The organism is Janthinobacterium sp. PLB04, from assembly GCF_021165895.1.
GTDB lineage: Bacteria > Pseudomonadota > Gammaproteobacteria > Burkholderiales > Burkholderiaceae_D > Janthinobacterium > Janthinobacterium lividum.
The window spans coordinates 2205442-2262355 of the sequence record NZ_CP088968.1; the positions used below are offsets into that span (position 1 = coordinate 2205442).

Here is a 56914-nt window from a genome sequence, read left to right on the forward strand (position 1 = left end):
GGCGCCCATTTCGCGGCGGTTTTCCGCGATGTAATGCTCGCCCGTGCGGCTGGCGTTTTCCGTCACATTGCGCGCCAGCAAGTTGATATTGTCGGAAAACAGGTCGCTGACCTTGTACTTGTGGTTGTGCGCGCGTATCAGTTCCAGCGCCAATCCGACGGCGCCCGCGCGGCGGCGGCTGACGGGCTGCGGGTACAGCAAGTCTTGCGTGGCATCGACCGTGATGGCGGCGATGTCCACGTTGTTGGAGGCAGGCAGCTCGCCGCTCGTGTCGACGAGGAACAGCAGCTTGCGCAAGCGCTCGATGCTTTGCGCCAAGGCCACCAATAAATACGTGAGGGGAATGCTGGTGCCCTGGTACAGCGCCTTCTTGCGGATCTTGGCGATGACGGCGTCGCACTGGTCCAGCATCACCAGCAAATGGCGCGCGTCTTCGATGTGCTCGAGATCGCCGTGCAGCAGATTCGTGTAGGCGTCCAGGTAGGCGTTCACTTCCGTGTTCTGCACCATGAATGGCGACTGGAACACTTCGATTTCGCTGTGGAAACGTGTCAGTTCCGGCTCCAGGCCCATGGCGCAGACCCGGTAGGACAGGGTGCGGATGGCGTCGAGCATGCCCGGCAGCATGATATTGCCATCGCCGACGGCCAGTTCGATCTCGTCGCTGGTCAGTACGTCGAACAGTTCCAGCCAGTCCGTGGCGGGCACATTGCTGATCCACAAATAATCGGTCTTCAGGTACAGCACCTGGTCGAGCGCGTCGTTCAGGTACTCGTCGCCGAGGGCGGGCGGCAGCATGCGGTAGGCGATGCGGCGTTTCAATTCCGTGAAGAAACCGCTGTTCGACAGCACGCCGATGTCGGTGTACAGGCTGGCGTGGCGGCGCGCGGCCAGCACGCGCAGCACGTATTCGTGCAGGGCGCGTGCTTGCGCGGGGTTACCTTTGAGAAGCTGGCGCAGGGTGCGCACGTTGGCAATCGCGGTAGCGCTGTCGTGGGAGCGCTTGGGACGCAGTGAGTTGAATAATTCCACCAGCAAGTCGATATTGCTGGAGTTGGGGTCAATGCGTTCGAGGATAGCTAGCATGCAGAAAAAACGGGCGAGCCGCTGTCGGTAAAACCAGTAGTGTACCGCCTGCGTCAAATCGCGCAACGTTCGCCACCGAACATTGCTTTACGGCAGGGCCTGCATTTAACGCCATTTTGCCGCAAATTAGCTGAATCATGGTCAATATTGCGTGTTGTCAGTGTGCGACTCTTTTCCTGGGCTAAGCTGAAGTTTCTGTTGTACAACGCACGGACGCTGGACAAAAAGCGGGGATAAGGTAACACTGAGATCAGACACACAGCGCATGTCCTGATCAATACCGGGAAGTTTCAATTCACGTTACCGAGATATTTATCATGAAGACCTCGTATTTTGCGCTTGCTGTGATAGGGATGGGGCCTTTCGCGCTGGGCGCGACGGCCCAGGCTGCCGATGGCGCAGGCAGTGCCGCATCCAGTAACGTTGCCGTGTACGGCGTGCTCGACGCGGGCATCGTGGCCGAGCGGGGCTGTGCCGCCAATTGCGCCGGCGCCAAGGTGTCCGGCGGTGTCGCGTCCGGTTCGCGTCTGAGCGTGCAGGGCCGCGAGGCGCTGGGTAATGATGTCACGGCCGTGTTTACCCTGGAAGCGGGCATCCAGAACGACACGGGCCAGTCGGACGAGGGCCGTTTGTTCGGCCGCCAGGCCTACGTGGGCCTCGACAGCCGCCTGGGCGCGCTGACCCTGGGGCGCCAGTACAACCTGCAATACCTGACCCTGACCGATGTGGCCGACCCGTTCAAGGGCGGCATGGCCGGCAGCGCCAGCAACTTGGCCGGCTACAGCGTGAAACGCTACGACAATACCGTCAAATACGTGACGCCCGCCTTGCGCGGCGTGACTGCCAGCGCCATCTACAGCTTTGGCGAGTCGCCGTACAGCAACGCCAACAACCGCGCGTATGGCGCCACCCTCGGCTATTCGGCCGGCGCCGTGAATGTCAGCGTGTCGCACCAGCGCAAGAATAACCTCATCCTCGCTTCCGGCACCTTGCCCGCCATCGACATGTCTGCCCGCAACACCCTGATCGCGGCGAATATCGACCTGAAAGTGGCCACCGCTTTTGCCGCCGTGGGCATCAACAAGGGCTATGGCAGCTCGCCATGGGACCCGAACAATGCCTACAGCGCGCTGGCCCTGTCGATGTCGTCCTCGGACAGCCGCGACACCTTGCTGGGCGTATCGGTGCCCGTGGGCGGTTTCAAACTGCTGGCGTCCTGGGTGCGCAAGGATGACCGCGACCTGGCCAACCGCGACGCCAGCCAGATGGCCGTCGGCCTCACGTACTCGCTGTCAAAGCGCAGCGATTTCTATGCGTCCTACGCGAAGATCCACAACAAGAACGGCGCCCGCTACACGGTGGGCAATGCCAGCGATTCGGGGCGTGGCGATGCGGCGTTTAATCTCGGCTTCCGTCACGGTTTCTGAGCCGCGGTCGCCGATGGGGCAGGGCAGCTTGCGCCCAGCCATTTGCCGTTGCTCGTCACATTCACCTGTTCCGGCGTGCCGCGCGCGCTGGTGGTCACCGCCAGTTGCATGCTGAACGCCTGGTCGCCCGTAAACAGTACCTTGCCTTCGCCGCTCGATTTCGGATTGGCGCAAGTGAACGAGACATTCATGCCGCCCGCGACATCCGTGTTTTTCGATTTGCAGTCACCGGGCTGGCCCGTGGGAATCTGCTTGCGCGCCGCCATGTCCGGCGTCACGCATGCCGTCACGCGCACGGCGCCATCGGCGCCCACGGTGGGCATGGCCATGCCGCGGCTGGCCGCCATGCTTTCCAGCTGCTTGCGTTGATCGGGAGGAAGGTTGCCCAGTTGCTGCAGCACCATGGACATGGCGTTGTCGGTGGCGGCGTCCGGCGACGCCATCTTGCTGTCGACTTGCCACAGGCCCGGCTTGATGGTGGCGGACTGCGAGGCGGCCATGGCATTGGCGTGGGCGCCGAGGGCGGCGCAAGCCAGCAGGGTCAGGCGTAGCAGGGATTTTTTCATCGTGGGGTCTCCGGTATGGGCAGACCCCAGCATACGGCATGGCAAGCGGGGCACGCTTGCCATTGTGTTACAAACTGTGATCGGGCTCGATGCGGCGCACGTCCACGCAGGCGATGCGGCGCTCGTCGGCCTCGATGATTTCATAGCGCAAGTCATCGAGCTCCAGTACTTCGCCCACGGCCGGCATGTTTTCGAAATGCGCCAGCAGGAAGCCGGCCAGCGAGTTGTATTCGCCGTCTTCGCTGACCAGGGTTTCCGTTTCGAACACTTGCTCCAGATAATGCAGGTCCGTCGCGCCGTCGATGCGCCAGTGGCCGGGGCCCAGCACTTCCACGTCGGGCTGCTCGTCCTCGTCGGGGAATTCGCCGGCGATGGCTTCCAGGATGTCGATCGGCGTCAGCACGCCCTGCACGGTGCCGAACTCGTCGACCACCAGCACCAGCTGGCCGCGCGAGCGCTTTAACGTTTCCATGGCTTTCAGCACGCCGGCCGCTTCCGGCACGACGACGGCTTCGCGCATGCTGTCCGGGTCGATCTTGCCGCGCGAGACCAGATCCTCGATGAGGTCCTTGCTGCGCGCGATGCCGACCACATTGTCGAGGTCATCATTGCAGACAGGAATCATGCTGTGCGGCGTGTCGCGCAGCAGTTGCAGCATCTTTTCGCTGCTGTCGTTCAGGTTGACCCACGACACGTCGCCGCGCGGCGTCATGACGGAGCGGATCGAGCGTTCGGCCAGGGTCAGCACGCCGCTGACCATGTTGCGCTCTTCCACGCCGAAGGCGGAGACATCGGGCATTTCCTTGACTTCGTGCTCTTCCACGGCTTCGCGGCCCTTGCGTCCGCCCAGCAGGCTCAGCACGGCTTGCGCCGTACGGTCGCGCAGGGGGGCGTTCGACTGCAGCTTGAGGAAGTTGCGGCGCGCCAATTGATTGAAGAATTCGATGACGATCGAGAAACCGATAGCGGCGTACAGATATCCTTTCGGAATGTGGAAGCCCAGGCCTTCGGCCACCAGGGAGAGGCCGATCATCAGCAGGAAGCTCAGGCACAGCACCACGACGGTGGGGTGGGCGTTGACGAAGCGCGTCAGCACCTTCGACGCGAGCATCATGACGACGATGGAAATGACGACGGCGGCCATCATCACATACAGGTTTTCCACCATGCCGACGGCCGTGATGACGGCGTCGAGCGAAAAGACGGCGTCGAGCACGACGATCTGCGCCACCACCAGGCCGAAGCCGGCATAGACCTTCGGGCCCGTCTGGGCGTGCGTGATGCCTTCCAGGCGCTCGTGCAGCTCGCTGGTTGCCTTGAACAGCAGGAACAGGCCGCCGAAGAGCAGGATCAGGTCGCGCCCCGAAAACGAGAATGTCCATATGGAAAACAATGGCGTGGTCAGGGTGACCAGCCAGGAAATCAGGGAAAGCAGGCCCAGGCGCATGACGAGGGCCAGGGTCAGGCCCAGCACTCTAGCCTTGTCGCGCTGGTGCGGCGGCAGTTTCTCGGCCAGGATGGCGATGAAAATCAGGTTGTCGATACCCAGTACGATTTCCAGTACGACCAGCGTCAGCAGGCCGACCCAGATTGTCGGGTCAAATAACCATTCCATGTGTGTAACCTTGTAAAGTCGATCAGTGTAAAGCGTGCCTGGCGGCTAAAGCCCCGGGCGCGTGGGTGCTGCATGCATGTCTTCAGGGGCGGACGCACGGTGGCCGGGTGGCCAGCCGCACGTCCGCTTCGGCAAGTGCGCCCGGTCCCGCTTGCCAAATGATGGCGTAAAACGGCACGGCCTGGCGCGAGCTCGGGTACAGCGTGATGGGGTCGTTGTCGCATTCTTCGCTACTGCAGCTATCGCAGCTGTCGCCAGGCAGGCCCGCATGGAGGCTGGCATCGGCACAATCGATGCTGAAGGCGGGCGTGGCGCTAGCGCCGGCCGCGATTGCATGCTGGAATGGGGAAGGGCTGGCGTAAGCCATGCTGGCAAACGCCTGGGGTAACGCGATGAAAACAAAAAGGCAGAGCAGGACGAGAGCTCGTCTCATATACAGGCAGATAGTTCTGGAACGGTCGAGTATAACACGCCTGTATGGCAGCCTGATGACAGAGGCTTGCAATAGTGATACGTATGCCGTAAATTATGAAATAGCAATAATTTCACGTGGCGGCGAAGACGCAGCGCGGGCCCCGTGACTATTCTTGCGTTCGTATCACATTGCGCCTGCGCCGTTTGCTTGCGCACGTCTATAACGTAGTGTTACCAGGACTCTGCCTTGAAACCCATTACCGCCCTCCTGCTTGCCGCCGGCATCCTCTCGCCATCGTTCATCCTTGCCGCCACCCCCGTGGAAGCGGCGCCGACCCAGAAAGCCGGCAAGGCTGCGCCCAGCCGTGCCGCCGCCGTCAAAGTCACGTCCGTCGAAGGCATCACCGAATACCGCCTGGCCAATGGCTTGCGCGTGCTGCTGTTCCCGGACGCCAGCAAGCCGACCCTGACCACCAACATCGTCTACCTGGTCGGTTCGCGCCATGAAAACTATGGCGAAACGGGCATGGCCCACTTGCTCGAGCATTTGCTGTTCAAGCCCAGCGCCAACTTCGGCATCAAGAAGGGCAGCAAGACCCCCGTCGAGATACTGAACTCGACGGGCGCTGATTTCAACGGCACCACCTGGTACGACCGCACCAATTACTACGCGACCTTCCCCGCCAACGACGATAACCTGCGCCAGATGCTGGCCATGGAAGCGGACCGCATGGTCAACGCGGCCATCGACCAGAACGACCTGTGGAACCCGAAGACGCAGAAGGGCGAAATGACCGTCGTGCGCAACGAGTTCGAGATGGGCGAGAGCGACCCGATCGGCGTGACCAGCGAGCGCATCCAGGCCATCGCCTACGACTGGCACAACTATGGCAAGTCGACCATCGGCGCCCGTTCCGACATCGAGCAGGTGAACATTCCCCGTCTGCGCGCGTTTTACCACAAATATTATCAGCCTGATAATGCCGTGCTGATGGTGGCGGGCCGCTTCGACGAAGCCAAGGTCTTGAAACAGATCAATGAACTGTTCGGCAAGATCCCGAAACCGACGCGCGTGATCGAACCGACCTACACGGCCGAGCCCGTGCAGGATGGCGAGCGCGCCGTGACGGTGCGCCGCAGCGGCGGCACGCAGTTCGTCGGCGCCGGCTACCACGTGGCGCCGTCCGGCAACCCGGACGCCGTCGCCATCGAGGTGCTCGGTCACGTGCTGACGGACGCGCCTGCCGGCCGCCTGCACAAGGCGCTGGTGGAAACCAAGCTGGCCAGCAAGATCGAATACAACTCCGTGAGCAACCTGGAGCCGGGCTACAACCTGTTCGGCGCGCTGGTGCCGCTCGATGGCAACCTTGATGCGGCGCAGACGGCCATGCTGAAAGTGCTGGAAGACTTGAAATCGCAGCCCATCACGGATGCGGAAGTGGCGCGCGTGAAACAGCAGCTGAACAAGCAGGTGGAACTGATCACCTCAAACACGGCGCGCATGACGATCGCCCTGACGGAGTCCCTGGCGGCCGGCGACTGGCGTCTGTTCTTCCTGCAGCGCGACCAGCTCGACAAGCTGACGACGGCGCAGGTGCAGGCGGCGGCCGAGAAATACCTGAAGAGCTCGAACCGCACCCTGGGCCGCTTCATTCCGACCGATGCGCCGGACCGCACCGTCGTGCCGGCCTATGCCGATGTGGCGCCGCAACTGGCCGGCTACACGGGCCGCGCCGTGGTGGCGCAGGGCGAAGCGTTCGACCCGAGCCCCGACAATATCGAAGCGCGCACCCAGCGTTTCACCTTGCCGAATGGCTTGAAGGGCGCCTTGCTGTCGAAGAAAACCAAGGGCAGCACGGTCAGCGTCGTGTTGAAATTGCAGATCGGCAGCGAAGAAAACTTGCGCGGCAAGGCGCAAGTGGGCGTCTACACGGCCAATCTGCTGTCGCGCGGCACGGATAAACTGTCGCGCCAGGAAGTGAAGGACAAGTTCGACCAGCTGGGCATGCAGGTCGCCATCACGGGCGGCGCCGAGGGCGTCACCGCCATGCTAAATGGCAAGCGCGAGAACTTGCCGGCCGCCATGGACCTGCTGGCGCAAGTGCTGCAAAAGCCGGCCTTGAACGAGACGGAATTCCTGGAATTGCAGCGCGAGCGCGTCGGCCGCGCGGAGCAGGAGTTGCCTGAGCCGCAGCCGCTGGCCGTGAACGCCTTCCGCCGCCTGCTCGACGCCACGCCGGAAGGCCATGTGCGCCACGTGGCCACCTTGCCGGCCGAACTGGTGCAATGGAAAGCCATCAAGGTGGCCGATGTGAAAGCTTTCCATGGCGCCTACTATGGCGCGGCGAACGCGACTTTCGCTGCCGTGGGCGACTTCGACCCGGCCGCGCTGAAGGCGCAAGTGGCCAGCCTGTACGGCAGCTGGAAGGCGCAGCAGCCGTATGCGCGCATACTTGATGCCGTCAAGCCTGTCAGCGGCGAAAAAGTCACCCTGGAAACGCCGGACAAGGCGAACAGCGTGCTGTTTGCCATCCAGCCGATTCCCCTCAAGGATGACGCCGCCAACTATCCCGCCTTGCTGATCGCCAATCACATGCTCGGTGGCGGCGCCTTGCGCAGCCGTTTGGCCGACCGCATCCGCCAGAAGGAAGGCCTGTCGTACGGCGTCGGCTCGCAAGTGAGCATCCCGTCGCGCGAACCGGCCGGCTACTGGATGGCGTATGCCATCAGCGCGCCGCAAAACACGGTCAAGGTGGAAGCGGCCCTGCGCGAGGAAATCGCCAAGGCGCTGGCCGACGGCTTCACGCAAGAGGAATTGGCCGAAGCGAAGAAAGGCTGGCTGCAATCGCAGGAAGTGGGCCGCACGCAGGACAGCGGCCTGGCGCGCGAACTGGCCGGCTACCTTGCCGAAGAGCGTACCATGGCTTACGACAAGGACCTGGAAGCGAAAGTGGCCGCCTTGACCCTGGCGCAAGTGAACCAGGGCCTGCGCGAGTACCTGAAGCCATCGGCCGTCTCGGTGGTGGTGGCCGGCGACTTTGCCAAGGTGGCGAAAGAGGGGGAAAGCGGCGCCAAGGCAACGACGTCGAAGTAAGCTGTTTTAAATAAAAAAGCCCGCTGGCAAGTTATTTGCCAGCGGGCTTTTTTTATGGCGATTTCCCGGCCTTAGCGGGGAGCGAGCTCTGCTACGTAGATTTCCACGCGGCGGTTGCGTGCGCGTCCCGATGCATCCGCATTCGAGGCGATCGGCTCGCGGGCGCCGCGGCCTTCCGTGACGACGCGGGTTGGCGAGACGCCGCGCATGGACAGGTAGTCGCGCGTGTGGGCCGCGCGTTCCACCGACAGCGGTTCGTTGATGGAAGCGCTGCCCGTGCTGTCCGTATGGCCGATGATGCTGACCGTGGTGTTCGGGTTTTCGTTCAGGGTGGCGGCAAAGCGGTCGAGGATGGGGCGGAAATTGCCCTTGATGTCGGCGCGGTTGGTGTCGAAGGAAATATCGCTGGGGATTTCCATTTTCAGGCGGTTATCGGCCGTCTGCGTTACTTGCACACCAGTACCCTGTGTCGCTTGTTCCATCGCGCGCTTCTGGTTTTCCATGCGGTTCGACCAGATATTGCCGATCACGGCGCCCGCCGCCGCGCCGATCAGGGCGCCGCCGGCCGTGCGGCCGCTGCTGCCGCCACCGGTGGTGCCGCCGATTAAGGCGCCCAGGCCCGCGCCGACGCCGGCGCCCGTGGCCGTGCCACGTTGCGTGGCGGACATGTCCGCGCAGCCGCTGGCGGCCAATGCGATCACCAGCATGCCGATCAGGGATTTGGCGCCAGGGCCTTTTTTGAATGCTTCTTTCATGGATTTTCTCCTTGTTTTGTTATTGGGACATACCCAGGAATTACCTGCACACGTTACTGCAAAATGGCGCGGCGTGCCAGTGTGCGCGCACTACAGGCAAAAGGGCGGCGCCCGTTCGCACGCGCGCCGCCCCGTCTGGCCAGTAAATTGGCCTCTATAAACCGCGTCCGCTGATCAGGCGCAGCAGCACCATGATCACGGCGACCACCAGCAGTATGTGGATGAAGCCGCCAATGGTATAGGAAGTTACCAGGCCCAGCAGCCAAAGAATGATGAGTACGACGGCGATTGTATACAGCATGATGTGTCCTCCGAGAGTAATGTGTGGATGACGGCGACGGCCTTGGCCTTGCAGGCGCTGGCGCGTGGCGCCGTCATCGGTTCTTGTCATTGCGCGGCGACTGGGTCGCTGAACGCTGATGCCATGACTAAGTGTCTACTTTGTTTCCCTTGCGTTCTGTACGCTGTCGTACACAAGACTTAACTATCGTGAGCGGTCGGCGTGTTCATCGGCCATGCCCGGCACCCATGCCAGCATGCCGGCCATGCCGACGGCGCCGGCCAGGCAGCTGACCATGCCGCCCGTCAGCAGCAGCATGACGCCGAACACGGGGCCGCCCGCTTCGGGCGCCAGATCCAGCGCGCAAAAGCCCAGCGCGGTGGCCAGCAAGCCGCCGCCAATAAAGCCCAGCCAGATCCTGTTGCTGCCTGCCTTGTCGTCTTGCATGGCTACTCCTTGATGACGTTTCGTTGAACTTTCCTGAATGCATCATCTCGCGGGACGGCAAGCTCATCTGTACGCCAACGAACATTGCTAAAAAGAAAACGCCCGGACAAGCCGGGCGTGTGTTGAATTTGCAACTTATTGCAGCGGCGGCAGCGCTGCGGTCCATGCCTTAGCCAATGGCGCGCAAGCCGCCGTTGACGACGCGCACGCGGTCGCCCTGGCGCCAGTTTGGCGCGGCGCTCTGGTGCACGGTGCGCGTCTTGCCGTTATCTAGGCGCACGACGATGTTGTAGCTGCGCGTGGCGCGCACGCTGCCTTCGATCTGGTTGCCGGCCACGGCGCCGCCGACGGCGCCCAGCACGGTGGCCAGTTGCTTGCCGTGGCCGCCGCCCACCTGGTTGCCCAGCAAGCCGCCGACGACGGCGCCGCCAGCCGCGCCCACGCCGCTGCCTTCGGCGCGCGTATTGACTTCATGGATGGCTTCGATCACGCCGCAATTGGCGCACACCTGCGGCGCCGGGGCTGCCGCGGCGTATTGTTGCTGCGGTTGCTGCGGTTGCGGCTGGCGCACTGGTTGCTGCTGCTGCTGTGGCGGCAGGGCGGCCAGCGGCTGCGCGCTGGCCGGTTGCAAGTTTGCTGGCGGCTGGTTTGCCTGCAGGTTGGCCATTTGTTCGGCCGAGGTGCTGGCCGCCAGTGGCTGGCTATCGCCCTGGGACGAAGGCAGCCAGCCCATCAGGGCAGCCGTGCCGACGCCGCAAAACAGCAGGACGGCGACGGCGGCGGCAAGCACCAGCGGATGGAGGGATTTGGTGGTGGTAGTCATGGAAGGCTCCTTGGTTATTTTAAATAAAGGGTGCTGCGTGTTCTGTTTGTTGATGCTTGTTCTGTGCGTGTAGTGCCAGTGTGCTGTGCCGCTTGCTCCGCTTCCGTGCGTCACCGTACATACAGGGCCGGTACTGCACCGTAGGCTAAGTAAAAATTATGTCGAGTTGTAACGACACCAAGGAAAAGCAATGCCACCAACGACTGCCAGCATGACCCTGTCCCGCGATGCAGGCCGATCCGGCCTGGGTTCGCCCGTGGGCGCGCTTGACGCCGGCAACCGCCTGCTGGCCAGCCTGCCCGATCACGACTTGCGGCACCTGACGGCGCTGTTCGATACCGTCACGGTCGAGGTGGGCGAGGTGCTGTACGAACCAGGCCAGCCTATCGGCCACATCTATTTTCCTGGCGATTGCCTGATCTCGCTGCTGGCCGTGGCGGAAGGCCGGATGACCTTGGAAGTGGGCTCCGTCGGCCGCGAAGGTGTCCTGGGCGCGTCCGTCGCGCTCGGTCATGACGTGGCGCAAGTGCGTGCCGTGGTGCAGCGTTCCGGTACGGCCAGCCGCATCGGGCGGGCCGAGTTCTGCGCCGAGTTCGCCCAGCTCGAGTCCCTGCAGCGTTTGCTGTACCGCTACACGGACACCCTGCTGGCGCAAGCCATCCAGATTGCCGTGTGCAGCCGCTTCCACGTGCTCGAGGCGCGCCTGGCCCGTTCGCTGCTGATCACGCGCGACCGCCTGCAGTCGGAAAAATTTCACCTCACGCATGAATTTCTTGCCCACACCCTGGGCGTGCGGCGGGTCGGCGTGACCAAGGCGGCCAGCGCGCTGCAACAGCAAAAACTCATCACCTACAGCCGCGGCAATATCGAGATCCTCGATTCGGCGGGGCTGGAAGCCGTGTCCTGCCGCTGCTACGAGCTGGTCAAGGATAGCGGCGCCATCGGCATGGCCAACGTCTTCGTCTGATTCTTCCTGCTGGCGTTCAACCTTCTGCCGCAGACGCAAAAAAGCGGGGCGGGCGCCTGGGCACCCACCCCGCTTTCTCGATCAATAATTACTTCGGCTTGACCTGGTTGCCGATCACGCCGCCGACTGCGGCGCCGCCGACTGCGCCGATGGCGCTGCCGCCCGTCAGCACGGAGCCGGCAACTGCGCCGACGCCAGCGCCGATGGCGGTGTTTTTATCCTGGCCGGACATGTTGGCGCAAGCGGTCAAGCTCAACAGCAAGGCGGCAACGGAAGTGGTAGCGGCGATTTTTTTAATGATTTGCATGATAGTTCTCCTATGAATTCGGACCTCGTGGCGCCGGCATGGTATGGGCCGGTGAGACTTCGTATCGCCACGTCTTGGGTGTTTCAGGCACGATTACAGAATAGGATTGTGGCAAGGCAGGGTCTGTTCGGCAACGCACATAGGGGTGTAACAATTGTAATCGTGCACGGCTACGTGTGACTTACCGGTTTTTGCGCGGTGCCTTGCCAGGTTTCGGCGCCACCGGTTTTACGCGCGCCTGGGCCAGCAGTGCCGCGCATTCGCTATCTTCGACGGGGCCGGTATTGACCAGCGGCAGCAGCGCCGCCACGGGCGCCACCACGGCCAGCGCCAGGGCGCCACCGGCGCGCAGGGCCAGCACGCCCTTGTCGACGCTCACGTCGGGCTTGCTGAAGGTGCCGTGTACATACAGGGGCGAGCGCAGCGAAAAGATGCGCAAGCCCTTGCTGTCCGGCCGCAGGGTCAGGTCCAGCCGTTCATCGGCCAGGTTCACCGTGCCGTCGATATTCAGGACGGCGTCATCCGTGTCCACGATGAACTGGCGCGTGCGCATCAGTCCCTTGGTGACGGCGAAATCGGCGGCCATGCAGTTCAGCTTGACCTGTTTGTCGCCCGCCAGTTTGGCCAGCACGACACTGCCGATATTCAAGCCCATTTCTTCCAGCAGCAGCTTGCTGATGCTGCCACGGTTGATCAGCGCGCGCACTTCGCCGTTAGAGCTGCCCAGCAGGGTGGCGACGGAATTGCCCGTCGCCGACAGCGACGCATCGCCATTGATTTCGCCCACGCTAGCCTGCAGGGCCGGCAGGCGGGGAAACAGCTGCTGGATGTGCAGATGGCGGGCGCTGGCCTTGAGCTCGGCCGCGATGCCATTGGCGATGACCTTGCCGCTGCCGTCGAGCTTGATTTGCGACGTCAGGGTGCCGCCCGCCACGTTGAAGTTGAGCGGCGTCAAGGACAGCACGCCGTCCGTCAGCACCACATGCGTGTCGAGCTTGCTGATCGGCAGTTCGGCATCGCGTGTGATCTTGTCGGCCGTGTAGCGCACGTCGGCGTCCAGGCTGGTCCAGCGCTCCGTCTTGAAGGTTTCCACCGGCAAGACCCGGCCGGCCGGCTGCGTCGATGGCACGCCCCGTTCCTTCTTGCTGGCGCTGGAATCGGCGCCCACCAGCGGACCCAAATCGGAAAATTGCAGCAGGCGCGAGTGGACTTCACCCGTCAGGCGCTTGCGCGGCGTGCTGGCGGAAAAGGCCAGCTTGCCTTGGACGTCGCTGGAGCCCACCTTGCCGCTGAACTTGTCGTACACCCACTCGCCGCCGCGGGGCGCCAGGGTCGCCGTCAAATGGCCTTCCGTGCTGAAGTGCGGCGTCTCCGGCAACAGCACGCCCGTCAATGGATACAGGCGCGCCATGCTGGGTCCGGATAGCTTCAGGCGCACGTCGAGCGCGGCCAGGTTGGCCGGGCGCGTCAGGGTGCCTTCGATGGCCACGCTGCTGCCGCCCGCGCGCATGTCTGCCTGGATGGGGAAGGGCGTGCCCTGCTGCTGCAGCGACAGTACGCCGCCGGCCTTGCCGCCACCCTTGATGCTTTCTCCATGGTATTTGCCGGACAAGGTCCAGGCGATGCCGTAGCGCGCATCGTCCGCGATGGTGTCGACATCGGCGCGCATCGCCGTTTTGCTGACGCCATCGTCCAGGTACACGGTGCCCTTGCTGAAGACCACGCTTTGCAATTCCAGCTGCCAAGGCGATGGCTGGTCCTGCTTGTCGAAGGTCCAGTTGTTCTTGCCATCCTTGTTGCGCAGCAAGCGCACCTGCGGCGTGTCGAAGCGCAATTGCGGAATGATGATTTTCTTGTCGAGCAGGGCCAGCGGATTGAGCGAGAACGCCAGCTGGCTGACGCTGGCCAGCTGCGCCTGGCCATCCGTGTCCGTCATGGCGCTCGGATTGCCCAGGCGCACGTCCTTTGCCTGCAGGTGCGGCCACGGCAGATAGTCGCGCCAGCTTTTTTGCCCGCCAGCCGTTGGCTGCTGCCACGTCAGCGCCAGGTCGCCCTCGATGGCAAACGGCCTTCCCAACGCATCGCTGACGCGCGCATTGAGCCAGGGCTTGGCGCGGTTCCAGTCCATGTTCAGCACGATGATGGAAGCCGTGACGGGCAGGGCGATGAGCACGGCGGTGCTGGCGAGGGCGATTTTCTGACGGCGGGAGAGCGGCATAAGCTGATTCTTTCTGGACAAGTAGTTGCGATGCTACAGGAATCGCTCCAAAGCCGGGCCTGTTTCAGGTTTTGCTGGCGGGCACGTGCGCTGGCGCACGTTGCCCATGCAAGTATTGTCGATTTCTTACCCTATGTGCGGCACCGAACGGATATGCGGGGAGCCGGAGCCTATAACGTCATACATCAAACGCAGTTCCTGATTCCAGATGCACCGACGTATGAACCCTATTGCTTAACATTCTCCAGGAGAAGAAAAATGACAAACCGAGATTTCAAGATGTCCCCATTGGCCGCCTTGGCCGCCTGCGCTACCGCTGTCGTCCTGATGACGGGCTGCTCCAGCCTGAAAACGCCCGCCACGGCCGATGTTGCCGTGTCGCGCGCCGCTGTCGATAACGCTGCCAGCGCTGGCGCCGCCGACCTGGCGCCCGATGAAATGCGTTCGGCCCGCGAAAAAATGCGCATGGCTAACCAGGCATTGAAAGACCGCGACTACAAGACGGCGCGCGATCTGGCGGACCAGGCGCAAGCCGATGCCAAGCTGGCGCAAAGCAAGGCCAATTCGGCCAAGGCCACCAGCGCCGCTGATGAAATCAACGAGAACATCCGCGTCATGCGCGAAGAGCTCGACCGTGCCAATCAGCAAGCCCCAAAACAATAAGCAACAACAATAACTAATAACAGGACCCCATCATGAAAAAAGCTACCTACACTACCATTCCCGGCCTGCTGGCCATGGCCGCTCTGGTTGCCGCCTGCAGCTCCGCACCGACCACCACCAGCCTGCTCGACCAGACCCGCGGCGACTACATGGCGGCGCAATCGAACCCGATCGTGTCGACCTATGCGCCACGCGAATTCCGCGAAGCGAGCGCTGCGTTGGAAGCGGCAAACGCGGCCGCCACGCGCCAGGAAGATAGCGAAAAAGTCGACAAGCTGGCCTACCTGGCCAAGCAAAAGATAGCCACGGCGCAAGAAGTCGCCAAGCAGAAGGCCGCTGAAGCCGATATCGCCAACGCCGGCAAGCAGCGCGACCAGTTGCGCCTCGATGCGCGCACGCAGCAGGCGGACCAGGCCACGGCTCGCGCCCAGTCGGCGCAGGCGGATGCGGAAGCGGCCAAGGCCCAGGCGCAAGCGGCCGAAGCGTCGGCCCGCGATGCGCAAGCGCGCGCCGCCGGACTCGAAGCGCAGCTGGCCGACCTGGCCGCCAAGAAAACGGAACGCGGCATGGTGATCACCCTGGGTGATGTGCTGTTTGGCACGGATAAGGCGAACCTGACGGCCGATGGCGCAAATACGGCGCGCAAGCTGGCCGATGTGCTGAAAAACAACCCGCAGCGCACCGTGCTGATCGAAGGCTTTACGGATAGCACGGGCGGCTCCGCGCACAACCTGGAATTGTCGCAACGCCGCGCGGAATCCGTGCGCAATGCGCTGCTGGAGCAAGGCATCAGCCGTGATCGCATCGCCACGAAAGGCTATGGCGCCGCCTATCCGGCCGCCGGCAACGACACGGCGTCGAACCGCCAGCTGAATCGCCGGGTGGAAATCGTCTTATCGGAAGATAACACCGCGATTCCCGCCCGCCGCTAAAACACCAGGCCAAACCTGCTGCGCGTCGCGACTTGCGGCCTCCGATGCTCACTGTGCTCTAGCACAGCTCCGCTTCTCGGCCACAATTCACTGCCGCTCGCTACGGTTTTGCCTAGTGTTTGATTTGTTAGTAGGCAGCACCGGCCGAAGCTTGGCCGGTGGATACCCATGCAAGACTTGAAAGGAAACATCATGACCCAAACATCTGTTGAGATTCCAGCTGGCATCGATACGGCGGCCATCCGCGCTGCCGCCAAAAACCTGGACGATGGCGCCGTGACGGCCGGCTACCAGGCCGACCGCCAGGAGTTGATTACCCTGTTGAATGGGGCGCTGGCCACCGAACTGGTGTGTATTGCGCGCTACAAGCGCCATTACTACACGGTGAGCGGACGCGACAACGGCACCATCAAGGCCGAGTTCCTTGAACATGCGCAGCAGGAGCAGGAGCACGCCGACTGGCTGGCTGAACGCATCGTGCAATTGAATGGCAAGCCAGATTTTAATCCTGCAACATTGCTTGCGCGTAGCCATGCCGAGTATGATGACTCTGAAGACGTGCAGAGCATGGTGCGTGCCAATCTGATCGCGGAACGGGTAGCGATCGAGTCATATCGCCAGATGATCGTGAAAATCGGCGACAAAGACCCGACCACACGCCATTTGTTGATCAAGATCATGGCTGTCGAGGAAGAGCACGCCGATGATATGCGCGATCTAATGGAATAGTGTTTTTGAGTAAAGTAGGTATAGTAACTACATTCATCCACAGCTAAGGAGCTAAACCATGTTGGAAAACAATATCACCACCGTCAATAACGATGTCAAAACCTTGGTCAAGGATGCGCAAGCCCTGTTCAGCGCCGCTGCCGCCCTGACCGGTGAAAAAGCCGATGAAGTGCGCGTCAAGGGCATGAAAACCCTGGATGCCGCCCTGGCCAAGGCGCATGAAGCGCAAGCGTCGGCCATCGTTGCCACCAAGCAGCTCGCCTCCCAGGCTGACGGCTACGTCAAGGAAAACCCATGGCGCACGGTGGCCGTCGCCGCTGGCGTCGGCGTACTGGTCGGCTTCATCCTGGGCCGCAAGTAATCCACTGTCAGGAGCGATATGGACAAGTCTGCTTCGTCTCACCAGGGGCCGGGATTGATCGGCTCGGTCGCCGGCCTGGCCAAAAACGCCGTCGGACTGATGTTGTCGCGGCTGGAACTGGCCACCATCGAACTGTCGGAAGTGCGCAATCACATGCTGCAGCTGATTGTCATTTTCGCGCTGGCGACCGTGGCGGGCTTGTTTGCCATCGCTTACGGCAGCGTGCTGATCGTCTTTCTGGCCTGGGATAGCTTGGGCTGGAAGATCCTGGCGATCATGACGGTCGTGTTCGTACTGCTGGCCATCGCCCTGGTCATGTATGCGCGCGCCATGCTGCGTCAAGGAAAGCTGTCCATGCCGGCCACCATGGCGGAATTGAAGGCTGACCGCGACATGCTGATGTAAGCTGCATTACGAGGAGAATTCATGTCGGACAACGACAAACTGGCGGCGCAAGCCGCCCGCAAGCGCCTGCTGATCGCCCAGGGCGAAATGTACCGCGTGGGCATCGTGCATGCGCGCGCCAACGTGGGCTATGCGCTGCGCCCGGAATCGATGCTGCAGGGCGTGGTCGAAACGGCGGTCGGCTTTGCCGGCCACCGCGTCGAATCCCTGCTGGCGCCGGGCGGCATGCGTTTGCAAGGCGCCATGCCCTATGTGCTGACGGCGCTATCGTTTATCGGACGCAAGAAGCTGGTCAAGCCGGCCCTGGTCCTCGTGGCCGTGGCCGCCGTCGCCGCCAGCTGGCTGCGCCGCAAGCGCTGAACGCCAGCCGTGTTGCACAGGAACGCCGTCATTGACGGCGTTTTTTTTGCCCGTACCCAACGTCCGGCACGTGCAGGCGCAATCCCTTACAATGATTCACGCCGCACCCGCGCGGCGGACAGAGGGCTATCTTGATGACGAATTCGAAGACACCGATCAATCAGTTAAATCCTTCGCGCCTGCGCATCGTGCTGGTGCTGCAAGGCGGCGGCGCACTGGGCGCCTACCAGGCCGGCGTCTACCACGCGCTGCACGAACATGGCCTGGCGCCCGACTGGGTGGTGGGCACCTCGATCGGCGCCATCAATGCCGCCATTCTGGCGGGTAACAAGCACGAAGACCGGCTCGTGCGTCTGAAGGAATTCTGGCAGCGCGTGGCGCACCGCGACAGCATCGACATGAACCTGGTATCGGACCAGCAGCGCCGCTCGAACATCTGGCTGGCCACGCTCGATACGGTGCTGCGCGGCGTGCCTGGCTTCTTCAAGCCGCGGGCCTTCAGCCTGTTTCCCGCCGGAATCGCCGTCAAGCCGGAAGAGGCCAGCTTCTATGACACCAGCGAACTGGCCGGCACCCTCGAGGATCTGGTCGATTTCGATTACCTGAACCAGCCCGGCGGCATGCGCCTGACCGTCAACGCCCTGCGCGTCAAATGCGGTAGCCTCACCAGTTTCGACAGCCAGCAGCAGCCTCTGACGGCGGACCATATCCGCGCCAGCGGCGCCTTGCCGCCCGGCTTTGCCGGCGTACGCGTCGATGGCGATTTATATTGGGACGGCGCCCTGTACTCGAACACGCCGCTGGAAACCGTGCTTGACGATACGCCCCACGTCGACACCCTGGTCTTCATGGTCGATTTGTGGAGCTCGGAAGGACCGGAACCGACCACGCTCGACGAAGTGCAGACGCGGCAAAAGGACGTGACCTTCGCGTCGCGCTCGAAGCGGCATATCGCCGATTACGTCAATACGCATACCTTGCAGCGCAAATTGCGCGAACTGTACGCCGGCCTGCCCGATACAAAGCACAACCGCCAGCAGACGGAAGAGCTGGTGGCGCTCGGTTGCGACAGCACCATGCACATCGTGCGCCTGCCGTATGCGGGGCGCGACTGGCACATGGCGGCCAAGGATATCAATTTTTCCCGGGGCTCCATCGAGTGGCGCTGGGAGCAGGGCTACCAGGATGGCTTGCGCGCGATCAAGGCGGCCGGCTGGCTGGCCTTTGTCACGGAAGATACGCCACTCGTGGTGCACGAACTGCCGCCCTACGAGCGCGACGCCGCCTGATCAGGCCGAGTCGCAAGAGTACGCTTCACTACTGCGGATGGGCCGCTTCGCGCAGTTTTTCCGCGTTGGCCATGTCTTGCCGATACGTGTCCTGCGCATCCTTCAGGCAGGTGGCGCGCGCGGCGGATGGTTCCGAACGGCAGGCTTTTTTGGCCTCGGCCAGGGCGGCGGCGATTTCCTTGCGCAGGGTGCGCAGCTGGGCTTGCGCCGTGCTGTCTTCCTGGTACCAGCGTTGCGGGTCGCCCGGTTGCGGCATGGCCGTCTGGGCCAGTGCCAAAGGCGCCAGGCTGCAGGCGAACAGGGTGGCCAAGAGTGTGTTGTGGATAGTCATGATAGTTCCTCCTTGAAATAAAAAAGGCGCCGCAGCGCCTTTTTTTACAACCTGCCCGTCAGTAATAGCAGGATCAGTATCACTACGACCAGGCCGGCGATGCCGCTGGGGCCGTAACCCCAGTTGCGGCTATGCGGCCAGGTAGGCAGGACGCCGACCAGGGCCAGGATCAAGATGATCAGAATGATGGTGCCCATGGCAACTCCTTGTTATCGTATGACTCATGCGGGATGGCGGCTGCCTGTTGGCAAGCTCCGCCGAAAATTAATAGCGGTAGACGCGGCCGTCAACGACGCGCACGCGGTTGCCCGGGCGCAAATCATTCGCGTTGTCCTGCACCACGGTGCGGTATTCGCCGTTGTCGAGGCGTACGCTGATCTGGTAGGCCTGCGCTTGCTGCCTGCGGCCTTCCACCTGGTTGCCCACGACGCCGCCGGCGACGGCGCCCGCCACGGTGGCGGCCGTGCGTCCGCCGCCCGAGCCGATGGTATTGCCCAGCAGTGCGCCGGCGATGCCGCCGACCACGGCGCCCGCGCCGCTGGTTTGTCCGCCACCCTGCACGATCTGGATGGAGTCGACGGTGCCGTACATGGCGGATTCAGGCTGGTTGGCCGGGTAATATTGTTGTGACTGGGAAGGACCGGTGGCGCAACCGCTCAGTGCGGCGGTGGCGGCGAGCATCAGTGCAGCCAAGGTGGCGTTGGTTTTCATTTTATTCTCCTGACGAGGTGAGGGTGTAGTGCCATCTTAGTCATGCCCCTGTTTCCGGTCTGTACGCTGCCGCACGTACTTATTTGGTGCCGATAATGGTATTTTTTACCGGGACGATCCAGCAAAACGTTGTTATTTATCCCTGTCTGGCTTCCGCTTTCAAAATAAATTACTTGTGTACGGCAGCGTACAGAAGAGAGGCGGCGATCCACGTAAAACGGTAGTCATGCCAAGCAGACATGCTTGTCACTACCAGGGAGAAATACATGAACAAGAATAAGCTTTTCACCGCCATCGTTGTCAGCCTGGCGTGCGCCGCTTGGGGCGGCCAGGCCGTGGCTGCCACGCCGGAAGCAAAAGCAGCCTACAAGGCGGCCAATGAACAGGCGGGCCTGAATTACAAGCTGGCCCATGCGGAATGCGAAAAAATCACGGGCAACCCGAAGGATGTCTGCATCGCCGAAGCAAAGGCCGTGCGCACCTACGATGAAGCTGTGGCTCAGGCGCAATACACGAATACCCTGCGCGCCTACACCAAGGCGCGCATCAAGATTGCCGATGCCAATTACGACGTCGACCTGACGCGCTGCAATGCGCTGACGGGCAACGACAAGGATGTCTGCGTCAAGCTGGCCAAGTCCACCAAGGTGGCGGCCCTGGCCGATGCCAAGGCAGACAAGAAAGTCATCGAAGCGCGCAGCGATGCGCGTGAAGCAAAAAGAAAAGCCGAGTACAAGGTCGCGACAGAAAAATGCGATGCACTAGCCGGCGCAGCCAAGGATGACTGTATCAAGGCTGCAAAAACCCAGTTCGGTTACTGAGCTCCCTCCGGCGCGCAGTCACCAAACTGGTATAAGAAGCTCATTGTGAGCACATTGATTGACCACTCCTAAGGAAAAAACCATGAAATTCACCAAATCTATCGCTACTGGCCTTTTCGTCGCTTCCCTGTTCGCTGTTGCAGGTTGCGCTTCGACCCCAACCAAGGAAGGCACGGGCGAGTACATCGACGACGCGGCCATCACCACCAAAGTGAAAGCCAGCATCTTCAACGAGCCTACCTTGAAATCGACGGAAATCAACGTTGAAACCTTCAAGGGCGTGGTTCAGCTGAGCGGCTTCGTGGCCCAGCCAGCCGATGCCGCCAAAGCGGGTGAAATCACCCGTGGCGTCAAGGGCGTGAAGTCCGTGAAAAACGACATCCGCGTCAAGTAATGGCCTGACCTGCCGCAGCGGCCAGCCCCAGGGCTGGCCCTGCGGCCTTCCACCGACCGTCGCGGGAATCGCATGCATATCCAGCCTACAGATACCCCGCCCGAGCCGGTGGCGGCTGCCTCCACCGAGCCTGCCGGGCCACCTCCCGGCGCGCCCGCGGAGCAGCCAGACTCATCCTTGCGTTTGCCGCTGCATGTCAATGCGCGTGGCATGGCGCTGGGCATCATCGCCACCGTCAGCTTCATTTATGCGCTGCAGTGGGCACAGAAATTCCTCATTCCCGTCATCTTCGGCATTTTCATCGCCTACACCCTCAATCCCGTCGTCGCCTGGCTGGAAAAGCTGCGCCTGCCGCGCGCCATCGGCGCCACGGCCGTCACGGCCCTGATCCTGTTCGGCTCCATCGTCGTGGTCGAGCGCGTGCAGGGCGAATTCGAATCCATCGTTGAAGAATTGCCGGCCGCCACGCATAAATTGTCGCGCCTGATCGCCGCCAGTACGGGCGGCAAGAACAGCACCTTCCAGAAGATGCAGGCCGTGGCCAATGAAATCGAGCAAGTGGCCGCCGGCGCCGAAGCGCGCCGCAACAACCGCCGCGCGGCCGCCGCCGAGGCGCCCAACTTCAAGATCATGGACTGGGTCTGGGCCGGCTCGCTGGGCCTGGTGGGCTTCCTCAGCCAGGCCACCATGGTCATCTTCCTCGTGTTTTTCCTGCTGCTGTCGGGCGACACCTTCAAGCGCAAGCTCGTCAAGCTGACGGGGCCGTCGCTGAGCCGCAAGAAGGTCACCGTGCACATCCTGGAAGACATCAATACGTCGATCCAGAACTATATGTTCATGCTGCTCGTCACGAATGGCTTGCTGGCCGTCCTGATGTGGATCGCCCTGCGCGTGATCGGCCTGGAAAACGCGGGCGCCTGGGCCATCGTGGCCGGCTTGCTGCACATCATGCCGTATTTCGGCCCCTTGCTCATCACCATCGCCACGGGCCTCGTTGCCTTCCTGCAGTTCGAATCGCTGGAAATGGTCTTGCTGGTGACGGGCACGTCGATGGCCATCGCCACCCTGGTGGGCACCTTTGTCACCACCTGGATGACGGGACGCATCGCCCGCATGAATCCCACGGCCGTGTTCATCAGCCTGCTGTTCTGGGGCTGGCTGTGGGGCGTCTGGGGCTTGCTGCTGGGCGTGCCCATCATCGTCATCGTGAAGGTCGTGGCCGAGCGCGTGCAGGGCATGGAAGTGGTGGCCGAGCTGCTGGGCGAATAGCTTGCGGCAACGTAAAGAAAACGGCGCCCGCGGGCGCCGTTGTTGCATGCAGACGTATCGCTTAGGACTGGTGGCGTTTCAGTATCTTGACTTGCACATCGCCATCGTCCGTCTTCGGCATATCCTTCATGCTGCCCAGCTGCAGGGCGAACTGGCGCGTGAATTCGGCGCCCAGGAAGAAGATTTGCGCTGAATAATATACCCACAGCAGCAGGGCCACGAGCGAACCGGCCGCGCCATAGCTGCTGGCCACGCCGCTATTGCCGATATACACGCCAATGGCATATTTCCCCAGTGAAAACATGAAGGCCGTGCCGATGGCGCCGATCAGCACGTCGCGCCAGGACAGGCGCACGCGCGGCAGCATTTTATAGATGACGGCAAACAGGCTGGCGATGACGGCAAAGCCGATCAGGTTCGACAGGATGGTAAACAGCACGGCCGTGTCCTTCCACACGCCTTCCCAGAAGTTGGCGAGGATGGCCATGGCCGCATTGACCACCAGCGACACCATCAGCAGGAAGGCCAGCACCAGCACCAGGCCGAAGGACAGCAAGCGCGTGCGCAGCATGTCCCAGGCGCCCGCTTCCTTCAGCGGCGGTACTTGCCAGATTTCATCGAGGCTGGCTTTCAGTTCGGCAAATACGCTGGTGGCGCCGAACAGCAGCAGGGCGCTGGCGATGAGGGTGGCGATGCGTCCCTGTTCATGGTTCTTCGCGCCGGCCAGCACCAGCTGGATGGCTTCGGCGCCCTGCGTGCCCAGCAATCCCTGCAGTTGCCCCATCAGTTCGCCGCGCGCGGCGGCCGGGCCATAGAAAAAGCCGGCGATGGCGATCACCAGCACGAGGATGGGGGCGATGGAAAACAGGGTGTAATAGGCGAGGGCCGCGCCCTTGCTCGAGGCGCGGTGTTCCAGCCATTCGGTGACGGAACAGACGATGACACTGCGCATCTGCTTGCTGAACGGCGCCAGGCCGGCCAGTCTGGGATAGCGGGTAGAAATATTCATGGTGGCTTTCAATGCAAAAAAGGGGCGCGAGCCCCTTTTTTTATTCACAAGTGGCGTACCACTGTTTAGCTTACTGCACGCGGCGTTCGATGGTGATTTGTTCCACTTCAACGCGGCGGTTTGGTTCCAGGCACTTGATCAGGTCGGCACGCTTCTTGTTATCGCAGGTGACGACAGGATTGGTGGAGCCCTTGCCTTCGGCCGTCAGGCGGTTGGCGGCGACACCGTGGGCGACCAGGTATTCCTTGACTGCATCAGCGCGCTGCTGCGACAGTTTCAGGTTGTACTTGGCCGAACCGATGCGGTCGGCATAACCACTGATGACGACGTTGTTGACGTCCGGCGCTGCGTTCAGCACGCGGGCGATTTCGTCAAGCTTGGTCTGTGTCGGGCCCAGCTTGGCGCTGTCGAACGCGAACAGTTCCGTTGCTGCCATCGTCACTTTTTCAAAGCGTGCTGGCGGTGGCGGCGGTGGTGGCGGCACGACCACGACGACTTCTTCACGCACTGGCGGCGGTGGCGGTGGTGGCGGCGGTGCAGGTGGTTTGTCGAACGCGAAGTTCAGGCCCACGGTGACGTAGTAGTTGTTGGCCTTGCTGCTCGGGTCGAACGTATTGCCGCGCAGGAAGCCGTGCACGTTGCGCACGTCAGCCTGGAACGACAGTTGATCGTTGATCGTGGACTGGAAGCCCAGACCGACGCTGGCGTAAGGCGAGCTCTTTTTGCGTTCGCCGAAAGCGAAGCTGGTGTCCTTGTCGCGCTGCATGCCGGCACCGACCAGCAGGAAGGGGCGGAAGGCTTTACGCGAGAACATGTACAGACCGTCTACGCCCAGCGTATTTTGCTGGTAGCGCTGTTGGCCATCCTTGGAACGGGCATACGTGGTGCCCAGCTGGATATCCCAGTCCTGGGAAACAGGTTTACCGAAACGCAAGCCTGCGCCATACCCGGTTTTATCCGTAGCGAAGTCGGAATCTGGCTTGAGTGCGTTGAGGCTAGGTTGAATGTACCAGGAAGGATTGATTTCCTGGGCCTGTGCGCCGAGGGCGGAGCACAGTACTGCGGCGGCAACGGCGATTTTTTTTAGATTATTCACAAGTAACTCCCAACGTTGATAAGAGATTTTCTCTAATGCATCAATGCGACAACTGCCAGACATGCTTTGCTAGAGATAGACAACAATTCCAGGTGCGCTTTCTTGCGATAAATGCACTGCTGTTGGAGTAGAGAATACGGTTGCAGGTTCACGTGGTCGGTGCGTTAGCGCACAAAGCATTGTTGTATATCAATGGTGTTGCAGATTCACGACAACTACTTCGGTGTTGAAAAAAACTAATTCGCCTCCGGAAAATTTTGCAATCACGGCCATATCCTGGCGCCGTAACTGGAGGCAATCGTACGACTTGTTACCAGCATGCCACTGTATATTAGCAACAATGATGAGCTTGATAACTAATATTACATTGATGTTGTATTCCTGCCGCGTTCTGTTGTTTTTCCGGGCTTCTCTCGGGCAACTATCGTGCGCCGCAGTCAGCTCCGCCACTTTTCATCAAGGAGTTACCCGTGCCTGACCACCCCCGTGCTGTTTCTTCCCCGTTGTCCGGCAAATTGGCCCCGCTGGGTCTGCTGGCGGTGCTGCTGTCGCTGGGCATGGCGATGCCGGCCTGGGCCGATAGCGGCGTGTCCCTGTTTTCACCGAGCGGCACGGTCAAGGCCGTGCGCCAGGTACGGGCCCAGTTCTCCACGCCGATGGTGCCGTTCGGCGACATGGGTTTGCCCGCGCCGTTCGCCATCGATTGTGGCAAGGCCGAACCTGCCGCCGTGGCGGGCGCGGGGCGCTGGGCCGACGAGCGCAACTGGAACTACGATTTCGAACGCGACTTGCCGGCCGGCGTGGCGTGCAGTTTTAGCTTGAAATCGGGACTGAAGGACCAGGCAGGCAAGCCCTTGCAGGGGACGGCATCCTACCGCTTTTCCACGGGCGGTCCGGCCATCGTCGAGGCCGTGCCATATGACGGTCAGCCGTATATCGATGAAAACCAGATCTTCGTGCTGGGCCTCGACGCCGTGCCGAACGACGCCAGCGTGGCCGCCAACGCGTATTGCCGCGCCGATGGCATCAATGAAAAGATTCCCGTGCGGCAGCTTGTGGGCAAGGAACTCGAGCAGGTACTGACCCTGCGCAAGAGTTTTCTCGACCGCTACCTGACCGTGTATTTCAAGAAGCGGGGCACGCTGTGGAAAGTGGGCATGCCCGTCGCCAGCAAGGGCGCGCCGCCGCTGCCTGTGACCGTGTTTCAATGCAAGCGCAGTTTTCCCGCCAACGCCAAGGTGTCGCTCGTGTGGGGCGAGGGCATCGCCAGCGCCAGCGGCATCGCCACGGACAAGGCGCAAACGCTGCAGTTCAAGACGCGTCCCGATTTCACGGCCAAGTTCAGCTGCGAGCGCAGCAATCCGAAGGAGCAGTGCATTCCCTTCCTGCCCATGCGCGTGCAATTTTCCGCGCCCGTGAGCGCGGCGCAGGTACGCGCCATGACCCTGAAGGGCGGCGGCAAGACGTATGCGCCGACGATTGCAAAAGAAGAAGAAAAGGCGGAATTCCTGTATGGCGCCACCTTCAATGGCCCGTTTCCCGTGCAGGCCAGTTTCGTGCTGGCCCTGCCGCCGAAGCTGACGGATGACGCGGGCCGCGCCTTGCTCAACCGCGCGCGCTTCCCCATGACGGTGCGCACGGGCGAACAGCCGCCGCTGCTGAAGTTCCCGGCCCCGTTCGGCATCATCGAAGCCAAGGGCGATGGCTTGCTGCCCGTCACCGTGCGCAATATCGAGCCTGTGCTCTCCGGCAAGGAAGTCGCCCAGCCAGCTGCCGCCACGGGCGCCACCTTGCGCGTGCCCGACAATGACGACAAGTTCATCATCGAGTGGATGCGGCGCCTGGCCGGCAATGGCGACGGGGGCGAATACTGGCAGCCGTACGCCCAATATGCGGGCAACATGAGCAAATCCGTGCTGGCCGACGCTGCCGGCACGCGCCCCATCAGCCTGCCTCGTCCGGACGGCAGGAAAACCTTTGAAGTGATCGGCATTCCTTTGCTGAAACCCGGCTTTTATGTGGTCGAGCTGGCCAGCCCCATCCTCGGCAAGGCCTTGCTGGGCAAACCGACGACGGCCTACATCCGCACGGCCGCGCTGGTGACGAATCTGGCGGCCCACTTCAAGCATGGCGCGCAATCGTCGCTCGTGTGGGTGACGTCGCTGGACAATGGCGCGCCTGTTGCGAAAGCGCAAGTGGCCGTGCGCGACTGCGCCGGCAAGCTGCTGTGGCAAGGCACCACGGGCGCGGACGGCGTGGCGCACATCCCCGGCGAGCTGGCCAATTCCTCGTGCAAGAACAATGGCCGCTACTTTATCAGTGCGCGCAGCGGCGGCGACATGACGTTCACCCTGTCGGACTGGGTGGGCGGCATCGAAGCCTGGCGTTTCAATTTGCCCACGGACGACACGCGCGCCGACAACACCTTGCTGGCCACGGTATTCGACCGCACCTTGCTGCGCGCCGGCGAAACCGTGCACATGAAGCATTTCATCCGCAAGCACACGGGCGAAGGCATGAGCCTGGTTGACAAGAACAACGGCCCCGGCAGTGCCACCTCCATCGTCATCACGCACCAGGGCAGCGACCAGAACTACCAGCTGCCCCTGCGCTGGTCCGCCAGCGGCACGGCGGAAAGCGACTGGCTCATTCCCGCCGATGCCAAGCAGGGCGAATACAGCGTGACGATGGCGGGCCGCCCGTCCGGCAGTTTCCGTGTGGAAGCGTTCCGCGTGCCGACCATGAAAGCCGTGCTGCAGGGGCCGAAGGCGCCCGCCGTGCAGGCGAAACAGCTGGCCCTCGATGCGCAAATCACGTATCTGGCCGGCGGCGCCGCCACCAACGCGCCCGTCAAGCTGCGCACGGTGCTGCAGGACAAGAGCGTGACCTTTGCCGACTATCCCGACTATAGCTTCAGCAATGGCGACGTGAAGGAAGGCCTCGTCAAACAGGGCACCGGTTACGACGACGATGAGGGCGAGTGGCAGGACGAGGGCAATGGCGGGCGTGCCGGTGCTGGCGCCACGGCCGCGCGCACGCAAAGCTTGACCCTGGACAAGGCGGGCGGCGCGCGCATCGTCATCGACCAGCTGCCGCAGCTGTCCACGCCGCGCGACCTGGTGGCGGAAATGGCCTTCCAGGATGCGAATGGCGAGACGGCCTCCGTGGCGACAAGAGTGCCACTGTGGCCATCGAACGTCGTGATCGGCATCAAGCCCGACGCCTGGGCACTGAGCAAGGATGCCTTCAAGTTCACGGTGGCCGTACTCGGTACCAATGGCAAGCCGGTGGCGAACGCCCCGGTCGCCGTCGACTTTTTCCAGCGCAACAGCTATTCGCACCGCCGTCGGCTGATCGGCGGCTTCTATGCATATGAAAACAGCAGCGAAGTGGTCAAGCTGGGCCCGGCATGCTCGGGCAAGACGGACGCCAAGGGCCTGTTGATCTGCGACGTGAAGGCGCCCGCCAGCGGCAATCTGATTTTGCGCGCGCGCACGCAGGATACGTCCGGCAACGCGGCGGTGGCCAACCGCGAAACCTGGGTGGCCGGCAGCGGCGACTGGTGGTTCAACGCCAGCGACAATGACCGCATCGATGTGCTGCCTGAAAAGAAACGCTATGAACCGGGCCAGGAAGCGAGCTTGCAGGTGCGCATGCCATTCCGTTCGGGCACGGCGCTGATCACGGTCGAGCGCGAAGGCATCCTCGACACCTATGTGCGCCAGCTCAATGGCCGGGAACCGGTGGTGAATATCCCGGTCAAACCAAACTACGCGCCGAATGTATATGTCTCCGTGTTTGTTGTCCGGGGCAGGGTCGATGGCGTGCAGCCGACGGCCCTGGTGGACCTGGGCAAGCCCGCTTACAAGATGGGCATTGCGCCGCTGAACGTGGGTTGGCAGGCGCATGAACTGAACGTCATGGTGGTGTCCGACAAGGAAGTATATAAAACACGCGACAAGGCGGAAGTGTCCGTGCGCGTGCGCCGCGCCGATGGCAAACCGCTGCCGGCTGGCGCCGAAGTGGCGCTGGCAGCCGTCGACACGGGCTTGCTGGAACTGATGCCCAACGATAGCTGGAAGCTGCTCGACACCATGATGGCGCAGCGCAGCCTGCAGGTGGAAACGGCGACGGCGCAGATGCAGGTGATCGGCAAGCGCCACTTCGGCCGCAAGGCCTTCCCGGCCGGCGGTGGCGGCGGCAAGGGCGCCAGCCGCGAGCTGTTCGACACCCTGCTGTTCTGGAAGGGTTCCGTCAAGCTCGACGCAAAAGGCGAAGCGACGGTGCAAGTGCCGCTGAACGACTCGCTGACGGCGTTTCGCATCGTCGCCATCGCCAGCGCCGGCAAGGAATTGTTTGGCACGGGCAGTACGGATATCCGCAGCTCGCAAGACTTGATCTTGATGTCGGGCTTGCCGACCCTCGTGCGCGAAGGCGACCAGTTGCGCGCCGGATTTACCGTGCGCAACACCTCGGCCGCATCCTTGAGCGTGGACCTCAACGCCAGCGCGGCCGGCGAAGCCTTGCCGCGCCAGAGCTTGACCCTGGCGGCGGGTGAAGCGCGCGAAACGGGCTGGGATTATCAGGTGCCGCTCGGCGCGACCAGCATTGTGTGGGAGATAGTCGCCAAGGCGGGCAGCCATACGGATAAACTCAAGATCACGCAAAAGGTGGGCCAGGCCACGCCCATGCGCACGTATCAAGCCACCTTGCAGCAAATCGACAAGCCCATCAACATGTCCGTGCAGATGCCGTCCGGCGCCTTGCCGGGCCGGGGCGGCATCCAGACGAGCTTTGTCGCCAAACTGGGCGGCGAGCTGCCCGGCGTGCGCGAGTACATGGCGGCCTATCCGTACACCTGCTTCGAGCAAAACACGTCGAAGGCCATCGCCCTGCAAGACCAGGATGCGTGGAACAGGCTGGCCGCCAGCCTGCCCGCCTACCTGGACAGCGACGGCCTGCTGAAATACTTCCCCATCATGGAGCAGGGCAGCGACAGCCTGACGGCGTATGTGCTGTCGGCAACGAAAGAGGCGGGCTATGCGATTCCCGAACAGACGAAGAACCGCATGGAGGCAGCCTTGACGGCCTTCGTGCAGGGCCGCATCGTGCGCCGTTCCGCGCTGGACACGACCGACCTGGCCGTGCGCAAGCTGGCCGCGCTGGAAGCGCTGTCGCGTTCGAACAAGGTGCCGCCCGATGCCCTGGAGAACATCAGCATCAGCCCGAACCTGTGGCCGACGTCCGCCGTCATCGACTGGAGCTTGTTGCTGCAACGCACGCCAAGCCTGGCGCGCCGCGATGTCCTGCTGGCCGAGGCGCAGCAGATATTGCGCGCGCGACTGAATTTCCAGGGCACGACCATGGGTTTTTCCACCGAGCGCAAGGATAACTGGTGGTGGCTGATGGTCTCCGGCGACGTCAACGCCAACCGGCTGCTGCTGGCCGTGATGGACAATCCGGCGTGGAAGGACGACATCGGCCGTCTGGTGCGCGGCAGCATGGGCCGGCAGAAGAAGGGTCGCTGGGATACGACGGTGGCCAACGCCTGGGGCACCCTGGCGATCGCCAAGTTCTCGGCCAAGTTCGAAGCTACGCCCGTGACGGGCGCCAGCGCCGTCAAGCTGGGCACCGATACGCAAGCCCTCGTGTGGAATGGCGCGGCGAAGGTCGGCCCCGTGCTGCAAGCGTGGCCGAAGGGCACGGACACCCTGGGCCTGGCGCACAGCGGCACGGGCAAGCCTTGGGCCACCGTGCAAAGCCTGGCCGCCATCCCGCTCAAGGCGCCCGTCTCCAGCGGTTACACGATCAAGAAAACCATTATGCCGGTGGAACAGAAGACGGCGGGCGCCTGGTCGCGCGGCGATGTCTACCGCGTGCGCCTGGACTTGTCGGCGCAGGCGGACATGAGCTGGGTAGTGGTCGACGACCCGATCCCGGCCAGCGCCACGGTGCTGGGCAACGGCCTGGGGCGCGATTCGCAGCTGCTGACGGCGGGCGAAAAATCCACGGGCTGGGTCTGGCCCACGTTCGAAGAGCGGGCGTTCGACGCTTTCCGCGCGTATTACGCCTTCGTGCCAAAGGGTAACTGGAGCGTGGAATACACGGTGCGCCTGAACAATGCGGGGGATTTCAGCTTGCCGGCCACGCGCATCGAAGCCATGTATTCGCCCGAGATGTTTGGCGAGTCGCCGAACGCGAATGTGAAGGTGGCGCAGTGAAAGGGTTTGTTTTACTGATGGGCGGCTTGCTGGCCGGCCCGGTCTTCGCTGAAGCGATATTGACGCCGGCCCAGGTGCAGGCCGCGTACCGCAGTTCGGAAGCGCAGCTGCTGGACCGCAGCGGCGTGCCGCTGCAATCCTTGCGCGTGGACATGAAAGTGCGCCGCTTGCCGTGGGTGCCGCTGGCAGACATCTCTCCCGCCGTGCAGCAGGCCGTGCTGCTGGCGGAAGACCAGCGCTTCATGCGCCATGGCGGCGTGGATGTGTCCGCGCTGGCCACGGCCGCCTGGGACAATCTGTTTTCCAAGAAACCTCGGGGCGCTTCGACCATCACCATGCAGCTGGCAGGCCAGCTGGACGCGGACTTGCAGGCGTCTTCGGGCGGACGCAGCCTGCGCCAGAAATGGGACCAGATGCGTGCGGCCCAGGCTATCGAGGATAGCTGGAGCAAGGCGCAGATTTTCGAAGCGTATCTGAACCTCGTATCGTTCCGTGGCGAATTGCAGGGCATCGCCTCCGCCTCGTACAGCCTGTTCGGCAAGGCACCGTCGGGCCTGAACCAGACGGATGGCATCATTTTGGCCAGCCTCGTGCGGGCGCCGAATGCGCCGCCGGCCACCGTCACGCGCCGCGCCTGCGCGCTGGCGAAGGAGTGGCGCATGGACAGCAGCTGCCAGCTGATCGGCCAGCGCGTGCAGACGGCCTTGCAGCGTAACGCCCTGTATGCGGAGCTGGCGCCGGCGCCGCAAGTGGCGCAGCAACTGTTGAAACAGCCGGGCGCGCAAGTGGCCAGCACCCTGGACGGCCCCTTGCAGCGTTTCGCGCAGGAGAACCTGCGCCAGCAACTGGCGTCCTTGCGCGAGCGCAATGTCAACGATGGCGCCATCATCGTGCTGGACAACCGCAGCGGCGACATTCTCGCCTATGTGGGCAATGCGGGAGGCAGCCATGTCGATGGCGTGGCGGCCCTGCGCCAGGCCGGTTCCACCTTGAAACCGTTCCTGTATGAACTGGCCATTGAGCGCCGGCTGATGACGGCCGCGTCCGTCATGGACGACTCGCCGCTCGACGTCGCCACGGCGTCCGGCATGTATGCGCCGCAAAACTATGACCGCAATTTCAAAGGGTATGTCAGCGCCCGCACCAGCCTGGCCAGTTCCCTCAACATTCCCGCCGTGCGCACGGTGTTGCTGACGGGGCAGGACGGCTTCTATAACCGCCTCAAGGATGTGGGCCTGTCCAGCCTGACGGAACCGGCCGAATACTACGGCCCATCGCTGGCGCTGGGTTCGTCCGAAGTAAGCCTGCTGGAACTGGCCAACGCCTACCGTGCGCTGGCCAATGGCGGGCTGTACAGCACGGCCAGCCTGCAGCCGGGCCAGGCGGGCAAGGACCGGCGCCGCGTGATGGAGCCGGGCGCTGCCTTCATCGTCGGCGACATCCTGGCCGACCGCGCCGCGCGCAGCATGACCTTTGGCTTGCGCAATGAGCTAGGGACGAATTTCTGGAGCGCCGTCAAGACGGGCACGAGCAAGGACATGCGCGACAACTGGTGCATGGGCTACTCGGCGCGCTACACGGTGGGCGTCTGGGTGGGCAACTTCGACGGCAAGCCCATGTGGGACGTGTCGGGCGTGACGGGCGCCGCGCCCGTGTGGCGCGACGTGATGGATTACCTGCACAAGAACGTGCCCAGCCATGCCCCGAAAGCGCCGCCCGGCGTATTGCAGCAGATGGTGGCGTACCAGCCCGCGCTGGAAGCGCCGCGCCGCGAATGGTTTATCGCCGGCACGGAAAGCCCCGTCATCGCCGTATTGGGCGACACCGTAAAGCCACCCGCCATCGTGTATCCGGCCGAAGACAGCATCCTCGCCATCGATCCCGACATCCCGCCCGCCTTGCAGCGCGTGTTCTTCCAGGCCCAGGGCAGCCACGCCTTGCGCTGGGTGCTCGATGGCAAGGACATGGGCGGCGCAGCGGAGAGCATCAGCTGGCGTCCCGTGCCAGGCAAGCATGCGCTGGCGCTCGTCGACGGCGCCGGCAAGACGGTGGCGCAGGTGGCGTTTCAGGTGCGGGGGAATGCCTTGGCGCAGCTTGCCGCACAGGGCAAATAATCAGTTCGATGGATAATTCGCCGGATCGATGGCTGGCGTGACGTAGTGCCGCAGCACATCGCCGCCGTGCGGATGCTTTTGTGTGCGGCGTTTTTCTTCCGATGGCGGGCTGACCAGCACGATGGTCGCTTCGTCCGGATTGCGCAGGTTCACCACGGCGCTGATCCCCCCATCGCGGTAGCTGCCCATCACGCCGATGGCCATCTGCACGAACAGGGTGGCCGCGCCCGTGTTGCCCAGTCGCTGATCCGTGTCGATCCACTGCGCCGTGTTGCCGCTGTCGAGTTCCGTGCCGCCATCTTCCGCATGTTTCAGCAAGGTCTTGTGCAGCGCAACCAGCTGCGCCTGATTGCCGCCCGTGGCGGCGACCAGGCGTGCCGGTGCGGCGGGACGCTCGGCTTCCGGCAAGCTGCGCAAGGCTTCCTGCCAGCCCGCCTGCAATGCCTGTTCGCGCTGGTCCTTGCGCGTCAAGGGTTTGCCCTCCTTGTCGAGCATCCTGACGAACGTGGGCCTGTGGATGAAGCCGAAGGTGGGCAGGCGGTCCAGTTGCGCCAGTTGCTCCTTGTTGAACGGCAAGGGAAACCAGGGCGTGGGTTGCCAGTCTTTCGGTGGGTGATAAGTCTTGTGCTGGAGCTTGTCGAGCATGCTGAAGCTGCCCGTGCCGCGGATGTCGGGACGCCGGGCGAATTGTGCGGCGACGGGGAGCCATTCGGCGATCGTGGGCTGGCGCCGGGTGGTGGCTGCCGGATCGCTTTCCAGACGTTCCTGGGGCACGGTGCCCATCAAGTCATAGTAGGCCAGATACAGGCGCCGCGCCACGCCGTAGGTATTCAAGTCATCGACGCTATCCTCGGGCGGTGCATCGTCGTAGGCGAACTTTCGCACGGCATCGATGCGCTCGCGCCGGGCCAGCACGAACAGGGCCGAGGCGTCGGGCATTTCGGGAATGTAGCGGCCGTCATGTGTGAGCGGCGGCGAGTTGTCCGGGCTGTACAGGTTGCGCGTTGGCATGCTGTCTTCGGAATTGAGCACAATGTAAGGCACGTCGGGATGGGCATCGAAAAAGGCAAATACGTCTTCCAGGATGCGCTCCGGATGTTCGCTCAGGCGGCGCGGACCACTGGCGAACAGATGCCAGTGCAGACCGGATGACGCGGCGCCACCGGCCAGGCCTATGGCTGGCGAGTCGGGGCTGTCCAGCATGCGCGAATTAAAGATCGGTGGCTCAGCATTGAAAACGGGGACGCCGAAGTACATGGGAATATCCCTCGCCCCATTTTCCAGCGTGTCGCCACCGCGGCCACCTGCTATCCCAGCTCTTTGCATGGCATCCCAGGTGTATTTTTCCTTGTCCTGTTCGCGGATGCTGGCGTAGGCGTTTCCCTTTTGTAGCGCTTCCCACAGTTTTCCCTGCCGGTATTTGTCCAGGGTGACGCCCAGACCGATGACTTCCAGCACATATTCCCGCTTGTCCTGTTCGCTGGGCGCCGCCTGCTGCACTTGTGGCTGTGCGACGGCCACAGGCTTGGACGCATGCAGCCAGCGAGAGCCGAGCAATGTGGCTGCCACGATGGGCGGGATCAGCAAGAACCATTGCAGGTGCTTCCATATTTTGCTGCTCATTGTGAACTCCAGCAAGAAAGGGGATGGAATGAACATTAGTAGCAGTGCCAACACGATGGCAGCTGCACCAAACGAATACTGCCAGCGTGGGAATAAATTTTTCATCTTGGAATATCGTCGCTTGATTTATGGACGACCGGAGTGATGACCGACTCAGTGCGCCTACCGTTGACTATTTCACAAACGACGGTAGACGGCAGGCCTGCTTGCAATGCGGGCACAAAGGCTGGTAACTCTCCCGAACTGTAATAATGGGCATTACCTTCAATGATTTGCTTGCGTTGTAGAGGTTCTGCAGCCCAATAGACTGCAAATTTTTTCATGAAATCCTCCCATCTCAGGATGGATTTTCTTATAGGATTTTTTTTGTCGTTTTGCAGCCGCCAATCCGCCACCGCACACAAATACTGGTAAAACCTCGGATCGCTGCTCGCCTTGCCTCCGCCAATGGCCACGTCATACGCCGTCACGTTGCGGTGGTTTTCCGCATTGCCGATGATGGCGCCGTGGAAGGATTTGGGGCTGACCTCGTTCTGCCAGCGCTGGCGCGCCTCGTTCGGGGTTTCTTCGCGGTCCACGCGCAGCCTGTCGCCACCGCCCGGGTGGCGCGAGACGCGGTCGAGCTTGCATTGGTCGCCCGCTTCCTTGCCCAGGTTCAGGGCCTTTTCCACTTGCTCGCGCTCGCCCGCGCCGAACATGCCGGCGCCGTATTCGGGAATACGATGCTTGAGTGGCCGGGGATCGGCGATGATTTCCTGCCTGCGCATGCGCAAACCTTGCTTGCTGGTTACCGCGATGGCCGCATCGATCGGGTCGACCTCCTCGCACGGTCCTTGCTGGTCGCGCGGCAGCCTGGCCTGGTCGGAATCCCTCGGGAACTTACCAGGGCGGATCTCGCCACCGTCCAGCACGGGCGCCCTGGGAGCGCGCAGTGCTTCGCCATTGATCGTGCGCAAGCCTTCGCGCCGTCCAGCTTCCGTTGAAAAGATATTCCATTTTGCGGGTTTGACGGGCGGCCATTGTGTCTCGGCATGGTTGCCCCGATGACCCCGGTTGGCGCCCGCCACATGGGCATGGTCATCCTCACCTTCCACGCGCAGGGCGAAGTCGTGCGGCGGCAGGCCCACCAGCACCGGCCCGCTGTTCTTGCCAGTGGCATCCAGGCGTTGCTTGTTGGTAAAGACGCGCTGGTAAAATCCTTTACCCAGTTCCACCAGCGGCTGGCGGCGCTGGAATTCCTTTTCCCAGTAGGTGGGGCCATCGCCCCAGATGCTTTTATCCGTCTTGCCCCTGGTCTTTGACAGGCCATGGCCGTCGATGTGGTCGGGTATCCCCTGCCAGCCGATGCCTTGCATATTATCCAGCGCCACCGTCATGTCTTCGGGACAAAAGTACAGGTAGACCTTGCCTCGGTTGTCGCGGTCCGCTTCCGCGCGCCATGCCGCGCCCGCCATCCCATGGCAGACGGTATGATCCTTGATCTGCGCGAAGGCGGGCGTGGCGTGCTTTTTTGCCACCACGCCCTGCACGATCTGCACCAGCGTTTGCAGGCGCGCATGCAGGGTCTGGCGATTGCTGATGGCGTCGTACTGGTCTTCCATCGCCGCATCCCGGCCACCGCCAAAGATGCGGCTGGTTTCCGCCGCGCCGAAAAACATGGTTGTGTCTTCCACCAGGCTGTAGGGCGGATGCGTAAGGATCAGCGTGTCGGCCGGCCGCTTGCCTTCGTCGAGCAGAAAGGCCTGTGCCAGCAGCGAGATCAGACAGCCCTGGCTGTGCGCGACGATGGACACCACGTCATTGCTGTCGTAGTCGCGGATCATGGCGATGAGCGCGGCCAGGCGCTTGGCGGCCAGCACCATGTACATGCGGCCCGGTGCCGTCATCAGCGGACGCACGGGGTCGCCGCCCACGTCGTATGGAGAGAATAATCCCTTGTTCCACATGTCGGGCAGGGTATTGGTGGCATTGCCGAACGGGCCGCCGTTCTTCGACATGTCCTTGTCCAGGCGGTTGCCATAGCGGTCCGTATTCTGGCCGTTGACCATTTTGCTGGCGTTGCTGCGTTCGCGAAAGCCCCAGTAGAACGGGATGACGGGGTTGTACGTCGCGTCATCCGGCTTGCGCTTGAAATACACGTCGTCCGGGTCGGCTATGGTTTCACGCTTGTCGGACTCCTGCGGCAGGCGGTAGGTGGCTGGGGTGAACACGTGGCCGCCGCCATACATGCGCGCATCGAGTCCCTGGCAGAGTCCTTTTTCCACGGCACTGAAACTCGTACCCACGTCGTTGACGCTATGGATGACGATGACGTTGCCCGGCAGCTAAGGGCGGATGCGCACGATGGCGTCGTTGAGGCGGCCGCAATGGAGCAGGGCGGTGTTCTTGCCGCTGGTGTAGGGAAGTTTGGGATAGGCCATCGCCGCTCCATGCTGACCAGACAGGCCAGTGTAGAGGGGCGGGATGGCGGATTAATTGCGTTTACGCAAGCATTGCGGAAAAGAAGGCGGCCTTACGGCGCACTGATGATCTTCGTCAGCGCGATGCGGTACGCGGGCTGCACGTCGCCATCCTTGTCCAGCTTGTCCGTCATGATCACGCCGTAGCCTTGCGCGTACCACACGTATTCGCCGCTCTTGCCTTTGCTCTTGCCACCGACGTCGCGCAGTTCGAACTTGCAGGCGTCGGGGAAGCGGCGGCCGCCCAGTTCCAGGCGTTCCCAGCCCAGGAAGGTGATGGAGAAATCGCGTTTGTCGGTGCGCGTGGAGGTGGTGATCTTGTCGGACAGGCCCGCCAGCGGGTAGTGGGTGCTCGTTTGCGTGTCCGTGAACTGCACGCGCACTTCCTGGCCGGGGCGCATGGTGGAGGGGATGGCGGACTGCGGCGTGTAGACGTTCTTGCTGCGCACGGTGCCGTCTTCGTTGTAGTGGATGGCGCCCGTCAGGAAGACCTGGCCATCGCGGATATCCTGGTAAGACGTGGCCAGCAGCACGCCGCCGTCGAGGATCAACTGCGTGCCTTTCTGTTTCTTGCCTTCGAACATCTCTTCGACGTTGACTTGCGCATCGCCATTGTTCTTGCTGAACTTGATGCCTGTCGTCAATTCCATGCATTCGCCCACAGTGGGCGCCGCTTGTACACCCGCGGCCGCGAATACGCTGGCCGCCACTATTCCACACCATGCTGCTTTCATTGTCATCCTGAATATATTGCAAAGGCGCGATCATAACGTGCCTTGGAGCAATGTGGCGCAGCGCTGGAGGCAGACTTAGCGGGCCGGCGCGACTGGCGTCGCTGGCGGCGCGGTGGCCGGTCCGCTGGCGGCCGGGGTGTCCGGCGTGGCTACGGGCTTGCCGCGCCGCGTGCGCTTGTCCGTGCGCGTCTTGGCGGGCTTGCCGTCGTGAACCAGCTTGCCTTTATTGTCGAGCTTGTCGGACTGGTCCGATTTCTGGCCCGGATCGTTGGCATTGTTGGTGTGGTTGCCCGTCTGGTTCAGATTCGTCGTCGACTGGGCTTGCACCCAGGCGCCGCCGACGGTCATCAGGGTGGCGGCCAGCAAGAGAGCGGCGGTTTTCATGGCAGTGTCCTGTGCAGAAATGAGGAAGAGCTTGCATTCTCACACAGGATACCGGCGGCACGGGTAGGACGCCGCCTCATGGCTGTGTCGGCTACTTGCTACTGATTATCGGAATTGTTCCGTCGAGATATCGAAGCGCTTGAGCTTGTCGTACAGGGTTTTCTTTGGAATATTCAGGCTGGCAGCCGCGTCGATGACGTTGCCGTTGTGGCGGCGCAAGGCTTCTTCGATGATGGAAATCTCGAACGTGTCGACTTGCTCGGCCAGCGAGGCTTCGCGGCAGCCGGCCGGGCTCAGGGTGTCGTCCAGCAAGCCCAGCACGAAGCGGTCCGCCACATTGTGCAGTTCGCGCACATTGCCGGCCCAGCGCTGCGCCATCAAGGAAGCGATCAGTTCGCCGCTGACGAGAGCGGCCGGCTGGCCGTAGCGCAGGGCTGCCTGCAGCACGAAAAACTCGAACAGCAGCGGGATATCCTCGCGCCGGTTGCGCAGGGCGGGCAGGGTCAGGCTGGCCACGTTCAGGCGGTAATACAGGTCGGGCCGGAATTTCCCTTGTTCCGCCAGGACATTCAAATCTTCCTTGGCGGCGGCGATGACGCGGAAATTGACGGAAATGAGTTTATTGGAACCGAGCCGTTCCACCTGGCGTTCCTGCAGCACGCGCAGCAGTTTCACTTGCAGGGCCAGCGGCATGCTTTCGATTTCATCGAGAAACAGGGTGCCGCCGTTCGCATATTCGATCTTGCCGATGCGCTGGCGCTGCGCGCCCGTAAACGCGCCTTCCTCGTGGCCGAACAGTTCCGATTCGAAGATGGATTCGGGCAGGGCGCCGCAGTTGATGGCGACGAACGGATGGTCGCGCCGTTCGCTGAAGTCGTGCAGGCAGCGGGCGATCAGTTCCTTGCCGGTGCCCGTTTCGCCGAGGATGATGATGTCGGCCGATTTCGGCGCCAGGTTCAGCACCAGCTGGCGCACCTTGGCCATGGCCGCGCTGCGGCCCACGATGCGCGCCTCGATGCCGACCCGCTGCTCGAGCTGGCGGCGCAAGTTCATGTTTTCCAGCACCAGGTGGCGCTTGTCGAGCGCGCGGCGGCACACTTCCACCAGCAAGTCGGCGGAAAACGGTTTTTCGATGAAATCGTAGGCGCCACGGCGCATGGCGCCCACGGCCATCGACACGTCGCCGTGGCCCGTGACGAGGATGACGGGCAGGCTGGCATCCTGCGCCACGGCGATATCAAGCAGTTTCAAACCATCCATGCCGGGCAGCTTGATATCGCTCAATAAAATGCCGGCAAATTCGGGCACCAGGTAGGGCAGCGCTTCCTCGGCCGTGGCGACGGCCGTCACTTGCAAGCCGGCCAGCTCCAGCGATTGCCGGGCACCCTTGCGCACGACGGCATCGTCTTCCACCAGCAGCACTTGCATGCCTTCAAAATTATTCTCGTGCATTCCCTATTCCTTCGTCTCTATCTTATTCTCCCCCGGGGCGCAGCTCAGGGTGATGGTAAATTGTGCGCCGCCCCCTTCCTGCGCGCTGCGGTTGCGCACGGCCAGGGCGCTGCCGGCCGCGCGCAGTATGCCTGCGCTGATCGATAATCCCAAGCCCAGCCCGTGTTCCTTGGTGGTATAGAAGGGGTCGAAGATCTTGTCGAGCGAAGCGAGCGGGATGCCGGGACCATTATCGGTGATATGCAGCACGGCGAGGTCGCCTTCGCGGCGCACCTGGAACCAGATGTGCACGGGCTCGTTTTCCGGCACGGCATCCATGGCGTTCGTGATCAGGTTGGTAAACACCTGTTCCAGGCCGATGGCGTTGCACAGCACGATGATATCGTCCTCAAGCCAGCTTTCATGCAGGGTCAGGCGCTGAGAATGCTTGCGCGTGCGGATTTGCAGCATGGTTTGCGCAAATGCCTGGCGCACGCTGACGGGCTTGCGGGCATCGTCGCTGCGCCGGGCAAAGCCTTTCAGTTGCGACGTCACATAGCCGAGCCGCTTGACGAGGTCGGAAATGGTCGACAGGTTATCGAGCGCATCGTCGATGCGCCCGCGCGCCAGAAACACCTTGGCATTGTCGGAAAACGTTTGCAGGGCGGCCAGCGGCTGGTTCAGCTCGTGCGTGACGCCGGCCGCCATCTGGCCGATGGCCGCCAGCTTGCCGCTTTGCACCAGTTCCGCCTGGGCGTAGCGCAAGGTCTGTTCGGCCCGTTCGCGCTCGGCCACTTCGGCCTGCAGGCGGCCATTTGCATGCACGAGGTCGGCCGTGCGCTGTTCGACCTTGATTTCCAGCTGCTCATAGGCGCGCGCCAGGGTTTGCTGTGCATTGAGCTTGTCGGCGATGCGGCGCCGGCGCTGGCGCGCATACATCAGGGCCAGCAGCAGCAAGGCCCAGCCCAGCGCGGCGGCGATGGCTGCATTGCGCGCCGCCTCGTTGACCTGGTCGAGCTCGGCCAGCACGGTGATCTGCCATTGCAGCGGACCCAGGGCGCGGTTCACGGCCAGGTAGTCTGCGCTGCCGGACAGGGCAGGCGTGTCGCCCGTCTGCGGACGTTCCAATGTCATCACGCTGGCGCCATCGGCAAACTGGCGCCGCACGCGGTGCGGCAGGATGGGCAGGTTTTCTTGCAAGAACTGGCGCTGTTCGCTGATGTCTTTCTTGGCGTCCGCCGACAGCGGGGCCAGGGTCTTGAACTTGAACGCGGGTGTGGTCGCCAGGATCAGCACGCCATTCGCATCCTTGACCCAGATCTGTTCGCCCGCGCCTGGCGTGCGCCACGATTGCTCGATCCAGTCCAGGTTGACCTTGGCGGCGACGATGCCGATGATGCGCCCGTTGCGCTGCACGGGCTGCGAAATGAAATAGCCGGCTTCGAAGGTCGAGGCGCCGATGCCGTAGAAGCGGCCGATGCCGCCCGCGAACGCATCCTTGAAGTAGGGCCGGAAACCGTAGTTGACGCCCACGTAGGAGCTGCGGTCTTGCCAGTTGCTCGACGCCAGGGTCGTGCCCTTGTCGTCGAGCACGTAGACGGCAAAGGCGCCCGCGCGGCGGTTCATGTCGACCAGGTAGGCGTTGATCTGCGTGACCTTGTCGGCGCTGGGCTGTTCCAGCAATTGCGCGACGGCATCGCTCTGGGCCACGGCCAGGGGCAGGAATTCGTACTTGTTGAGGGCGCCGCCGATGGACGCCGCATACAGTTCCGCGCGCGAATCGAGGGTGCGGTGCAATTCATCGAGCTGGCGCTGCTTGACCCAGGCATACGACGCCCACGTCAGCACGACCAGCGAGCCCACGGCCAGCAGGGGGGCGAGCGCGGGTCTCAGGGGCCATTTGCCGAATGCCATGGTGCTCCGTGTGTCGGGTTAAGCTTGCGTGTGCCGCAAAGAAGGAATGGTAGTGTACGGCGGGATTCACCCGAATGGGTGAATCCTGATTTACGACTGACATGCAAAGTTGCAGTGTCTGACAAAACCGTAGCGAGCGGAAGGGAGAGGTGGCCGAGAAGCGGAACCGTACTCTAGTACGGTGAGCATCGCAGGCCGCCTATACCGACGCGCAGTAGGTTTGGTCAGACACCACTAATCTGCTGTGCTGGCCATGGTCTCGGCGTTGTGATGGCGCTGTTGCTCTTCCATCACCATCTCGCCCAGCATGCGTTTCAAGCGGTTGAACTCGGGGTCGCTCGGGTCGCGCGGGCGGGGCAGGTCGATGGCCACGTCGCGCTTGATGGTGCCGGGACGGTAGGTCATGACGATGGTGCGGTCGGCCAGGTAGATCGATTCCTCGATCGAGTGCGTGACGAACACGATGGTGGTGCCGAAGACTTTCCAGATTTTCAGCAATTCATCTTGCAGGTTGCGTCGCGTCAAGGCATCCAGTGCGCCGAAGGGCTCATCCATCAGCATGATCGGCGAATCGAGGGCCAGCACGCGGGCAATCGCCACGCGCTGGCGCATGCCGCCCGACAAGTCTTTCGGGTAGCGGGCACGGAATTCCGTCAAGCCCAGCATGCTCAGCAGCATGTCGACCCGTTCCTTGATCTCGGCCGGCGTCTTGCCGGCGATTTCCAGGCCGAAAGCGATATTGCTTTCGATGGTCATCCATGGGAACAGCGCGTATTCCTGGAACACCATGCCGCGGTCGGGACCGGGTTCGGTGATCAGCTTGCCGCCGGCCAGGATCTGGCCCGAGGTCGGCTGCGAAAAGCCGGCGATGGCGTTCAACAGGGTCGACTTGCCGCAGCCGGATGGCCCCAGCAGGCAGATGAACTCGCCGCTGGCGATCTCCAGGTTGATATCCTTCAGGGCGATGACGTCCGCACCGCCCGTGGTGAAGATTTTATTGACTGCATTGATATTGATCGTGGTCATGGCCGTTCCTCTCAGTGTTCCAGGCCGCGGTGCCACTGCAGCAAATGATTATTCAGGGCATTCATGGCGATATCGATGGCCAGGCCGAACAGGCCGATGGTGAACATGCCGGCGATAATCTTGTCGGACCAGAAGTACTCGCGCGCTTCCAGGATGCGGAAGCCGAGGCCGCTATTTACGGCGATCATCTCGGCCACGATCACGACGATGAAGGCCGTGCCCATGCCGATGCGCGCGCCGGCCAGGATATACGGCGTGGCCGCCGGCAGGATGACGCGGCGGAACATGGTCATCTGGCTGGCGCCCAGGTTGCGCGCGGCACGGATGTAGATGCCGTCGACCTGGCGCACGCCGGCGATGGTATTCATCAGCACGGGGAAGAAGGAACCGATGCTGATCAGGAAGAAGGCGGGCGGGTTGCCCAGGCCGAACCACAGGATCGCCAGCGGAATGTAGGCGATCGGTGGAATCGGGCGCAGCACCTGCACCAGCGGGTCGAACAGTTTATAGATGGTCTTGTTGGTACCCATCAGCAGGCCCAGCGGCAAGGCCAGGCCGGCGCCGATGGCAAAGCCGCCCAGCACGCGCGACAGGCTGGCCCAGGCATCGTGCGGCAGTTCGCCGGAGAACATCCACACCAGGTAATTGCCCGCTTCGGGCGTGTAGGCTTCCATGGGGATCAGGTATTCATACCATTTCACCACCACGGCGACGGGCGACGGCAGGATCTGCGGGTTGATCCAGCCAAACGTCGACATGGCTTGCCACAACAGCAGCACGGCGACGGGCACGGCGGCGCCGTGCGCGAAGCGTTTCATCATTTGAATATTCATCGTGACACTTTCAGATTAGCGAGGTGCGTAGGACTTCTTGGCTTTTTCCAGCAGGTCCAGCTTGACCCAATCCTTGGCGACAGGCGCTTTGGCCATGCGGCCCACGCCGAACTTCACCATGTAGTCGGTGGTCAGCTGCACGTGGCTTTGCGTGATGTCTTCCGTGAAGATGGCATTGTCGATGGCATCGCGGTAATCCTCGGTGGTGATCTGGTTCTTGAACATCGATTCGCGCACGTATTTTTCCGCCAGTTTCGGGTCGGCCAGGAAGGCGCGCGTGGCAGCGACGAAGCAATCCATGAAGCGCTGGGCCACGGCCGGCTTTTCCTTGTACATTTTTTCCGTCATCACGAGCGCGCGCACGGGCTCGCCCAGCGGCGTGTCGTAAGGCTTGAGGATGGCCGCGCCGTATTTCTTGTGGATCGCCTGGGTCGAGTACGGCTCGGACTGGCTCATGACGTCGATATCCTTGGTCAGGAGCGCCTGGTTCAAGTCAGGGTAGCCCATGTACAGGATCTGCACGTCCTTGCCCGGCTTGTCGGACCAGGTCAGCTTGGCCTTGGTCAGTTCGGCAAACAGCAGGATTTCCTGCGGGCCGCCGCGCGTGACGCCGACTTTCTTGCCTTTCAGGTCGGCGATGCCCTTGATGTTCAGGTCGGGACGGCCGACGATCTGCACGCCGCCCTTGGCGAAGCCGCCCACCAGGTACACGGGCAAGCCCGTGGCGCGGCCCGTGATGGCCGCTTCCAGCGCGCTGGCGGACACGTCGATTTCGCCGGCGATCATGGCTGGCACGATGTCGAGGCCCTTGGCGAAGATGCGTTCTTCAATTTTCAGGTCGTATTTCGGCGCGATTTCCTTCATGTAGGCGACGGCGCCGTAATGGGCGAATTTCAGGTTGCCCAGGCGTACGGTATCGGCTGCGTGGACGGCCAGCGGGAATTGCGCGGCCAGTGCGACGGCGACGGTCAGTGCCTTGGTGTTCAGGAAGGACGAGATGCGGAAGGTGCGTGCCATGCTGTTTGTCTCCAAAAGGTAGATGGTTTTATATAGTGGGTCAGGCTGCCGCTCTGATGGCGGTTATGAAAATATAAAAGCATCTTCCGTGCCAGTGGAGCGCATTTTGGCGTTTATTGCAAGTGATTGTTTATAAAGGTTTAATTTGAATCTAGTGAAAATGGGAAATGGCGAGATTCCGCCTTTCCGCACGGGGAGGGGAAAGGCTGTGCGGATTGCCGCATTTTTGGCGGACGGGTCCGATGTCCGCTTGCGGGTTCATTGCAGGTGAACCTTCATGGCGTAGCCGACTCCAATCGTAAAAAAACGCGTTGCAGACAGGCTGGCAACGCGTAACTCCCCCGTGGAGTAGGGGCGCCGCCGCATGGGCGCCTGATCGATCGCCGTCCGGCGGCCTCGTCTTCAGGCTTTACTTCGGCGCCGTGGCGGGCGGCAGCGCGGGCGCGGTGGCCGGGTCGGTCAGCGGCGCAGGCGGCGTCGTGCTGCCTGGACCCGTCTCCGGCGTGGCTGGCATGACAGGTGCCGGCATCACTTGCGGGGTGGAAGCGGGATTGGGTGCCGTTTCGGGCAGGGGCGGCTCGGCCGGTTTTTTACAGGCGGACAGGCTGACAAGCAAGGCGGCGGCCAACAGGGCAGGTATTTTCATGATATTTCCTTTGCAAGAGTCGAAGGTGCGCGATGCGGGCGGCGGGCGCCGCGTGCGAAGCTTGAATTTATTGCAATGGTGGTTCCGCTTCTGTTCGCTATTTCACTTTGTGCCATGAATGGGAGCACAGAGCGGGAGTGCAGAGTTTTTAGATGTTTTTTTGAAATGCCATGAGAGAAAGAATTCAGTAGAGCAATATTTTTCACTTTCTTGCTTCTAATGTTCGTTAACGCACAGACCGTAGCCGCCGGCACAGGCATTCTGTGTCCAGACGCTCAGGATTCGTGGTGTTCTGGTATAAAAATTGCCAAGAACTTAACAATCCGGGCTACCGGCAATCGTTTAAAAGGAGTATTCAAATGCATGCAATGACTCAGTCTCACGTGAAGAGCGAATTAAAGGCAGCGCACCAGGAACTTCGTAGCCCCGAAAAAGGCTCGCAAATGGTAGAACGCGCAGCACCCATCCCCCCGGAACGCATGAATCCCATTTCCATGGCACCGATCGAGCGCGTGCGTTCGACGTCTGCCACCTTGCGCCGCATCGAAAACATGCAAAAGCTGATCGGCGAATTGTCGCTGCACGAGATGCTGGCCGACGAAATCGCGTGGTTCCTCAAGTTTTCGCCATCGGGCGCCCGTAAATACATCCGCGACCTGCGCGAAGCGGGCGTGATCGAACTGGCCCGCTACATCGAAGGCACTGCCACCTACCTGGGCAAGGCAGTGTACCAGCTGACGCCGGATCCTGAGCGCGTGCGCGCCTTCCTGGCCGCCATCGTTCAGCCAAAACGCGAAGGTGCGCCACCGCGCAAGGACCGTCCAGGCCTGCGCGAGCAAAGCATGGCAGGCAGCGGCCGTCACTTCCACATCCTGGCCGATGACACGCATTACGCCATCCGCGTCAACCGCGGTCCCGTGACGCGCGATCCCCTGGTTGCCGCTCTGTTTGGTGCACCACAGCAAAAGGCCGCAGAATAACGCTTGACCAAACCTCGCGCGGCGTGCGGCCTGCGATGCTCACCGTACTAGAGTACGGTTGCGCTTCTTAGCCATAAATCATCGCCGCTCGCTACGGTTTTGTCAGGCGTTGGAACGTTGTAATGAAAGAATGAAAGCCGGGTTGCAACCCGGCTTTTGGCGTTGGAGCCGGCCCTTTGATCTTGGCGGATTGAAAAGATGTTAATCAACCCCATGTGGGCTGGACTGCCCGCCCGTCCCGATGCGGGGTTCATTCGAAGGAGCTTGTCCTTGTCTGCCTACGCCGCCTTGTTATCGTGTCCGCCCCTGCCTTGCCTGAAACGGGTCGCCGCATGAATCCGCTGCTGTGGATCGCCCTCGTCACGGCCGCCATCGTATTTTCACTGTGGTTTCCCCGCTGGCGCTTGAAGCGGGCCCTGGCGAAACCCTTGCCGGCAGAAGGCTTGGCTGTGCTGGAAAACAATATTCCCGTCTACCGGCATATGCCGGCGCCGCTGCAGGAGCAATTGCGCCGTCTCGTCGTGCAATTCCTGTATCAAAAGAAATTCGTCGGTTGCGGCGGCCTGGAGATCACGGACGAGATGCGCTATACGATTGCCGGCCAGGCTTGCTTGCTGCTGCTGAACCGCCAGACGCAGGTGTATCCGGAACTCGACACCATCCTCGTGTATCCCACGGAATTTATCGTCACGCGCGATGAAGTGGGGCCGGGCGGCGTGGTGACGCCATCGGCGAATGGCTTGCTGGGCGAATCCTGGGGCGATGGCCGCGTGGTGCTGGCCTGGGACCACGTGCAGCGGGGCGCGGCCGACTGGAGCGATGGCCACAATGTCGTGCTGCATGAATTTGCGCACCAGCTTGACAGCGAATCGGGCGCCGCGAATGGCGCGCCCTACCTACCCAGCGTGTCGAGCTATCGCAGCTGGGCCACCGTGCTGTCGCGCGACTTCGACAACTTGCGCCACGATGCCATGGTCCAGCAGCAAAGCGTGATGGACCATTATGGCGCCACGAATCCCGCCGAATTCTTTGCCGTGGCCACGGAAACCTTCTTTGAAAAGCCGTACCAGATGGCCGAGCACCACGAGGAGCTGTACGCGCAATTCTTGCAGTACTACAAGGTCGACCCGCGCGACTGGATAGCGCCGCCCGTGGAAGCCGAGCACATGGCCCCGCCGTTCCCCAACTACGCGCCGCACTGGTAAGTCTGGCTTTAACTCAACAATATCAGCCCAGCAGCCGCTGTTTCAGCGCGGGATAGCTGCTGCGCGACACGGGGATGCCCGTGCTGGTCTGCGTGTCGAGCGCGTATTTGCCGCCTGCCGCGATCTGCAGCCGCTTGAAACCCAGGCTGTTGACGATGTAGGAGCGGTGCACGCGCAGGAAGTGGGGCGGCAGCAGGGCCATAAGCTTGTCGATAGGCAAGTCATGGAAACACTGTTCGCCGTTGCGCAGCACGATATTGCTGTAGTGGCCGTCGGCTTGCACGTGGTCGATGTCGGCCATGGCGATCCATTCCAGGGAACCGCGCTTCTTGACGGCCAGCGAGGCCGCCTCCGTGTGCCTTCCCGTATAGCGTTGCAGCGCCTTGTGCAGGCGTTCGCGGCTGAAAGGCTTGGCGACGAAGTCGAGCACGCCAAATTCGAACGCCGTGATCGAGCGTTCCGCGTGGGCCGAGACGATGATGGTCTGGAACGAAGCATTTTGGGCCAGGCGCAGCAGGTCATAGCCGTCCGCGCCATGCAGGTTCAAGTCCAGCAACAGCAAGTCGATCCGGTCCTGCCCCTGCTCTTGCGCCAGGGTAGCCAGGGCTTGCGGCACATTGTCATGCAGCACGAGATTGCGGAGGCGCGCGCCGAAATGCGCGCGCACCTCGCGTTCGAGGCCCTGCGCGATCAGCGGTTCATCTTCCAGTATCAAGACATTCATGGCGCCGCCGGCAAGGTAAAGGTGAGGCGCCAGCCCGTTGGCTGCTGTTCGCTCGCATAGCGGGCCATATCGCCGAACACGGCTTGCAGGCTGGCGCGGATGTACTGTTCGCCCACGCCGCCGCCCGCGTGCGGGCGCGCCTCGCCTGCGGGCAGGAGCAGGGTAAGCACCTGCGTTTGCGCATGTTGTGCGATGCGCAGGACAAACACGGCGCCGTGGCGGTAGCGGTTGTGGCTGAACGCATTTTCCAGTGCCGTCAGCAACATGGCGGGCGGCACGGTGATGCCCGCCGCCTCGCCATCGAGTTGCAGGCTGCACGGCTGCTGCAGCCGCGTGCCCATGATGCTCAGGTAATTCTCGCACAGGGCCAGTTCCTGCGTCAGGGCAATGCTGGGCTGCTGCGCGAATTCGTTGAGCATGCGCAGCTCGGCGCCCAGCGCCTCGATGAAGGTTTCGGCTGACTGCGGCGATTGTGCGTTGAGTTCGCTGATCAGGCTGAGGGAATTCATCAGGAAATGCGGTTGCATGCTTTTACGCAGGAGCTGGTTTTCCAGCTGCTGGGCACGTGCCGCCTTGCTGCGCTCGCGCAGCAGCTGGGCCAGCAATTGCGCGCATAAAGGCAGCAGCAGGAAGCACACGACGAGGGCGAAGCCGCCTTCGGCAAACTGGCTGCCCGTCAGCAGGAACAGCGCGCACGAGGCCAACGCGATCAAGGTGCCGCCACGGCTGCCCGGCAGGCGGCGCCACAGGGCGCCCAGGTTGAGCGCCAGGCTCGCTGCCAGGCCCGTCAGGAACATCAGCCAGCAGCGCGCGTCGAAATGCACGTGCAGCGCGCCGGCCAGCGCGATGCCCGCCAGCAGCACTGCCGCCGCCAGCGGCCAGCGCGGCAGGCGGTAAGCCGTATAGAAATACAGGGGCAGCAAGGCGGAAAACAGCCACGTCAGGGCGCTGACGGCATACAGGCGCGGCATGTGCCAGGGATAGGCATAGCCGGTCAAGCTGCGCCAGAGTTCCACCACCAGCAGCAGCGCCGCCACCAGGCACAGCGCGGCAAACATGGCCCAGTGACGCTGCCGCTGGTACAGCGCGGTGAGGGCCAGGAAGAGCGCTGCGACGGCGCCCAGCGCCCCGGCCAGCAGCAGTGGCGGCAGCCGGTACCAGGCCAGGCCCACGCGGTAGTCTTGCCGGTCGACCAGGTACAGCGCATAAAATGGCGACGCCAGGTGGGCCGGCACGTGCTGCGTCGACAGCAGCAGGCGCAGGTGGTGCTTGCCCATGGCCAATTGTTGTGGCGTCAGGTGGATGGCGAAATCGATGTCGCCCGCGCGTTCCCCGCTGGCCTGGCGGGCCGGCTGGCCATTGCTGCCGATCAAGACACCATCCAGCCACAGTTCGCTGGAAGCCAGCGCCGACAGCACCAGCAACTGCGTCGACGACGGCGTGGCGGCCAGGGTGACCTCGCGCTCCACGCACAGCAACAGGCCCGGCTGGACCAGCTGCTGCAGCGAGGCGGGTGCGGACGGGGTGTTGCCGCAGGTGCGCCAGCCTTCGTCCAGCCAGAGCGGATGCATGGCGCAGGCGAAAGAGGGCACGGCCAGGCAGCAAGCAAGGCAGTACCGCAGCAGGGAGCGGAAGAAGGAGGGCATGGCGGGCATTGTAGCTGCTCATGTGCTACCCCGTTGCTACCCCTTTGCAACATTTTCATCAACGCCGGTGCCGTTCGTGCGGGCTGCGTGCATTTCGTGCACGGCCTGCCAACGGTGTGTGAAAGACATTTACCATGCATCAGCGCCGTGCTGTGCACACGGCCCTCACCATGGAATCATGACTATGCAAAGCAGCAAATACTACGGTTTCGCCGGCGCGCTGGCGCTGTTCTGCGGCTTGGCGCAAGCCGCCTCCGTTCCCTCCGCTGGGCTGGCCGCGCGCCTGGCGGATTTCGATGGCTGGGCGGCCCGGCGCATGGGCGCGGAACGCATTCCGGGCGTGACCGTCGGTTTCAGCCAGGGCGACGTGGAATGGGTGAAGGGTTACGGTTATGCCGATCTGGAAAACCGCGTGCCGGCCACGGCCCAGTCCAGCTACCGGCTGGCGTCCGTCACCAAGCCCATGACGGCGGTGGCCATCTTGCAACTGGTGGAACAGGGCAAGATCGACCTGGATGCACCCGTGCAAACCTATGTGCCGTATTTCCCCGTCAAGCCGTTCCCCGTGACGGTGCGCCAGCTGCTGGGCCACCTGGGCGGCATCGACGCCTACCGCGACAGCAAAGTGGAACAGCATTTCAAGGAACACAAGGACACGCGCCAGTCCATCGCCGTCTTCGAACAGTTCGACCTGATCGCCGAACCGGGCACGCGCTTCCGCTACACCAGCTATGGCTACAACTTGCTGGGCGCCGTCATCGAGGGCGCTTCGGGCGAAAGCTATGGCGGCTACATGCGGCGCCACGTGTGGGGGCCGCTGGGCATGGACGCCACCGTGCTGGATGACCCGGACGCCGTGATCGCGCACCGCGTGCGCGGCTACCGGCTGGCCGGCAAGGAGTTGAAGAATTCCGAATTCGTCGACATCAGCAGCCGCTTTTCCGCCGGCGGCACGCGCGCCAGCGTGCCCGACATGCTGGCCTTCGGCCGGGGCGTCCACGACGGCAAGATCCTGTCGGCGGCCAGCGTGGCCGCCATGGTACAGCCGATGGCCACGCGTGCGGGCCGCTTGACGAATTACGGCATGGGCTGGGAAATCCTGCCGACGGGCGGGCGCTACGCCATCGCCCACGGCGGCCAGCAGCCGGAAACCGTCACCTACCTGTACAGCTTTCCTTCGCGCAAGCTCACCATCGCCGTCGCCGCCAATCTCGAGCGCGTCAATCCCGAGGCCTTCGTGCAGCGCCTGTTCGAAGTGGTCACGGGCGAACCGTGGCAGTTGAACACGTATATTGCCGATGCGGGTGCGCAGCGCGCTTACCGGGTGGCGCAAGGCATGTTCGAGGAGGGCAGGGCGCATGCCGAGCGCACGGATCAAGCATATGCCGATGCGGCCGCCACGCGCGAGGCATTTACGCAAATCAATCTGCAAGCGCTGGCGCCGGACGCCCAGGCGGCGCGCGCTTATATCGATACGGCCCGCCATCCCGCAGGCGGCCGCGTGTTTCTCACGGCTGGCGCCAGCATGGCCAGGCAGCTGCGCGAGGCGGGCATCGACCTGAATCAATACTCGCGCGGCGGCGCGCTGGCATTTGCGCGCGACTATGTCCGCTTGTCGCAAGATGCAAAGGCCGGTGCCTTGCCCCGTTTCGACCCCGCCTTCGAACAGGCCATCGTGGCCCTGGCCAGCAGCTGGGACCGCACGGCCGCCATCGCCTGGCCGGCCGCACCCGTCTCCATCGCTGCACTCGATAGCCAGCTGCGCACGGCCTTCCGCGGCCAGCGCGCCTATCCCGATTTCGTGCCCGAACTGCAGGAACTGGCGCAAGCGTCGTCCGCGCGCGGCGAGGCGGATACGTCGCTGGCGGCCAGCCGCCTGGCCGTGGAGCTGTATCCGCTCAGCGACCGTGCGCATGCGTTGCAAGGCTTGACCCTGCTGCGCGCCGGCAAGTGGGAGCCTGCCCTCGCCGCCCTGCGCCTGGCGCTGGACCGCGACCCGCTGGGCGCGGCCAGTCCTGCGGCGCTGAACCTGGAAGCCTACCGTTTGAAAGGTGGCGGCGCCGTGTCGCAAGGCATGGCCGTGCTGCAGGCGGCCGTCAGCCTGCATCCGCGCGACGCGAATCTGCAGGACAGCCTGGCCGAGTTTTATGTGGAGCAAGGCTTGCGCCCGCAGGCGGTGGCCGCCTATCGCCAGGCGCTGCAGCTCGACCCCCGCTATCCGGGCGCCGTGGGGGCAAAAGCGGCGATCATTCGCTTGGGCGGCGAGACGAAGGCGCTGGCGCCTTAGTTGATGTCTTCGCTGATGCCTTAGATGAATTCTGCATAAACATGGGTGAAAAGATTCCTTTTTGGAAATAAGCGTGCCGCGGTCTAATGGCGGCATTCATTGTCACCAGAGGAATTCCATGCAGACCCGTCTTCATTTCGCCGCGCTTCTTTTCACCTCCATCGCCTTCACCCAGGTGGCGCAAGCGGACCAGCTGGCCGCCATCAAGGCGAAGGGCGAGCTGGTCTGCGGGACCCTGGGCACGGATGAGCCAAACAGTTTTATCGATGCCAAGTCGCGCCAGCTGGTCGGCTATGAAGTGGACCTGTGCCGCGCCATCGCCCAGGGCCTGGGCGTCAAACCGGTGATCAAGCAGCTGGCCGTGGCCGCCCGCATTCCTGAATTGCAGCAGGGCCGCATCGATATCCTGACGGCATCGCTGACGCACAATAAGGAACGCGAAGCGCTGATCGATTTTTCCCTGTCCACGTTTTACACGGGTCAGCGCGTGCTGGTCAAAAAAAGCAGCAATATCACGACGGTTGCTGGCCTGGCCGGCAAGAAAGTGCTGACCGTCAAGGGAGGCACGCAGGAACCGAATATCCGCAAGGCCGTGCCTGGTGTGGATGTGGTGACGTTCGAGACGGCGGGCCAGGCTTACTTGGGCTTGCAGCAGGGCAAGGGCGTCGGCTATGTCGACGATGAAGTCTCCTTGCTGAATAACTACGCCAAGCTGGGCGCCGCGCAAAAGGATTACATTGTGCTGCCGCAAAACATCAGCCAGGAAGTGTTTGCCTTCGGCATCCGCAAGGGCGAGACGGGCGTGAAAACAGCCGTTGACCAGGTGCTGCGCGGCCTGGAAAAGTCGGGCGAGGCAGAAAAACTGTTCTTCAAATGGTATGGCCCGACGAGCAATGTGAAATTCCAGAAGCGCACATTTAAAATTGAATCGGACAAGATCGACGCCTAAGCAAACCTACTGCGCGGCTCGCTTTGCGGCCTGCGATGCTCACCGTGCTCCAGCACGGTTGCGCTTCTTAGCCGCAAATCATTGCCGCTCGCTACGGTTTTCTTAGGCATCAATGATATTTCACCATCATGCTCCAATTTGATCTGAACTTTTTGCTGGCTGGCGACTACCGCGACTGGTTGCTGTCCGGCCTGCTGTTGTCATTGCAACTGATGGGCATTACCTTGCTCTTTTCCCTGCCGCTGGCGTGCGGCGTGGCCATGCTGCGCCTGGCGCCGTCGCGCCTGCTCAACGGGCTGGGCGCCGCGTATGTCGAACTGATCCGCAACGTGCCCTTGCTGGCCCACTTCCTGTTCTGGTATTTCGGCGCGCCCGAACTGCTGCCCGACGCCTGGAAGGAGCGCTTGTATGCCGGCAATATCGAAGCCGTCAGCGCCATCACGGCCCTGACCTTGTACACGGCCGCCTACATGGCGGAAGACATCCGCAGCGGCATCCGCGCCATACCCGCCCAGCAATTCGAGGCGGGCAGGGCGCTGGGTTTCAGCTTTCTCGCCACCATGCGCCTGTGCATCGTGCCGCAGGCGCTGCGGCTGGCCGCGCCGCCGCTGTTGTCGCAAACCCTGAACCTGTGGCAAAACACCAGCATCGCCACCGTCATCGGCGTGGCCGAGCTGATGTACCAGACGCAGCGCGTGGAAGCGGCCTCGTTCCGCAGCGTGGAAGCGTTCGTCTTCGCCAGCGCGGCGTATCTTGCCATTTCGCTGGTGATCGCGGGCCTGGCGGCCTTGCTGCAAAAGAAGGTGTCCTGATGCTGGAACTGATCCACGATTATTGGCTGTATTTCCTCGTCGGCCGCTATCCCGAGGGTCCGCTGGGCGGCCTCGCGCTGACGGTGCTGCTGGCCAGCCTGGCGCTGGTGCTCAGCTTGCCGTTCGGCTTGCTGCTGGGGCTGGCGCGCCTGAGTCCCTGGCGGCTGCTGCGCTGGCCCGTCGCCGCGCTGATCCACGTGGTGCGGGGCATTCCCTTGCTGCTGGTGATCTTCTGGGCGTATTTCTTCCTGCCCAGCATCACGGGTCACGAAAGCGGGCAGTTTGGCACCATGCTGGCGGCCCTCGTCATCTTTGACGGCATTTATCTGGCGGAAATCGTGCGCGCCGGTGTGCAAGCCGTGCCCAAGGGGCAAGTGGAGGCGGCCCGTTCCCTGGGCTTGACATACCTGGACAGCATGCGCCAGGTCGTCCTGCCGCAGGCGCTGCGCCACATGCTGCCGTCATTGGTCAACCAGTTCGTCTCGACCATCAAGGAAACCTCGCTGGGATACATCATCGGCCTGGCCGAAGTGTCGTTCATCGCTTCGCAAGTGAACGGCCTGGTGCTGACGAAACCCGTGCAAGTGTATTTCCTGCTGGGCATGACCTATTTTGTCTTGTGTTTCAGCCTGTCGCGCGCCGCCTTCTGGCTCGAGCGGCGCCAGGCGCGTCTCTTGAAAGCGGCTGCATGATCACCTTTGACAATGTCAACAAATACTATGGCGACTATCAGGCCTTGAGCGGCATCAATGAGCACGTCGCCAAGGGCGAGGTGCTGGTCGTGTGCGGGCCGTCCGGCTCCGGCAAGTCGACCCTGATCCGCACCATCAACCGCCTGGAACCGATCGCTTCGGGTCGCATCACGGTGGCGGGCCAGGACATTTATGCGCCGGGGCTGGACGTGAATGCCTTCCGTTCGCATATCGGATTTGTTTTCCAGCAATTCAACCTGTTTCCCCATCTTTCCGTGCTGGACAATTGCGCGCTGGCGCCGCAGCGCTTGCGCGGCCTGACCCGGCGCGAAGCGGAAGAGCGGGCGCTGGCCCTGCTGGAACGGGTGGGCCTGGCGCACAAGGCGCGCGCCATGCCGTCAGCCCTGTCGGGCGGGCAGCAGCAGCGGGTGGCGATCGCCCGCGCGCTGGCCATGCAGCCGCCGCTGATGCTGTTCGATGAACCGACCAGCGCGCTGGACCCGGAAATGGTGGGCGAGGTGCTGCAAGTGATGCGCGACCTGGCGCAGGGCGGCATGACGATGGTATGCGTGACGCACGAGATGGGTTTTGCGCGCGAAGTGGCGGACCGGGTCTGGTTCATGGACCATGGGCAAGTGCTGGAACGGGCCACGCCCGAGGATTTCTTTGCGCGGCCGCAACATGCGCGCACACAGCAATTCCTGTCTGATATCCGCAGCCCCTTCAGCGCGTCTGCTTGAGTGAGCATATGATTGGGCATGGGAGTAAGCGGCTGTGTGCGTAAGCGAACGGTATCCTGGCGTTGTCTGGCGCACGCTATCGAGGCGGCGCATGGTGCGCCAGCAGCCGACGAGGAGGGCCGTATCATGTCACGCATCATTGCAGGTCATTTTCAGTTGCAGGAGCAGATCGACGTCGCGCGCGCCGCGCTGAACCAGGCGGGCTTTTCCGACAGCCGCATCAGCGCCTTTTTTGTCAACCAGCCGGGGCAGCATGATCTGCATGCGCTTGGCGGCGACCGCGACATGTCGCCGGGCGCGAAGGAAACGCCGGAGGGCGTGGTGGAAGGCGTGGCCGTCGGGGCCGCCGTGGGCGCGGGCATCGGCGCGGTCACCACCCTGGCGACGGGGCCGCTGGGCCCTGTGGTGGGGGCGCTGGTGGGCGCCCACGTGGGTTCGCTCTACAGTTTCAATAAGATGAAGGACGCGGGCGAAGCCGAAAAGAATGGCGAAAGCAATGGCGAAAACCGCCGCCAGCCACGCCATCCGGGCATGCTGATCGCCGTGGCGCTGGGCGGTCTCGACGAGCGTGAACGGGCGCTCGAGGCGCTGCACCGGCTCGGCGCCGAGCATATCGAGGAAGCGGAAGGCACGATCGCCAATGGCGACTGGCATGATTTCGATCCGCTCAGCATTCCCGTGCTGGTGGCGTGAATCGGCGCGCCAGCCGTGCAATATGCATAAATGCCGCGCTGCATGAAATTTAGGTATGATCCTTGTTAGTATTCGTAATTATTGGTAAACAATGCCGACAGGGATAGTTTCCGCGCGCCCGAAGTGACACTGGACCAAGGTGACTGCCTGTAGTACTTGCCTCGCATGCTAACGAGTATGGATAGGAGGTCGCGTCATGACACAGGCATGGTTCATTCTGACACGGGCCGATGGGCGCGACATCTGTGCGCCCTCGCCGGCACAGTTGGCCGATGCGCTGGCCGAGGTCTACCGCGGTGGCGGCGTCGCGCCGGACGGCAGCCCGGCCGCCGTCCTGTTGCGCTTTGGCTACGACGATGGCTTGATGTATCAGGTCGAAGTCGCTAGCGGAGGCGAAGTCACTTTCGAGGAATGGTCGGACCGCGATTGCGAAATCGCCCTCGCCAGTCCGCGCCACATGTCGGCCCTGCCGCAGGGCGACGCCCTGCAACTGTGGCAGTGGCTGGCGCAGCGCCAGGTGGCGAAGATCCGCAGCCTGCCATGGCAGGGCGGCTAGCCCGCCGCTTTCACTCGTCCCTAGTGCGCCATCAGCACGGGGATGGTCATGCTTTGCAGGATCGTGCGCGTGACGCCGCCGAGAATCGTTTCGCGCAGGCGCGAATGGCCATACGCTCCCATCACCAGCAAGTCGGCCGACAGGTCGGCTGCCTGCGACAGCAGCGCTTCGCCGATATCGCCGCGCCGCACGCCCCCGCCATCGAGCAAATGCAGCCGCGCTTCCACGCCGTGTCGCGCCAGGTAATGCGTCAGTTCCGCGCCCGGCTGTTCGCCATGTTCGGCCGCGTGCACCTGGGCATCGAAGATGGCCACGTGGACTTGTCCGGCGCGTTGCAGCAGGGGCAGGGCGGCGCTCACGGCGCGGCTCGCTTCCTTGCTGGCATTCCAGGAAATGAGCACATTGCGCGCCGCTGCCGGCGGCGCCAGCAGGGGCAGCGGCGGCGCATACGGCACGATCAGCACGGGACGGCCCGAATGCAGCAGCACATAGGCGGGAAAGTCGCGCATCACGGACGGCGATTTATCCTTGGCATTGTATTGGCTGATGACGACCAGGTCCGCATAGCGGGCCAGCAGGCTGATGCCGCCCGCCGCCTCGTCGTCGAGCACGCGCTGCTCGAACGAGGCGACGCCGGCCGCGCGCACCTGCGCCTCGAAACCGTCGAGGGCGCGCGTCGCCCGTTCCCGCAGGAAATTCAAATGCAAGCTCAGGTTCGGATCCGCATCGAGGTCGGGCTGGTTCTGGTACAGCAGGCGCGACACGCCCGTCAGCGCCACGCCCGTCAGGTGGCCGCCGCACGCCTGGGCGATGCTGGCGGCCGCCTCGATGCGGGCGGCGCGCCCGGCGCTGTCGTCGA

The 56914-nt window shown here is 62.7% G+C and carries 52 protein-coding genes (2 of these 52 running past the window's edge); 24 read left to right on the plus strand and 28 right to left on the minus strand.

Annotated elements, in window-relative coordinates:
- On the minus strand, nucleotides 1-1086 hold the 5' portion of the coding sequence (locus LSO07_RS09745; protein WP_151093605.1) for a site-specific recombinase. It extends 1026 nt beyond the left edge of the window; only the first 1086 of its 2112 coding nucleotides appear in the window; its start codon is at nucleotides 1084-1086; the stop codon falls past the left edge of the window.
- A 317-nt stretch (nucleotides 1087-1403) separates the two neighbouring features.
- Between LSO07_RS09745 and LSO07_RS09750 the strand changes: the two genes are divergently transcribed.
- A complete protein-coding gene (locus LSO07_RS09750; RefSeq protein WP_151093607.1) occupies nucleotides 1404-2513 on the plus strand; it encodes a porin in 1110 nt (369 codons plus the stop codon).
- Here the strand turns inward: LSO07_RS09750 and LSO07_RS09755 are convergent.
- The 3 genes from LSO07_RS09755 to LSO07_RS09765 all read right to left on the minus strand — a co-directional run bounded on the left by LSO07_RS09755 (nucleotide 2501) and on the right by LSO07_RS09765 (nucleotide 5061).
- Nucleotides 2501-3079 (minus strand): DUF3617 domain-containing protein, encoded by a 579-nt coding sequence (locus LSO07_RS09755; RefSeq protein ID WP_151093608.1) that lies wholly within the window; start codon nucleotides 3077-3079, stop codon nucleotides 2501-2503. The genes LSO07_RS09750 and LSO07_RS09755 overlap by 13 nt on opposite strands.
- Nucleotides 3080-3146: 67 nt before the next feature.
- Entirely contained in the window at nucleotides 3147-4694 is a 1548-nt protein-coding gene (locus LSO07_RS09760) for a TerC family protein (RefSeq protein WP_151093610.1), read from the minus strand.
- A gap of 82 nt (nucleotides 4695-4776) precedes the next feature.
- On the minus strand, nucleotides 4777-5061 hold the full coding sequence (locus tag LSO07_RS09765) for a hypothetical protein (RefSeq protein ID WP_151093612.1): 285 nt from the start codon (nucleotides 5059-5061) through the stop codon (nucleotides 4777-4779).
- Between the two features lie 294 nt (nucleotides 5062-5355).
- On the opposite strand from LSO07_RS09765, the gene LSO07_RS09770 reads away from it, so the two are divergent.
- Nucleotides 5356-8202 carry a M16 family metallopeptidase gene (locus LSO07_RS09770; protein ID WP_151093614.1) on the plus strand — a complete coding sequence of 949 codons (2847 nt, stop codon included), beginning with the start codon at nucleotides 5356-5358 and terminating at the stop codon, nucleotides 8200-8202.
- A gap of 71 nt (nucleotides 8203-8273) precedes the next feature.
- Here the strand turns inward: LSO07_RS09770 and LSO07_RS09775 are convergent, their stop codons facing one another.
- The 4 genes from LSO07_RS09775 to LSO07_RS09790 form a co-directional block, all read right to left on the minus strand.
- The gene (locus tag LSO07_RS09775) at nucleotides 8274-8909 is read right to left on the minus strand and encodes an OmpA family protein (RefSeq protein WP_034786394.1); all 636 of its coding nucleotides are present in this window, start codon (nucleotides 8907-8909) and stop codon (nucleotides 8274-8276) included.
- Between the two features lie 202 nt (nucleotides 8910-9111).
- Nucleotides 9112-9258, minus strand: a complete 147-nt coding sequence (locus LSO07_RS09780; protein ID WP_010396376.1) for a lmo0937 family membrane protein — start codon at nucleotides 9256-9258, stop codon at nucleotides 9112-9114.
- 183 nt (nucleotides 9259-9441) lie between these two features.
- Nucleotides 9442-9684, minus strand: a complete 243-nt coding sequence (locus LSO07_RS09785; protein ID WP_034786348.1) for a hypothetical protein — start codon at nucleotides 9682-9684, stop codon at nucleotides 9442-9444.
- A gap of 169 nt (nucleotides 9685-9853) precedes the next feature.
- Nucleotides 9854-10507 carry a glycine zipper 2TM domain-containing protein gene (locus LSO07_RS09790; protein WP_151093616.1) on the minus strand — a complete coding sequence of 218 codons (654 nt, stop codon included), beginning with the start codon at nucleotides 10505-10507 and terminating at the stop codon, nucleotides 9854-9856.
- A gap of 190 nt (nucleotides 10508-10697) precedes the next feature.
- On the opposite strand from LSO07_RS09790, the gene LSO07_RS09795 reads away from it, so the two are divergent.
- Complete coding sequence (locus tag LSO07_RS09795; protein ID WP_151093618.1) at nucleotides 10698-11474, plus strand: Crp/Fnr family transcriptional regulator; 777 nt, start codon at nucleotides 10698-10700, stop codon at nucleotides 11472-11474.
- 88 nt (nucleotides 11475-11562) lie between these two features.
- On the opposite strand, the gene LSO07_RS09800 is transcribed toward LSO07_RS09795, so the two are convergent.
- Nucleotides 11563-11781, minus strand: a complete 219-nt coding sequence (locus tag LSO07_RS09800) for a glycine zipper 2TM domain-containing protein (protein ID WP_077401543.1) — start codon at nucleotides 11779-11781, stop codon at nucleotides 11563-11565.
- A 181-nt stretch (nucleotides 11782-11962) separates the two neighbouring features.
- Complete coding sequence (locus tag LSO07_RS09805) at nucleotides 11963-13999, minus strand: AsmA family protein (protein WP_151093620.1); 2037 nt, start codon at nucleotides 13997-13999, stop codon at nucleotides 11963-11965.
- A gap of 258 nt (nucleotides 14000-14257) precedes the next feature.
- On the opposite strand from LSO07_RS09805, the gene LSO07_RS09810 reads away from it, so the two are divergent.
- From LSO07_RS09810 to LSO07_RS09840, 7 genes are all read left to right on the plus strand, one after another.
- Nucleotides 14258-14662 carry a DUF4398 domain-containing protein gene (locus LSO07_RS09810; RefSeq protein ID WP_051992010.1) on the plus strand — a complete coding sequence of 135 codons (405 nt, stop codon included), beginning with the start codon at nucleotides 14258-14260 and terminating at the stop codon, nucleotides 14660-14662.
- Nucleotides 14663-14694: 32 nt separating this feature from the next.
- Complete coding sequence (locus LSO07_RS09815; RefSeq protein ID WP_034786341.1) at nucleotides 14695-15594, plus strand: OmpA family protein; 900 nt, start codon at nucleotides 14695-14697, stop codon at nucleotides 15592-15594.
- A 168-nt stretch (nucleotides 15595-15762) separates the two neighbouring features.
- Nucleotides 15763-16323: a ferritin-like domain-containing protein gene (locus tag LSO07_RS09820; RefSeq protein WP_370385375.1), complete on the plus strand. Its 561-nt coding sequence runs from the start codon at nucleotides 15763-15765 to the stop codon at nucleotides 16321-16323.
- Between the two features lie 58 nt (nucleotides 16324-16381).
- On the plus strand, nucleotides 16382-16684 hold the full coding sequence (locus LSO07_RS09825) for a DUF883 family protein (protein ID WP_034786336.1): 303 nt from the start codon (nucleotides 16382-16384) through the stop codon (nucleotides 16682-16684).
- Nucleotides 16685-16702: 18 nt separating this feature from the next.
- Entirely contained in the window at nucleotides 16703-17089 is a 387-nt protein-coding gene (locus tag LSO07_RS09830; RefSeq protein ID WP_034758936.1) for a phage holin family protein, read from the plus strand.
- 21 nt (nucleotides 17090-17110) lie between these two features.
- On the plus strand, nucleotides 17111-17449 hold the full coding sequence (locus LSO07_RS09835) for a hypothetical protein (protein WP_034786335.1): 339 nt from the start codon (nucleotides 17111-17113) through the stop codon (nucleotides 17447-17449).
- Between the two features lie 134 nt (nucleotides 17450-17583).
- Nucleotides 17584-18738, plus strand: coding sequence for a patatin-like phospholipase family protein (locus LSO07_RS09840; RefSeq protein ID WP_151093623.1), 1155 nt, complete (start codon nucleotides 17584-17586; stop codon nucleotides 18736-18738).
- Nucleotides 18739-18766: 28 nt separating this feature from the next.
- Here the strand turns inward: LSO07_RS09840 and LSO07_RS09845 are convergent, their stop codons facing one another.
- From LSO07_RS09845 to LSO07_RS09855, 3 genes are all read right to left on the minus strand, one after another.
- Nucleotides 18767-19069, minus strand: a complete 303-nt coding sequence (locus LSO07_RS09845) for a hypothetical protein (RefSeq protein ID WP_151093625.1) — start codon at nucleotides 19067-19069, stop codon at nucleotides 18767-18769.
- A 44-nt stretch (nucleotides 19070-19113) separates the two neighbouring features.
- Nucleotides 19114-19266, minus strand: a complete 153-nt coding sequence (locus tag LSO07_RS09850; protein WP_010396415.1) for a DUF3309 family protein — start codon at nucleotides 19264-19266, stop codon at nucleotides 19114-19116.
- A gap of 67 nt (nucleotides 19267-19333) precedes the next feature.
- Nucleotides 19334-19780 carry a glycine zipper 2TM domain-containing protein gene (locus tag LSO07_RS09855; protein WP_034786328.1) on the minus strand — a complete coding sequence of 149 codons (447 nt, stop codon included), beginning with the start codon at nucleotides 19778-19780 and terminating at the stop codon, nucleotides 19334-19336.
- 266 nt (nucleotides 19781-20046) lie between these two features.
- Between LSO07_RS09855 and LSO07_RS09860 the strand changes: the two genes are divergently transcribed.
- From LSO07_RS09860 to LSO07_RS09870, 3 genes are all read left to right on the plus strand, one after another.
- Nucleotides 20047-20601 (plus strand): hypothetical protein, encoded by a 555-nt coding sequence (locus tag LSO07_RS09860; RefSeq protein ID WP_034786326.1) that lies wholly within the window; start codon nucleotides 20047-20049, stop codon nucleotides 20599-20601.
- Nucleotides 20602-20683: 82 nt separating this feature from the next.
- Nucleotides 20684-20995 carry a BON domain-containing protein gene (locus tag LSO07_RS09865; RefSeq protein ID WP_034786324.1) on the plus strand — a complete coding sequence of 104 codons (312 nt, stop codon included), beginning with the start codon at nucleotides 20684-20686 and terminating at the stop codon, nucleotides 20993-20995.
- Between the two features lie 177 nt (nucleotides 20996-21172).
- Nucleotides 21173-22264, plus strand: a complete 1092-nt coding sequence (locus tag LSO07_RS09870) for an AI-2E family transporter (RefSeq protein ID WP_070255094.1) — start codon at nucleotides 21173-21175, stop codon at nucleotides 22262-22264.
- Nucleotides 22265-22325: 61 nt separating this feature from the next.
- Here LSO07_RS09870 and LSO07_RS09875 read toward each other — a convergent pair whose 3' ends face one another.
- On the minus strand, nucleotides 22326-23273 hold the full coding sequence (locus tag LSO07_RS09875; RefSeq protein WP_070255091.1) for a YihY/virulence factor BrkB family protein: 948 nt from the start codon (nucleotides 23271-23273) through the stop codon (nucleotides 22326-22328).
- A gap of 70 nt (nucleotides 23274-23343) precedes the next feature.
- Entirely contained in the window at nucleotides 23344-24369 is a 1026-nt protein-coding gene (locus tag LSO07_RS09880; protein ID WP_034786319.1) for an OmpA family protein, read from the minus strand.
- Between the two features lie 470 nt (nucleotides 24370-24839).
- On the opposite strand from LSO07_RS09880, the gene LSO07_RS09885 reads away from it, so the two are divergent.
- Together LSO07_RS09885 and pbpC are read left to right on the plus strand one after the other, a co-directional pair.
- Nucleotides 24840-30590 carry an alpha-2-macroglobulin family protein gene (locus tag LSO07_RS09885; RefSeq protein ID WP_225317235.1) on the plus strand — a complete coding sequence of 1917 codons (5751 nt, stop codon included), beginning with the start codon at nucleotides 24840-24842 and terminating at the stop codon, nucleotides 30588-30590.
- Between the two features lie 17 nt (nucleotides 30591-30607).
- Nucleotides 30608-32704: a penicillin-binding protein 1C gene (pbpC, locus tag LSO07_RS09890; protein WP_151094143.1), complete on the plus strand. Its 2097-nt coding sequence runs from the start codon at nucleotides 30608-30610 to the stop codon at nucleotides 32702-32704.
- Here the strand turns inward: pbpC and LSO07_RS09895 are convergent, their stop codons facing one another.
- The 10 genes from LSO07_RS09895 to LSO07_RS09940 form a co-directional block, all read right to left on the minus strand.
- A complete protein-coding gene (locus LSO07_RS09895; protein WP_191909612.1) occupies nucleotides 32705-34327 on the minus strand; it encodes a type VI lipase adapter Tla3 domain-containing protein in 1623 nt (540 codons plus the stop codon). It abuts the gene before it with no gap.
- A 101-nt stretch (nucleotides 34328-34428) separates the two neighbouring features.
- A complete protein-coding gene (locus tag LSO07_RS09900; protein ID WP_442905276.1) occupies nucleotides 34429-36651 on the minus strand; it encodes a T6SS effector phospholipase Tle3 domain-containing protein in 2223 nt (740 codons plus the stop codon).
- Between the two features lie 188 nt (nucleotides 36652-36839).
- On the minus strand, nucleotides 36840-37436 hold the full coding sequence (locus tag LSO07_RS09905) for a hypothetical protein (RefSeq protein WP_151093631.1): 597 nt from the start codon (nucleotides 37434-37436) through the stop codon (nucleotides 36840-36842).
- Nucleotides 37437-37595: 159 nt separating this feature from the next.
- Nucleotides 37596-37904, minus strand: a complete 309-nt coding sequence (locus LSO07_RS09910; RefSeq protein ID WP_151093633.1) for a hypothetical protein — start codon at nucleotides 37902-37904, stop codon at nucleotides 37596-37598.
- 105 nt (nucleotides 37905-38009) lie between these two features.
- Nucleotides 38010-39356: a sigma-54-dependent transcriptional regulator gene (locus LSO07_RS09915; RefSeq protein ID WP_034758888.1), complete on the minus strand. Its 1347-nt coding sequence runs from the start codon at nucleotides 39354-39356 to the stop codon at nucleotides 38010-38012.
- Nucleotides 39357-39359: 3 nt separating this feature from the next.
- Entirely contained in the window at nucleotides 39360-41249 is a 1890-nt protein-coding gene (locus LSO07_RS09920; protein ID WP_151093635.1) for a sensor histidine kinase, read from the minus strand.
- A gap of 234 nt (nucleotides 41250-41483) precedes the next feature.
- Nucleotides 41484-42275 (minus strand): ABC transporter ATP-binding protein, encoded by a 792-nt coding sequence (locus tag LSO07_RS09925; RefSeq protein ID WP_034786306.1) that lies wholly within the window; start codon nucleotides 42273-42275, stop codon nucleotides 41484-41486.
- A gap of 11 nt (nucleotides 42276-42286) precedes the next feature.
- A complete protein-coding gene (locus LSO07_RS09930) occupies nucleotides 42287-43096 on the minus strand; it encodes an ABC transporter permease (RefSeq protein WP_370385376.1) in 810 nt (269 codons plus the stop codon).
- A 27-nt stretch (nucleotides 43097-43123) separates the two neighbouring features.
- A complete protein-coding gene (locus LSO07_RS09935) occupies nucleotides 43124-44125 on the minus strand; it encodes an ABC transporter substrate-binding protein (RefSeq protein ID WP_151093637.1) in 1002 nt (333 codons plus the stop codon).
- A gap of 409 nt (nucleotides 44126-44534) precedes the next feature.
- Nucleotides 44535-44771, minus strand: a complete 237-nt coding sequence (locus tag LSO07_RS09940) for a hypothetical protein (RefSeq protein ID WP_070255060.1) — start codon at nucleotides 44769-44771, stop codon at nucleotides 44535-44537.
- Nucleotides 44772-45250: 479 nt separating this feature from the next.
- On the opposite strand from LSO07_RS09940, the gene LSO07_RS09945 reads away from it, so the two are divergent.
- Complete coding sequence (locus LSO07_RS09945; protein WP_010396453.1) at nucleotides 45251-45751, plus strand: winged helix-turn-helix domain-containing protein; 501 nt, start codon at nucleotides 45251-45253, stop codon at nucleotides 45749-45751.
- A gap of 332 nt (nucleotides 45752-46083) precedes the next feature.
- On the plus strand, nucleotides 46084-46956 hold the full coding sequence (locus LSO07_RS09950) for a zinc-dependent peptidase (RefSeq protein ID WP_151093639.1): 873 nt from the start codon (nucleotides 46084-46086) through the stop codon (nucleotides 46954-46956).
- Between the two features lie 22 nt (nucleotides 46957-46978).
- Here LSO07_RS09950 and LSO07_RS09955 read toward each other — a convergent pair whose 3' ends face one another.
- Together LSO07_RS09955 and LSO07_RS09960 are read right to left on the minus strand one after the other, a co-directional pair.
- A complete protein-coding gene (locus tag LSO07_RS09955) occupies nucleotides 46979-47680 on the minus strand; it encodes a LytR/AlgR family response regulator transcription factor (protein ID WP_151093641.1) in 702 nt (233 codons plus the stop codon).
- Complete coding sequence (locus LSO07_RS09960) at nucleotides 47677-49335, minus strand: histidine kinase (protein WP_151093643.1); 1659 nt, start codon at nucleotides 49333-49335, stop codon at nucleotides 47677-47679. The genes LSO07_RS09955 and LSO07_RS09960 overlap by 4 nt, the downstream gene beginning before the upstream one ends.
- A gap of 175 nt (nucleotides 49336-49510) precedes the next feature.
- Between LSO07_RS09960 and LSO07_RS09965 the strand changes: the two genes are divergently transcribed.
- From LSO07_RS09965 to LSO07_RS09995, 7 genes are all read left to right on the plus strand, one after another.
- Nucleotides 49511-51613: a serine hydrolase gene (locus tag LSO07_RS09965; protein ID WP_191909613.1), complete on the plus strand. Its 2103-nt coding sequence runs from the start codon at nucleotides 49511-49513 to the stop codon at nucleotides 51611-51613.
- A gap of 118 nt (nucleotides 51614-51731) precedes the next feature.
- The gene (locus tag LSO07_RS09970; RefSeq protein WP_151093647.1) at nucleotides 51732-52562 is read left to right on the plus strand and encodes a transporter substrate-binding domain-containing protein; all 831 of its coding nucleotides are present in this window, start codon (nucleotides 51732-51734) and stop codon (nucleotides 52560-52562) included.
- A gap of 128 nt (nucleotides 52563-52690) precedes the next feature.
- Complete coding sequence (locus LSO07_RS09975) at nucleotides 52691-53374, plus strand: amino acid ABC transporter permease (RefSeq protein WP_151093649.1); 684 nt, start codon at nucleotides 52691-52693, stop codon at nucleotides 53372-53374.
- Nucleotides 53374-54066: an amino acid ABC transporter permease gene (locus LSO07_RS09980; protein WP_034786282.1), complete on the plus strand. Its 693-nt coding sequence runs from the start codon at nucleotides 53374-53376 to the stop codon at nucleotides 54064-54066. The genes LSO07_RS09975 and LSO07_RS09980 overlap by 1 nt, the downstream gene beginning before the upstream one ends.
- Nucleotides 54063-54806 (plus strand): amino acid ABC transporter ATP-binding protein, encoded by a 744-nt coding sequence (locus tag LSO07_RS09985; RefSeq protein ID WP_151093651.1) that lies wholly within the window; start codon nucleotides 54063-54065, stop codon nucleotides 54804-54806. Before LSO07_RS09980 ends, LSO07_RS09985 begins: the two co-directional genes overlap by 4 nt.
- 126 nt (nucleotides 54807-54932) lie before the next feature.
- Entirely contained in the window at nucleotides 54933-55499 is a 567-nt protein-coding gene (locus tag LSO07_RS09990) for a glycine zipper domain-containing protein (protein WP_070278622.1), read from the plus strand.
- A 196-nt stretch (nucleotides 55500-55695) separates the two neighbouring features.
- Complete coding sequence (locus LSO07_RS09995) at nucleotides 55696-56055, plus strand: hypothetical protein (protein ID WP_034786275.1); 360 nt, start codon at nucleotides 55696-55698, stop codon at nucleotides 56053-56055.
- Nucleotides 56056-56075: 20 nt separating this feature from the next.
- Here LSO07_RS09995 and LSO07_RS10000 read toward each other — a convergent pair whose 3' ends face one another.
- On the minus strand, nucleotides 56076-56914 hold the 3' portion of the coding sequence (locus LSO07_RS10000; protein ID WP_034786273.1) for a universal stress protein. It continues 28 nt past the right edge of the window; the window shows 839 of its 867 coding nt (coding positions 29-867); its start codon lies off the right edge, out of view — the gene reads right to left on this strand; the stop codon is at nucleotides 56076-56078.

Excerpts from the sequence above, each read along its gene's own strand:
- LSO07_RS09750 (WP_151093607.1), top strand. The coding sequence starts at position 1,404 with ATGAAGACCTCGTATTTTGCGCTTGCTGTGATAGGGATGGGGCCTTTC.
- LSO07_RS09755 (WP_151093608.1), bottom strand. The coding sequence starts at position 3,079 with ATGAAAAAATCCCTGCTACGCCTGACCCTGCTGGCTTGCGCCGCCCTC.
- LSO07_RS09760 (WP_151093610.1), bottom strand. The coding sequence starts at position 4,694 with ATGGAATGGTTATTTGACCCGACAATCTGGGTCGGCCTGCTGACGCTG.
- LSO07_RS09765 (WP_151093612.1), bottom strand. The coding sequence starts at position 5,061 with ATGGCTTACGCCAGCCCTTCCCCATTCCAGCATGCAATCGCGGCCGGC.
- LSO07_RS09775 (WP_034786394.1), bottom strand. The coding sequence starts at position 8,909 with ATGCTGGTGATCGCATTGGCCGCCAGCGGCTGCGCGGACATGTCCGCC.
- LSO07_RS09780 (WP_010396376.1), bottom strand. The coding sequence starts at position 9,258 with ATGCTGTATACAATCGCCGTCGTACTCATCATTCTTTGGCTGCTGGGC.
- LSO07_RS09785 (WP_034786348.1), bottom strand. The coding sequence starts at position 9,684 with ATGCAAGACGACAAGGCAGGCAGCAACAGGATCTGGCTGGGCTTTATT.
- LSO07_RS09790 (WP_151093616.1), bottom strand. The coding sequence starts at position 10,507 with ATGACTACCACCACCAAATCCCTCCATCCGCTGGTGCTTGCCGCCGCC.
- LSO07_RS09795 (WP_151093618.1), top strand. The coding sequence starts at position 10,698 with ATGCCACCAACGACTGCCAGCATGACCCTGTCCCGCGATGCAGGCCGA.
- LSO07_RS09800 (WP_077401543.1), bottom strand. The coding sequence starts at position 11,781 with ATGCAAATCATTAAAAAAATCGCCGCTACCACTTCCGTTGCCGCCTTG.
- LSO07_RS09805 (WP_151093620.1), bottom strand. The coding sequence starts at position 13,999 with ATGCCGCTCTCCCGCCGTCAGAAAATCGCCCTCGCCAGCACCGCCGTG.
- LSO07_RS09810 (WP_051992010.1), top strand. The coding sequence starts at position 14,258 with ATGACAAACCGAGATTTCAAGATGTCCCCATTGGCCGCCTTGGCCGCC.
- LSO07_RS09815 (WP_034786341.1), top strand. The coding sequence starts at position 14,695 with ATGAAAAAAGCTACCTACACTACCATTCCCGGCCTGCTGGCCATGGCC.
- LSO07_RS09820 (WP_370385375.1), top strand. The coding sequence starts at position 15,763 with ATGCAAGACTTGAAAGGAAACATCATGACCCAAACATCTGTTGAGATT.
- LSO07_RS09825 (WP_034786336.1), top strand. The coding sequence starts at position 16,382 with ATGTTGGAAAACAATATCACCACCGTCAATAACGATGTCAAAACCTTG.
- LSO07_RS09830 (WP_034758936.1), top strand. The coding sequence starts at position 16,703 with ATGGACAAGTCTGCTTCGTCTCACCAGGGGCCGGGATTGATCGGCTCG.
- LSO07_RS09835 (WP_034786335.1), top strand. The coding sequence starts at position 17,111 with ATGTCGGACAACGACAAACTGGCGGCGCAAGCCGCCCGCAAGCGCCTG.
- LSO07_RS09840 (WP_151093623.1), top strand. The coding sequence starts at position 17,584 with ATGACGAATTCGAAGACACCGATCAATCAGTTAAATCCTTCGCGCCTG.
- LSO07_RS09845 (WP_151093625.1), bottom strand. The coding sequence starts at position 19,069 with ATGACTATCCACAACACACTCTTGGCCACCCTGTTCGCCTGCAGCCTG.
- LSO07_RS09850 (WP_010396415.1), bottom strand. The coding sequence starts at position 19,266 with ATGGGCACCATCATTCTGATCATCTTGATCCTGGCCCTGGTCGGCGTC.
- LSO07_RS09855 (WP_034786328.1), bottom strand. The coding sequence starts at position 19,780 with ATGAAAACCAACGCCACCTTGGCTGCACTGATGCTCGCCGCCACCGCC.
- LSO07_RS09860 (WP_034786326.1), top strand. The coding sequence starts at position 20,047 with ATGAACAAGAATAAGCTTTTCACCGCCATCGTTGTCAGCCTGGCGTGC.
- LSO07_RS09865 (WP_034786324.1), top strand. The coding sequence starts at position 20,684 with ATGAAATTCACCAAATCTATCGCTACTGGCCTTTTCGTCGCTTCCCTG.
- LSO07_RS09875 (WP_070255091.1), bottom strand. The coding sequence starts at position 23,273 with ATGAATATTTCTACCCGCTATCCCAGACTGGCCGGCCTGGCGCCGTTC.
- pbpC (WP_151094143.1), top strand. The coding sequence starts at position 30,608 with ATGGGCGGCTTGCTGGCCGGCCCGGTCTTCGCTGAAGCGATATTGACG.
- LSO07_RS09895 (WP_191909612.1), bottom strand. The coding sequence starts at position 34,327 with ATGAGCAGCAAAATATGGAAGCACCTGCAATGGTTCTTGCTGATCCCG.
- LSO07_RS09905 (WP_151093631.1), bottom strand. The coding sequence starts at position 37,436 with ATGGAATTGACGACAGGCATCAAGTTCAGCAAGAACAATGGCGATGCG.
- LSO07_RS09910 (WP_151093633.1), bottom strand. The coding sequence starts at position 37,904 with ATGAAAACCGCCGCTCTCTTGCTGGCCGCCACCCTGATGACCGTCGGC.
- LSO07_RS09915 (WP_034758888.1), bottom strand. The coding sequence starts at position 39,356 with ATGCACGAGAATAATTTTGAAGGCATGCAAGTGCTGCTGGTGGAAGAC.
- LSO07_RS09920 (WP_151093635.1), bottom strand. The coding sequence starts at position 41,249 with ATGGCATTCGGCAAATGGCCCCTGAGACCCGCGCTCGCCCCCCTGCTG.
- LSO07_RS09925 (WP_034786306.1), bottom strand. The coding sequence starts at position 42,275 with ATGACCACGATCAATATCAATGCAGTCAATAAAATCTTCACCACGGGC.
- LSO07_RS09930 (WP_370385376.1), bottom strand. The coding sequence starts at position 43,096 with ATGATGAAACGCTTCGCGCACGGCGCCGCCGTGCCCGTCGCCGTGCTG.
- LSO07_RS09935 (WP_151093637.1), bottom strand. The coding sequence starts at position 44,125 with ATGGCACGCACCTTCCGCATCTCGTCCTTCCTGAACACCAAGGCACTG.
- LSO07_RS09940 (WP_070255060.1), bottom strand. The coding sequence starts at position 44,771 with ATGAAAATACCTGCCCTGTTGGCCGCCGCCTTGCTTGTCAGCCTGTCC.
- LSO07_RS09945 (WP_010396453.1), top strand. The coding sequence starts at position 45,251 with ATGAATCCCATTTCCATGGCACCGATCGAGCGCGTGCGTTCGACGTCT.
- LSO07_RS09950 (WP_151093639.1), top strand. The coding sequence starts at position 46,084 with ATGAATCCGCTGCTGTGGATCGCCCTCGTCACGGCCGCCATCGTATTT.
- LSO07_RS09955 (WP_151093641.1), bottom strand. The coding sequence starts at position 47,680 with ATGAATGTCTTGATACTGGAAGATGAACCGCTGATCGCGCAGGGCCTC.
- LSO07_RS09960 (WP_151093643.1), bottom strand. The coding sequence starts at position 49,335 with ATGCCCGCCATGCCCTCCTTCTTCCGCTCCCTGCTGCGGTACTGCCTT.
- LSO07_RS09965 (WP_191909613.1), top strand. The coding sequence starts at position 49,511 with ATGCAAAGCAGCAAATACTACGGTTTCGCCGGCGCGCTGGCGCTGTTC.
- LSO07_RS09970 (WP_151093647.1), top strand. The coding sequence starts at position 51,732 with ATGCAGACCCGTCTTCATTTCGCCGCGCTTCTTTTCACCTCCATCGCC.
- LSO07_RS09975 (WP_151093649.1), top strand. The coding sequence starts at position 52,691 with ATGCTCCAATTTGATCTGAACTTTTTGCTGGCTGGCGACTACCGCGAC.
- LSO07_RS09980 (WP_034786282.1), top strand. The coding sequence starts at position 53,374 with ATGCTGGAACTGATCCACGATTATTGGCTGTATTTCCTCGTCGGCCGC.
- LSO07_RS09985 (WP_151093651.1), top strand. The coding sequence starts at position 54,063 with ATGATCACCTTTGACAATGTCAACAAATACTATGGCGACTATCAGGCC.
- LSO07_RS09990 (WP_070278622.1), top strand. The coding sequence starts at position 54,933 with ATGTCACGCATCATTGCAGGTCATTTTCAGTTGCAGGAGCAGATCGAC.
- LSO07_RS09995 (WP_034786275.1), top strand. The coding sequence starts at position 55,696 with ATGACACAGGCATGGTTCATTCTGACACGGGCCGATGGGCGCGACATC.